The organism is Variovorax sp. P1_G12 (genome assembly GCF_056405555.1).
Genome location: NZ_JBFUBW010000001.1, coordinates 53,825 through 109,904 on the forward strand (window position 1 = coordinate 53,825; position 56,080 = coordinate 109,904).

Consider the following 56,080-nt stretch of genomic DNA (forward strand, 5'->3'; position numbering starts at 1 on the left):
AACGCGCGGTGCTGCTGCTGGTGGCGCTCGAGGATCTTACGTACGCCCAGGTCGCGAAGGTGCTCGGCATTCCCGCCGGCACCGTCATGTCGCGGCTGTCGCGGGCACGCGCGCGCCTGCAAGCGCTGATGGACGAGGTGCCGACGGTGTCGAACCGCACCGCCTTGCACCGGATCAAGTAACCGGCTTTCTGACATGCACGTCCCCCCTCCGCCCACCGACGCAGACCTGCACGCCTGGCAGGCCCAGCGCGACGCGTTGCGCCGGCTGCATCGCGAGGTGCTCGACGAGCCCGTCCCCGCCGCGCTGCTGCAAGCCGCGGGACAGGCCCCCGGGCGGCGTCCGGCTGAGAGGCGCTGGCTGCGCTGGGGCGGCATGGCGGCCGCCGTGGCAATCGCCTTCGGTGCCGGCTGGATGGGCAATTCCCACTGGCTGCGAGCGACCGGCGACCCGGCTCGCCTGGCCGGCTCCGCACCCGGCACCTTCGAGTTCGTGCATGCGGCGGCCGTCGCGCACGCGGTCTACTCGCCGGAAAAAAGACATCCGGTCGAGGTGGCGGCCGCCGAGCAGCAACACCTGATCCAGTGGCTCTCCAGGCGCCTCGACCGCCCATTGAAGCTGCCCGATCTGTCGGCCCAGGGCTACACGCTGGTCGGCGGCCGTCTGCTGCCGGGCAGCCAGGGCCCCAGGGCACAGTTCATGTTCGAACACGCCGGCGGCGAACGGGTCACGCTCTATGTCGGGAGCCTGGCCGAGGCGACAGCGTCCGGGTCGGGCGAGACCGCCTTCCGATTCGCGACCGAGGGGCCGGTGGCCAGCTTCTACTGGGTCGATCGCGGCTTCGGCTACGCTCTGGCCGGCGCGCTGCCGCGCGACGCATTGCTGGGCCTCGCCACCGTGGTGTACCGGCAGCTCGACAGCGGCGGCGGATAGACTGCCCGGGCTGCATTCCGAATTTTTTTAACCGAAGGAGAAATCTTCATGAAACTGCTCAGCGCCTCGATTCTTGCCGTCGCCCTGCTCGCCGGCTGCGGCAGCATGTCCAGCAAGGCGCCGGACACTCCGACCCGCACCGCCGACGGCGTGCTGATCGGCCCGACCGGCATGACGCTCTACACCTTCGACCGCGACGTCGTCGGCAGCGGCAAGTCGGTCTGCAACGGTCCCTGCACCACCGCCTGGCCGGCACTGAAGGTGGCCGACGCCGCCAAGCCGATGGGCGCCTACACGATCATCGTGCGCGACGACGGTAGTAAGCAGTGGGCCTACAAGGGCGCACCGCTCTACTACTGGTCGAAGGACACCAAGGCCGGCGACAAGACCGGTGACGGCTTCAACGGCGTCTGGAAGGTGGCTCGCCCCTGAGTCAGACGGCGCGCCTGATCGGCGCGTCCATGCGAAAGGCCGGCCATGCGCCGGCTTTTTTTCATGGGAGGCTCAGTGCGCCGTGGGCAGGGCCCGCCTGGAGGCTTCGCGCCGGTCGCGAAGGCCCAGCAGCTCGTTGAAGACCAGCGCGCCGATCACCAGTGCGCCGCCGGTCAACACGCTGGGCTCGGGCTTCTCGCCCGCTCCGATCCAGGCCAGCGCGATGCCGAAGATCACTTCCAGCAAGGCCAGCAGTGCGACCTCGGGGGCCTTGAGCACCCGCGCGCACAGCACCGAGAGCACACAGGGAATCGCGAGCTGGAACAGCCCGAGAAAGGCCAGCAGGCCGAGGTCGCGTGCATTGGCCTGGAACGGCCAGGCCAGCGGCAGCGTGACGAGCGTGGAGATCACCGCACCGATCAGCACCGCCGGCACCAGGTCGATGTCGTGGCCCTTGGCATGGGCATGCTGCACCACGGTCCAGTTGCAGGCGCCGGCCAGCGGCACGCACAGCGCCACCAGGGTGCCGAGCAGTTGCCCCTCGCCGAGCTGGGTGCCGTACATCCAGCCGATGCCGAGGCCGGCCACGACGATGGCCGCCCAGGTCCGCGCCGGCAGCTTGTGGCCGATGAAGATCCTGGCGCCGAGCGCCGTCAGCAATGGGCCCAGTGCCATCGTCACCAGCACGTTGGCGACGCTGGTGAGCGTGAGCGCGACCATGAAGGCCGTGAACATCACGCTCCAGCAGACGCCGGAGATCCACAGCTCGCGCCCGCCCTGGCGAATCTTCGAGAACACCGCGCGGCCCTGCCAGAGCGGCAGGATCACGGCCAGCGACAGCAAGGTGAAGAAGCTGCGCCAGAAGGTGACCTCGAAGCTGCGCGCATGCTCGAGGTGCCGCGTGACGACGCCGGCCGTGGCCCACATCAGGGTCACGACGACCATCAGCCAAACGGCCCGTCCATGAGTCAGCCTGGCCCCCACGCTCCCCACTTCGTGTGGTCGCTGCCCCCCGAGGGGGCCGCAGGCCGCCTTGGGGCGGCCCGGCGCCGGCCTGGACCCAGGTTTGCCCATGGCCTTCGAACTCAGTCGCGCGAAGCGCGCTTGCGCTCGTGTTCCTTCAGGTAGCGCTTGCGCAGGCGCACGCTCTTGGGCGTGATCTCGACCAGTTCGTCGTCCTCGATGAACTCGACGCCGTATTCAAGCGTGAGTTCGATCGGTGGCGTGATCTTGATCGCATCTTCCTTGCCCGAGACCCGGAAGTTGGTCAGCTGCTTCGTGCGCGTGGCATTGACCACCAGGTCGTTGTCGCGGCTGTGGATGCCGACGATCATGCCTTCGTACACCGGATCGTTGGCGCGCACGAACATGCGGCCGCGATCGTCCAGCTTGCCCAGCGCGTAGGTGAAGATCTCGCCGTCGTCCATCGAGATCAGCACGCCGTTCTTGCGGCTGCCGATCTCGCCCTTGAACGGTTCGTACTTGTCGAAGATGTTCGAGATCAGGCCCGAGCCGCGCGTCAGGTTCAGGAATTCGTTGGTGAAGCCGATCAGGCCCCGAGCCGGAATGCGGTACTCGAGGCGCACGCGGCCGCGGCCGTCCGGTTCCATGTTGACCAGTTCGCCCTTGCGTTCGCCCAGCGCCTGCATCACGCCGCCCTGGTGCTGATCCTCGATGTCGGCCGTGACCAGTTCGATCGGCTCGTGCTTCTCGCCGTTGATCTCGCGGAACACCACGCGCGGCTTGGACACGGCCATCTCGAAGCCTTCGCGGCGCATGTTCTCCAGCAGGATGGTCAGGTGCAGTTCACCTCGGCCCATGACCTCGAAGATGCCTTCCTCGTCGGTCTCGCTCACGCGCAACGCCACGTTGTGCTGCAGTTCCTTTTGCAGGCGGTCCCAGATCTGGCGGCTGGTGACGTACTTGCCTTCGCGGCCGGCCAGCGGGCTGGTGTTGACGCAGAAGTTCATGGTCAGGGTCGGCTCGTCGACCTTGAGCATCGGCAGCGGTGCCGGGTTCGACGGGTCGGTCACGGTGACGCCGATGCCGATGTCGGAGATGCCGTTGATCAGCACGATCTCGCCCGGGCCGGCCTCGGTGGCCTGCACACGCTCCAGGCCCTGGAAGGTCAGCACCTGGTTGACGCGGCCCTTGACGGTCTTGCCGTCCGGGCCTTCCATCACCACCACGTCCATCATGGGCTTGATGGTGCCCTGGCTGATGCGGCCGACGCCGATGCGGCCGACGAAGGTCGAGAAGTCGAGCGCGGAGATCTGCAGCTGCAGCGGCGCCTTCGGGTCGCCCTTCTGCGCCGGCACGTGCTTCAGGATGGTGTTGAACAGGGCCGACATGTCGGGACCCCACTGCTCACCCTGGGCACCCTCTTCCATCGACGACCAGCCATTGATGCCCGAAGCGTAGACCACGGGGAAATCCAGCTGTTCATCCGTGGCGCCGAGCTTGTCGAACAGGTCGAAGGCCGCGTTGACCACATGGTCGGGGCGCGCGCCGGGCTTGTCGACCTTGTTCACCACCAGGATCGGCTTCAGACCGAGGGCCAGGGCCTTCTTGGTCACGAAGCGGGTCTGGGGCATCGGGCCTTCTTGCGCGTCGATCAGCAGCACCACGCCGTCCACCATGCTGAGCGCACGCTCCACTTCGCCGCCGAAGTCGGCGTGGCCGGGGGTGTCGACGATGTTGATGTGCGTGCCTTCCCAGGTCACGGCGCAGTTCTTGGCCAGGATCGTGATGCCGCGCTCTTTTTCGATCGCGTTGTTGTCCATCACGGTGTCGACCACTTTCTCGTGTTCGGCGAAGGTGCCGGACTGGCGCAGCAGTTGGTCGACCATGGTGGTCTTGCCATGGTCCACGTGGGCGATGATGGCGATATTGCGAATCTGTTGGGTCATGGTGTCGCTTCGGTCAAAAGTAATGTCTGCTGGATTTCGATGGGGCTCAGCAGCCGCCCCGGGATCAGTTCGCCGGCCTTCACGTGGGCCGTGCCCAGGAAAGCCTCGGGCTGGTTGCCGAACACGGCCACGGCCTGCGCATCGGCCCAGTTGCCGCGCCGGCGCAGGCCGGACAGGAAGCGCCCGGCATCTTCGGCGCCGAGCGTGACGCGCGTGTGATCGGCCACCAGGGCTTCGGTCGGCAGCAGGCAGGCCAGCCGCTCGTCCTCGTCCATGGCTTCGAGCGCTTCGAGCGTCACGCATTGCGAGGCGTCGAAGCCGCCGGTGGCGGTGCGGCGCAGCGCGGTCAGGTGGGCGCCGCAGCCCAGCGCCTCGCCGATGTCCTCGCCGAGGGTGCGGATGTAGGTGCCCTTGCTGACGGTCGCCTGGATGCGGATGTCGATGTCGGAGGTCGATGCGAGCGCGAGCTGGTAGACCACGAGGTCGCGCGGTGCCCGCTCGACCTCGATGCCTTCGCGCGCGTATTCGTACAGCGCGCGGCCGTCCTTCTTGAGCGCGCTGTGCATCGGCGGCACCTGGCGGATCGGGCCGGTGAACTGCGCCTGCACGCGCGCCAGGTCCTCCACGCCCACGGCGACCGGCCGCTCGGCAATGATGTCGCCCTCGGCATCGCCGGTGGCGGTCTTCACGCCCAGGCGGGCGCTGGCCTCATAGGTCTTGTCGGCGTCGAGATGCAGCTGGCTGAACTTGGTGGCGGCGCCGAAGCACAGCGGCAGCACGCCGGTGGCGAGCGGGTCGAGCGTGCCCGTATGACCCGCTTTTTCGGCGCGAAGCAACCACTTGGCCTTCTGCAAGGCCTGATTGCTGGAGAGACCCAGCGGTTTGTCGAGCAGCAACACCCCATGCACAGGGCGCCGCTGCACCCGTGTGCGTGGCGCGTTCATCTTCAGTCGTCTTTGGAACGTGAAGCGACGGCCTGCGCGATCAGCGCATTCATGTCGGCCGCACGTTCGGTCGTGCGGTCGAACTGGAAATGCAACGTCGGCACCGTATGGATGTGCAGGCGCTTGAACAGGCCGTTGCGCAGGAAGCCCGCGGCCTGGTTCAGGGCTTCGGTGGTCTCGACCGGATCGCCCACGAGCAGGCTGAAAAAGATCTTCGCGTGCGCATAGTCGGGCGTGACCTCGACCGCCTGGATCGTGACCATGCCCACCCGCGGGTCCTTGAGTTCGCGCGCGATCAGTTCCGTCAGATCGCGCTGGATCTGGTCGGCCACCTTGAAGGCGCGGTTCGGGGCTGCGGCTTTGCGTTTGGGCATGGTCAGCGTCGCTTCGTTCGCTTACAGCGTCCGGGCGATTTCCTTGATCTCGAAGAACTCCAGGTGATCACCTTCCTTGATGTCGTTGTAGTTCTTGAGCTTGATACCGCACTCGAAGCCTTCGCGCACTTCGCGCACGTCGTCCTTGAGCCGCTTGATCGAGTCGACTTCGCCGGTGTAGATCACCACGTTGTCGCGCAGCAGGCGGAAATGCGCGCTGCGGTTGACCAGGCCCGAAGTGACCATACAACCCGCGACCGTACCGATCTTGGAGGCCACGAACACGGTGCGGATCTCGGCCGAACCGATGATCTCTTCGCGCCGCTCGGGAGCCAGCATGCCGGACATCGCGACCTTGATGTCGTCCACAGCGTCGTAAATGATGCTGTAGTAGTGCAGTTGCACGCCGTTGCTTTCGGCCAGCTTGCGCGCACCGGAATCGGCGCGCACGTTGAAGCCGATCACGATGGCCTTCGATGCGATCGCGAGGTTGATGTCGCTCTCGCTGATGCCGCCGACGCCGGCGTACACCATCTGCACCTTGACCTCTTCGGTCGCCAGCTTGAGCAGCGACTGGGCCAGCGCTTCTTGCGAACCCTGGACGTCGGCCTTGATGATGATCCGCAGCGTCTGCACTTCGCCCGCCGACAGGTCGGTGAACATGTTCTGCAGGTTCGCGGCCTGGGCCTTCGCCAGCTTGGTGTTGCGGAACTTGCCGGCCCGGTAGGTGGCGATCTCGCGCGCACGGCGCTCGTCGGCCATCACCATGAACTCGTCGCCGGCTTGCGGCACTTCGGTCAGGCCCTGGATCTCGACCGGGATCGACGGACCCGCGGTCTTGATGGTCTTGCCGTCTTCGTCGAGCATGGCGCGCACGCGGCCATAGGTCGAGCCGGCCAGCACCACGTCGCCGGTCTTGAGCGTGCCGGACTGGACCAGCACGGTCGCGACCGGGCCGCGGCCCTTGTCGAGTTGGGCTTCGATCACCAGGCCCTTGGCGGCGGCATCCACCGGCGCCTTGAGTTCCAGCACTTCGGCCTGCAGCAGCACTTGTTCGAGCAGGTCGTCCACGCCCTGCCCCGTCTTCGCGGAGACCGGCACGAACGGCACGTCGCCGCCGTACTCTTCAGGCACGACTTCTTCGGCCACCAGCTCCTGCTTGACGCGGTCGAGGTTGGCATCGGGCTTGTCGACCTTGTTGATCGCGACCACGATCGGCACACCCGCCGCCTTCGCGTGCTTGATGGCTTCCTTGGTCTGCGGCATGACGCCGTCGTCGGCCGCCACCACCAGGATCACGATGTCGGTCGCCTGGGCACCGCGGGCACGCATGGCGGTGAACGCCTCGTGGCCCGGGGTGTCGAGGAAGGACACCATGCCGCGCTCGGTCTGGACGTGGTACGCCCCGATGTGCTGCGTGATGCCGCCCGCTTCGCCCGCGGCCACCTTGGCGCGGCGGATGTAGTCCAGCAGCGAGGTCTTGCCGTGGTCGACGTGACCCATGACGGTCACGACGGGTGCGCGCGGCAGGGCTTCTGCCTGCGTTGCCGAGACGTCCTCGTCGGTGAAGGCTTCCGGATCGTCCAGCGCGGCGACCACGGCCGTGTGGCCCATGTCTTCCACGATGATCATCGCGGTGTCCTGGTCCAGCGACTGGTTGATGGTCGCCATCTGGCCGAGCTTCATCAGTTGCTTGATGACTTCCGACGCCTTGACGGCCATCTTGTGCGCGAGTTCCGACACCGTGATGGTTTCGGGCACATGCACTTCGAGCACGCGCGCCTCGACCGGTGCGGCCGGCATGCGCTCTTCCTGGCCTCCGCGGTCGTTACCGCGGCGGCCGCGCGGGCCTCCGCGCCAATTGCCGCGACCGACGCCGCCGCTGGCATCGCCGCGGGTCTTGATTTCCTTCTTCTTGGCCGTGTCGCCAGCCCAGCTCGACGAGAGCTTGGCCGACTTGACTTCCTTGCCGGCGCCGGGCGCAGCGGCAGCGCCGGGCGCAGCGGGCGCACCGGGACGGGCCGGCGGCGCGGTCGGCTTGTGCAGCGTGCCCTTGACCGCGGCCTTTTCGGGCACGGGCTTCTCGGGCGCCTTGTGCGGCACCAGCACGCGCGCCGGTGCATTCATCATGGCGCGGATGGCTTCGGCTTCGGCCAGCGCCTTGCGGCGGCGTTCGTCGAGGTCCTTGGCGCGGGCGGCTTCCTCGTCGGCGCGGGCCTTCGATTCGGCGGCGGCCTTGGCCTTGGCGTCGTCCTTGGCTTGCGTCGCGGCGGCTTCGGCGGCGGCCTTGCGGTCGGTCACGGCCGGCGCTTCCTCGGGTGCTTCGGGCGCACCTTCGGTCACCGTGGCGGCGGCAGCGGCCTCGGCGGCCTTCTTGCTGGCGGCCTTGGCCTCCTGCTCGGCCTGCTCGGCGCGCTCGACCTTCTCGCGTTCGCGGGCTTCGGTTTCTTCGCGCAGGCGACGCTTCTCGGCCAGTTCTTCTTCCTGGCGACGGATCAGTTCGGCCTGGCGGCGAGCGTCTTCCTCGCGACGGGCGAGTTCGGCTTCGTCGATCTGGGGCGCTGCGGGCGCGGCGGCGGGCGCTTCGGCTTCAGCGGCCGCAGTCGCCTCGGACACCGCCGGGTGGCCTTCGTCGCGCTGGATGAAGGTGCGCTTCTTGCGCACTTCGACCTGAATCGTGCGGGCGCGGCCGGTGGCGTCGGCCTGCTTGATCTCGCTGGTCGATTTCTTGGTCAGCGTGATCTTCTTGCGCTCCGGCTCGACGGTGCCGTGGCTGGCCTTCAGGAAGCCGAGCAAGCGCTGCTTGTCGGCCTCGCTGAGCGCATCGGTGGCGGCCTGCTTGGGCACGCCTGCGCTCTTGAGCTGGTCAAGCAGGGTTTCGGGAGTCTTCTTGAGTTCGTTCGCGAACTCGGCGACAGTGGTACTGGACATATTGGTTTCGTGCCTCCATGACCGTCACTCTTGGCCAGCGAACCAGTGTTCGCGGGCTTTCAAGATCAGGTTCTTGGCCTCATCGGCGGTTTGGCCGGTGATTTCGGTGAGTTCATCGACCGCAAGGTCGGCCAGGTCGTCACGGGTGTGGACACCCGCCTCGGCCAATTTGGGAATGAGGGCCGGATCGAGTCCGGCGAGGTCGCGCAGATCCTGCGAGACGCTCTCGACGTTTTCTTCCCGGGCGATTTCCATGGTCAGCAGCGCATCCTTGGCGCGCGACCGCAGTTCGTTGATCGTGTCTTCGTCGAAGCTCTCGATCTCGAGCAGCTCGGAGATCGGCACGTAGGCCACTTCCTCGAGGCTGGTGAAACCTTCGGAGATCAGGATGTCGGCGATTTCCTCGTCGACGTCGAGCTTCTCCATGAACAGCTTGCGGCTGGCATCGGTCTCGGTCGCCTGCTTCTGGGCCGACTCGTTGGCGTCCATGATGTTGATCTTCCAGCCGGTCAGGTCGGAGGCGAGCCTCACGTTCTGACCGCCACGGCCGATCGCGATCGCGAGGTTTTCCTCGTCGACCACCACGTCCATCGCATGCTTTTCCTCGTCGACCACGATCGACGAGACATTGGCCGGCGCCAGGGCGCCGATCACGAACTGGGCCGGATCCTCGCTCCACAGCACGATGTCCACGCGCTCGCCGGCGAGCTCGTTGGTGACCGCGTTGACCCGGGTGCCGCGCACGCCGACGCAGGTGCCGATCGGATCGACCCGCTTGTCGTGCGAGAGCACGGCGATCTTGGCGCGCGAACCGGGGTCGCGGGCGCAGCTCTTGATCTCGAGCAGGCCCTGCTCGATCTCGGGCACTTCCTGGCGGAACAGCTCGATCATGAACTCGGGGGCCGAGCGCGACAGGATGATCGGCGCGCCGCGCAGCGTCAGGTCGACCTCCATGATCATGGCCCGCACGCGGTCGCCGTTGCGCAGGTTTTCCTTGGCGATCATCTCGCTGCGGCGCAGGCGCCCTTCGACCCGGCCCGCTTCAACGATGATGTCGCCCTTGTCCAGGCGCTTGACGGTGCCGGTGAAGATCTTCTCGCCGCGCGACATGAAGTCGTTGAGCAGCATCTCGCGCTCGGCGTCGCGGATCTTCTGCAGGATCACCTGCTTGGCGGCCATCGCGCCGATGCGGCCGATCGGCACCGAGTCCACCGATTCCTCGATGTACTCGTCGACCTCGATGTCGGGCATCTCTTCCTTGGCTTCGAACAGCAGGATTTCCTGGTCGGGCAGCTGCAGGCCGGCCTCGTCGGGAACCACGTGCCAGCGACGGAAGGTCTCGTAGTCGCCGCTGTCGCGGTCGACGGCGACGCGAATGTCCACGTCGCCCTGATAGAGCTTCTTGGTGGCTTGCGCCAGGGCGGATTCGACCGCGCCGAAGACAACGTCACGTTCGACGTTCTTCTCGCGCGAGATCGCATCCACCAACATCAACATTTCGCGATTCATGCCACCACTCTCCTCGTTCAGTCCGACACCACGGTGCCGGGTTTTGGCCTGCGCCCATTGAAATCCACTATCGGGGCGAGCCGCGCTTCGCGCAGCTCGTCCAACGCAAAACCCAGTGCCTGCAGGGGGGCAGGCACGCGCTTCTTGCTGATCTTCTGACCGGGCTTCGCCGCGGGCTCGTCGCTCCAGACGATCTGCCAGCCCTGCGAGCCGTCGGCTGCGACAACGCGCTCCAGCGTGCCGCGAAATTTCTTGCGGTTGGCCGCCACCTGGCCATTCGCCGCCGCGCCCATCGGCGCCTTCAGCGTGATGTCGATCACCTCGCCGGCAAAACGCTCGAAATCCTTCTCGTGACGCAACGGGCGGTCGATGCCCGGCGATGACACCTCGAGCCGCTTGTAGTCGGCGCCGTCGACCTCGAGCGCGAACTGCAGCTGACGCGTGACCTTCTCGCAATCCTCGACAGTGACGAAAGGCTCCGGCGCACCCGCTGCATCCAAGTTGGGGCCTTGCCAGGGCAAATCAATCGTGACGCGCAGCAATCCCCCGGCCGAGCGCTCGATCTCGACCAGGTCGTAGCCGAGTCCGGCCACGGTTTGTTCCACTGTCTGCTGCAATGCCACGTGTTTGTATATGCCTTTGAAATGCCTGTTTGCCGTGCCCGATGCCGCCGCCGATCTCGGCATCGAAAATGCGTCGACCCATAAAAAAACGGGCGGTTGGTACTCGCCCGTTTGGTCGTGAGCCTCGAATTATATGCCAAATGCGTTACGAATCAGGGGTTTTTACGCACCTGGAAGCACTTCGGCAGGCCTGGAACGCCACCAGACATGGCTGAAAAGCAGCGCGCCGAGCGCCAGCGCCGCCGCCGCGACCAGCAACGGCACCGCGAACGAGCCGGTGCGCTGCGCCAGGGGCGCCGCGAACAGCGGTCCGAGGATCTGGCCGACCCCATAGGATGCGGTGGCATAGCCGATCAGCCCGGCCGCGGCGTTGCCGCGCAGCCGCCGCGCATCCCGCATCGCGAACAGGGTGATGGCAGTGAAAGGCATGCCCAGCAACAGGCTCCCGAGCGCGAAGCCGACGATCGTCGGCCAGGCCACCGACAGCACCACGCCCAGCGCCTGCAAGCCGTAGGCGATGGCGAGCAGGAGCCGGTTGTCCCACTTCATCGGCGCCCGGGCGCCGATCAGCGCCCCCGGAACGACGGCCAGGCCGAGCAGCGGCCAGAACAGATCCGGCCAGGGCGAGCCCGGCAGGGCCTGCCGCGCGATCACCGGCAGGAAGGTGGCCGTGATGATGTAACCGAAGCCCGCCAGCCCGTAGAGCCCGACCAGCCAGCGGGCATCGCTGCGCGCCGCGGCGGATTCGGCCGCCGTCGGCGCGGCTGCCGGGCCGGGCTGGGCGCCCGCAAGGTCCGGGTGGCCGTCGCCGAAGATGTGCCAAATGAGCGCGATCAGGGCCAGCGACAGCAGGCCGAAGCCGATCCAGCCTGCGTCCGCCCCCCAGCGCCCGATGGCGCCGCCCAGCAGCCCGGTGACCGCGATGCCGATGCCGGGCCCGGAATAGATCACGCCGGCGAGCGCCGGCGCCCCGGTCTCCGCCAGCCGCCGCAGGCCCCAGCCGGAGGCGAAGACGAAGGTCCAGGCGCTCATCACGCCGGCGGCCGTGCGCAGCACGCCCCAGACGGTGAAACCGTGCAGCAGACCCATCCCGAGCAACAGGGCCGCGGTGGCGACCAGGCCGCCGCGCACCATCGCAGCCGGCTGGATCCGGATCGCCGCGCAACTCACGGCGCCGAGAAAATAGCCGAGGTAATTGAGCGAGGCCAGCACGCCGCCGCCCTGCAGGTCCAGCTTTCCCTCGTGCAGCATGATCGGCAGCATCGGCGTGAAGGCGAAGCGCCCCAGGCCCATGGCCACCGCCAGCGCCACCATGCAGGCCAGGGCCGCGCGCCAGGCACCGCGCCTGTCGTATCCGATCAGCGACATTCCATTCCTTTGAGTATTTCTAATCGGCCAGGGCTGCCGCGACCAGCTTTTGCGTGTAAGGGTGCTCGGGCGCGTCCAGCACCCGCAGGGCCGGCCCCGACTCGAGGATCGCGCCGTCCTTCATGACGATGACCTGGTGCGCCATCGCGCGGATCACCTCCACATCGTGGGTGATCAGCAGGTAGCTCAGGCCGCGCTCGCGCTGCAGGCGCTGCAGCAGGCCCAGCACCTGCTTCTGGATCGTGACGTCGAGCGCGCTGGTGGGTTCATCGAGCACCAGCAGCTTCGGGTCGACCACCAGCGCCCGGGCGATCGCCAGGCGCTGCCGCTGGCCGCCGGAGAACTCGTGCGGATAGCGATCGAGCAGGGCCGGGAACTGGGCTTCGGTCAGGCCGACGTCGGCCAGCGCGTCGAGGGCGCGGCTGCGGCGGGCGCCGGTGTCGAGTTCGGGCGCATGGACGGTCAGCCCCTCGCCGACGATCTGCTCGACCGTCATGCGCGGCGACAGCGACGAGAACGGGTCCTGGAACACCACCTGCATCAGCCGCCGGAGCGACCGGTCGCTGGCAGCGCCGCCGTCCCACTGCCGGCCCGCGACGTCGAGCTCGCCCTGGTGCTTCAGTAGGCCGAGCGCGGCCAGCGCCAGGGTCGACTTGCCCGAGCCGGACTCGCCGACCACGCCCAGGGTCTGGCCCGGCGCGATGCTGAAATCGGCGCCCTGCACCGCCACGAATTCGCCGTGGCGGAACCAGCCGCGGATGCCGGGCCGCGGCACCGGATAGATCACTCGCAGGGCCTTGGCCTCGAGCACCGCCGGAGCGTTCGGATCGACCGCGAAGGAGGCCACGTCACGGGTCGGCCGGCTGTCGATCAGCTTGCGCGTGTACGGATGCTGCGGCGCATCGAACACGGCCCCGACCGCGCCATGCTCGACGATGTGGCCGTTCTCCATCACGGCCACGCGGTCGGCGAAGCGGCGCACCAGGTTCAGGTCGTGCGTGATCAGCAGCACCGCCATGCCGTGCTTGCGCTGCAGCTCGGCGAGCAGTTCGAGGATCTGGGCCCGCACCGTGACGTCGAGCGCCGTGGTGGGCTCGTCGGCCAGCAGCAGCCGCGGCTTGCAGGCCAGCGCCATCGCGATCATCGCGCGCTGGCGCTGGCCGCCGGAGAGCTGGTGCGGAAAGGAGCGGGCCCGCCGTGCCGGCTCCGGGATGCCGGTGTCGGCCAGCAGCTGCACCGCGGCCTCCTGGGCCGCACGCGCCGGCAGCGCCTGGTGCAGCTGGAGCACCTCGGCGATCTGGTCGCCGACCGTGTAGAGCGCATTGAGCGCGGTCATCGGCTCCTGGAAGATCATCGCGATCTCCTTGCCGCGGATGCCCCTGAGCTGTCGCTCGGGCATCGCGAGCAGGTCCCGCGCGCCACCGCCCTCCCCGCCGGCGAAGGCCGCGCCGCCCGAGATGTCGGCGTTCTGCACCAGCCGCAGCAGGCTCAGCGCGGTCACGGTCTTGCCCGAGCCCGACTCGCCGACCAGCGCCAGCTTCTCGCCCTCGCGGATCGCGAAGTCGATGCCGTGCACCACCTCCTTGTCGCCGAAGGCCACGCGCAGGCTCTGGACGTTCAACAGTTCAGCGCTCATTGCTCTGCCTTCCGCGGATCGAGCGCATCGCGCAGCGCGTCGCCCATGAAGGTCAGCAGCATCAGGGTGACCACCAGCACCGCGAAGGTGGACAGCGAGATCCACCAGGCGTCGATGTTGGCCTTGCCCTGGCTCAGCAGCTCGCCCAGCGAAGGCGTCCCCGGCGGCACGCCGAGGCCCAGGAAGTCGAGCGAGGTCAGCGCCAGGATCGCCGCGCTCATGCGGAACGGCAGGAAGGTCACGACCGGCGTCATGCTGTTGGGCAGGATGTGGCGCCACATGATCTGCAGGTTGCCGACGCCGAGTGCGCGCGCTGCCCGCACGTAGTCCATCTGGCGGTTGCGCAGGAACTCGGCGCGCACGTAGTCCGACAGCCCCATCCAGCCGAACAGGCTCAGCAGGATCAGCAGCAGCGAAACGCTGGGCGCGAAGACCGCGCTGAAGATGATCAGCAGGTAGAGCTCGGGCATCGAGCTCCAGATCTCGATGAAGCGCTGGAACGCGAGGTCGGTCTTGCCGGCGAAGAAGCCCTGGACGGCGCCCGTCACGACCCCCAGCACCACGCCGATGAAGGTCAGCGCCAGCGCGAACAGGACGCTCACGCGGAAGCCGTAGATCAGCTGCGCCAGCAGGTCGCGGCCGCGATCGTCGCTGCCGAAGAAGTTCTCGGCGGAAGGCGCCGCGGGATTCGGGGACTTCGCGAAGTAGTTGAGGGTCTTCGGGCCGTAGGGGTTGGGCGCATACAGGGCCCAGTTGCCGCCCGAGGTGATGCGTTCGCGGATGAACGGATCCAGGTAGTCGGCCGGCGTCTCGAAGTCGCCGCCGAAGGTCTTCTCCGAGTAGTCGCGCGCCACCGGAAAGTAGGTCTGGCCCTCGTAGCGCACCACCAGCGGCTTGTCGGTGGAGAGCAGTTCGGCGAAGAGGCTCAGCACCACGAGCAGCGAGAAGAGGACCAGGCTCCAGTAGCCGAGCCGGTTGCGCTTGAAGCGCAGCCAGGCGCGGCGGCCGGGCGACACGGTGACGCCGCCGCTAGTCAAACTTCACCCTCGGGTCCACCAGTACGTAGCAAAGGTCGCTGATCAGCTTGGTCACCAGCCCGATCAGCGTGAACAGGTAGAGCGTGCCCAGCACCACCGGATAGTCGCGCCGGATCACGCTCTCGTAGCTCAGCAGGCCCAGGCCGTCGAGCGAGAACAGCGTCTCGATCAACAGGGAGCCGGTGAAGAAGGCGCCGATGAATGCCGCCGGAAAGCCGGTGACGATCGGGATCAGCGCGTTGCGGAACACATGCTTCCAAAGCACCTCGCGCTCGGTCAGCCCCTTGGCGCGGGCCGTCAGCACGTATTGCTTTCGGATCTCCTCGAGAAAGGAGTTCTTGGTCAGCATGGCCGTGACGGCGAAACTGCCGAGCACCATCGCCGTCACCGGCAGCGCGATATGCCACAGGTAGTCGACGATCCGCGCGCCCCACCCCATGGCCTGCCAGCCCGGGGAGGTCAATCCGCGCAGCGGAAACCACTGCAACTGGCCGCCGAAGACCACGAGCAGCGCGACGCCCAGCACGAAGCCCGGGATGGCATAGCCGACCAGCACCACCAGCGTGGTCAGGAAGTCGAAGCGCGTGCCCGCCCGTACCGCCTTCGCGACGCCCAGCGGCACGGCGATCAGGTAGCTGATGAAGAAGGTCCACAGCCCCAGGCTGATCGACACCGGCATCTTTTCCTTGACCAGTTCCCAGACGGCCTTGCGCTGGTAGAAGCTCGTTCCCAGGTCGAAGCGCGCGTAGGACTTCAGCATCTGCCAGAAACGTTCGAGCGGCGGCTTGTCGAAGCCGTAGAGCTGCTTGATCTCCTCGATGCGCTGCGGATCCAGCCCCTGGCGCCCGCGGTAGCCTGCGCCGCTCGTGGCCGCGCGCTCGCCGCCGGAATCGCGCCCCTGCAGCTGGGACACCATCTGCTCGACCGGCCCGCCCGGCACGAACTGGATCACGAGGAAGGTCAGCAGCAGCACACCGAACAGTGTCGGCACCATCAACAGCAGGCGTTTGAGGATGTAGCTGACCATGACGCTCCTACTTGTTGGCGGGCGATGCCCACCAGGTGCTCACGGCCCAGCTGTCGGCCTCGTAGTAAGGCGGGATCACCGGCGGCAGCACGAAGGGCCGCGGATGGTAGCCGATCAGGAATGCACCGCCGTAGTACTGCGGCACCGAGTAGTGGCCATGCGAGAGCACGCGGTCCAGCGCCCGCATCGCGGCGCTGAGTTCGGGGCGTGTCGTCGCCGTCACCACCTTCTGCAGCAGCGCATCGACGGCCGGGTCGGCGATGCCCCAGATGTTTCGCGAGCCGTCGGTGGCGGCCGCCTGCGAACCGAACAGCTCGAGCAGTTCGCCGCCCGGCGCCGTGCTGCCCGGCAGCCGCACCGACGTCATCTCGAAGTCGAAGTTGTCCATGCGTTGCTGGGCCAGCGAGAAGTCCACGGTGCGAAAGGTCATCTGGATCCCGAGCTTTCGCAGCGCCGTCTGGAAGGGCGTCGCGACGCGGATCAGCGAAGGCTGGTCGTTGAGGAACTCGATCGTGAAGACCTCGTCCTTGGCGTTGCGCAAGGCGCCATCCCGGTAGGTCCAGCCGGCCTCGGCCAGCAAGGCGCGCGCGCGGCGCAGGTTCTCGCGCAGGCTGCCGGGCGGCGCGGTGCTCGGCGAGATCGCGGCGGGCCCGAAGACCTCCGGCCGCAGCTTGTCGCGCAACGGTTCGAGCAGCGCCAGCTCCTCCGGCGTAGGCAGTCCTTCGGCGTGGAACTCGCTGTTCGGGAAATAGCCTTCCACGCGCTTGTAAAGCCCGTAGAACAGCTGCTTGTTGAGCCACTCGAAATCCATCGCCAGCCCGATCGCCTGGCGCACCCGGATGTCCTTGAACTTGGGATTGCGCGTATTGAAGACGTAGCCCTGGAAGTCGCCGGGATTCCTGTTCTCGAAGGCGCGTTTCACGAGCTCGCCGGAATCGAACTGCTTGCCCTTGTACTGGCGCGCCCAGTTGCGCGACGTGAACTCGCGCATGAAGTCGAATTCGTCCGCCTTGAGGCCTTCGAAGCGGGCGGTCTCGTCCAGGTAGATCCTGTAGGTGACACGGTCGAAGTTGAAGAACCCCTTGCGCACGGGCAGATCCGCGCCCCAGTAGTCGGGGTCGCGCGTGTAGGTGATGTCCCGGCCCATGCGCGGGTTGATGAGCTTGTACGGGCCCGAGCCGATCGGCACGTCGGTGGTGATCTGGTCGAAGGGCTTGCCGCCGCCCCAGGCCCGGCTGAACACCGGCATGCCGCCGACCATCAGCGGAAGCTCGGGGTTGGGGTTCTTGAAGTCGAAGCGCACGGTTCTTTCGCCGATGGCCTTGGCGCCTTTCACTTCGGCGTAGATGGTCCGGAACTGGGGGGCCGCCAACGGGCCGGTGAGCGTGTTGAACGAATGCACCACGTCCGCCGCGAGCACCTGGCTGCCGTCGTGGAAACGGGCCTTCGGATGGATCCTGAAGGTGGCGGATTTCTTGTCCGCCGCGACTTCGACGTCCTCGGCGAGAAGGCCGTAGGCCGTGGTCGGCTCCTCCGAATTGCCCGTCAGCAGGCTTTCGAACATCAGGTTGCCGATGCCGTACGGCGTCGTGCCCTTGAGCGTGAAGGGATTGAACTTGTCGAAGTTCGTCGGCCGCGTCGGCGGCACCATGCGGATTTCTCCGCCCTTGGGCGCCTGCGGATTGACATAGTCGAAGTGGGTGAACCCCGGCGGGTACTTGATGTCGCCGAACTGCGCGTAGGCATGCGCCGCCCAGGAAGGGGCGGCCCAGAGCATCCACACGAAAAGAAGCCAAACGCGCATGCGAGAATTCTGCCCAAGATTTACACGAGGTCGTCCCATGGGCTTTCTTTCCGGCAAAAAACTTCTGATCACGGGCGTTCTGAGCAACCGCTCCATTGCTTACGGCGTCGCCAAGGCCTGCCATGCGCAAGGCGCCGAGCTGGCGTTCAGCTACGTGGGCGAGCGCTTCAAGGACCGCATCACCGAGTTCGCGGCCGACTTCGACTCCACGCTCGTGTTCGACTGCGACGTCGGCGACGACGCCCAGATCGACAAGCTGTTCACCGACCTGGCCCAGGTCTGGCCGAAGTTCGACGGCTTCGTCCACAGCATCGGTTTCGCACCGCGCGAGGCGATCGCGGGCGATTTCCTCGAGGGGCTGTCGCGCGAAGGCTTCAAGATCGCGCACGACATCAGCGCGTACAGCTTCCCGGCGATGGCCAAGGCGGCCCTGCCCTACCTCAACGACAAGTCGGCCCTGTTGACGCTGACCTACCTGGGCGCGATCCGCGCCCTGCCCAACTACAACACCATGGGCCTGGCCAAGGCCTCGCTCGAAGCCTCGGTGCGCTACCTGGCCGAGTCGCTGGGCCCCAAGGGCATGCGCGTCAACGGCATCAGCGCCGGCCCGATCAAGACGCTGGCGGCCAGCGGCATCAAGGATTTCGGCAAGCTGCTGTCGGCGATCTCGAAGATCGCGCCGATGCGGCGCAACGTGACGATCGAAGAAGTCGGCAATGTGGCCGCCTTCCTGCTGAGCGACCTCGCAAGCGGCGTGACCGCCGAGATCACTTACGTGGACGGCGGCTTCAGCCAGGTGGTGGGCGGCGTTTCGGAAGGCTAGACGCGCTTCGGATGGACGGGCGCGACGTCGCCCTGGTTGGGGGTTGGGGAGGAAGGACTTGTCAATGAACAAGATCGATCGACGGGCTTTCGTCTTGGCGGGACTCGCCTTTCTGGCCCCGGCGGCGCTGGCGCGCAATGCCGCACCGCCGCTGATGCTGGCCGAGGTCTACCGCCGCGGCATGCCGCTGGCGGACTACTGGGTCAGCGAGAAGTACGACGGCGTGCGGGCCTACTGGGACGGCAAGCAGCTGTGGACACGCGGCGGCGAACGGATCGTGGCGCCGGCCTGGTTCACGGCCGCGCTGCCGGCGGTCCCGATGGATGGCGAGCTCTGGGCCGGCCGCGGCCGCTTCGCGCACGCCGTCTCGACCGTGCGCAGCCAGACGCCGGCGGACCCCGCCTGGCGCGAGATGCGCTTCATGGTGTTCGATCTGCCGGCCTCGCCGGGCGACTTCACGACCCGGCTCGCGGTCTTGCGCAAATTGCTGCCGATCACCGAGGCGCCCTGGATCGTGCCCGTGCCGCAGCTGCGCGCCAGCACCCACGAAGCGCTGCAGGCCCTGCTCGACAAGACGGTGCACATGGGCGGCGAAGGCCTGATGCTGCATCGCGGCGGATCGCTCTATCGGGCCGAACGCAACGCCGACCTTCTCAAGGTCAAGCCCTTCGACGATGCCGAGGCACGCGTGCTGTCCTACGTGCCGGGGCGCGGCAAGCATGCCGGCCGCATGGGCGCGATGTGGGTCGAGACCGCCGACGGCAAGCGCTTCAAGCTCGGCGGCGGCTTCAGCGACGCCGAGCGCGAGAAGCCGCCGGCCATCGGCAGCTGGGTGACCTACCGCTACAACGGCACCAGCCCGAGCGGCCTGCCGCGCTTCGCGCGCTTCCTGCGCGTGCGCGACGACACCTCCGGCTGACTGGCCCCCACGCTCCCTCACTTCGTGTGGTCGCTGCCCCCCGAGGGGGCCGCAGGCCGCCTTGGGGGCGGCCCGGCGCCGGCCTCTGTGGATCATGGACAATCCTCAAGGGCGGCCCACCACGGCCGCGCGCGCAGCTTGCGCAACAACGAGAAGACAACTTCCGCCTGAGGACTGCAATGGCACCGAGCAATTCCGATATCGAGACCCCGCCCGCGCACAGCGCTGCATGCTGACGTGACGCTCAGCGCATCGATCGTCGGCGCCGTCCTGTTCGGCGCGCTGCTGCATGCCGGCTGGAATGCACTGATCAAGTCGGGCGGCGACAAGGCGCTCGACACCGCACTGATCCACAGCCTGGGGTTCTTCATCGCGGTGCCGCTGCTGCTGTACACCGGGCTGCCCGCTCGCGCCGCCTGGCCCTACATGGCGGCCTCCCTCGCGATCCACCTGGGCTACTACATCGCGCTCGCAGGCGCCTACAAGCACGGCGACCTCGGCCTCACCTACCCCCTGATGCGCGGTTGCGCACCGCTGCTGGTCGCGATGGGCAGCCTGCCTTTCATCGGCGAAGGCATCTCGGCGGCGGCCTGGGCCGGTGTCGCGGTGATCTGCGTCGGCGTCGTCACGCTGGGCCTGTCGCGCTCGGCGCTGCGCGACGGCGACGAGGCGCGGCGGCGCAAGGCCATCGGCTTCGCGCTGGCCAACGCGGCCATCATCGCGATCTACACCGTGGTCGACGGCATCGGCGTGCGCGCCTCGGGCGACGCCCTGGCCTACGTGGCGGGCCTGTTCGTGTTCGACGGCCTGCCCTACCTGCTGCTGGTCCTGTGGCGCCGCCCCGGCCAGCGCCGGGCCGCCCTGGCGTACATGGCGCGGCGCTGGAAGATCGCGCTCGTCGGTACCGTGGCCTCGCTGGGCAGCTACGGCATCGCGCTGTGGGCGATGACGCAGGCGCCGGTGGCCGTGGTCGCGGCGCTGCGCGAAACCTCGGTGCTGTTCGCCGCTGTCATCGGCACGCTGTTCCTGCGCGAGCCTTTCGGCTGGCAGCGCGCGATCGGCACGGGGGTCATCCTCGCGGGCGTGATGACCTTGCGGCTGGCTTGACGGTCGCTGGCTTGACGGTCGCTGGCTTGACCATTGCTGGCTTGACGGCCGGCGCCGGCACGGCCTCGGCCCGCACGCAGTCGGCGTAGTAGCGCTTCTTGCCCGTCTCGTCGATGCGGCCCACCAAGCCGTGGATGTCGGTCTCGAAGCCCGGGCACTCGGTGTTGAACTCGCGCGCGAACTTGAGGTAGTCGACGATCTTCTTGTTGAAGACCTCGCCCGGGATCAAGAGCGGGATGCCCGGCGGGTACGGCGTGATCAGGCTGGTCGTGATGCGGCCCTCGAGGTGGTCGATCTCGACCCGCTCGGTCTTGCGGTGCGCGATGTGTGCGAAGGCGTCGCTCGGCTTCATGGCAGGCGTCAGGTCGCTCAGGTACATCTCGGTGGTCAGGCGCGCGACATCGAAGCGTGCGTAGAGCTCATGAATGTGATGGCACAGGTCGCGCAGCCCGAGGCGCTCGTACTTCGGATGCGCCTGGCAGAACTCCGGCATGATCCGCCACATCGGCTGGTTGCGGGCGTAGTCGTCCTTGAACTGCTGCAGCGCCGTCAGCAGCGTGTTCCAGCGGCCCTTGGTGATGCCGATCGTGAACATGATGAAGAAGCTGTAGAGCCCGGTCTTCTCGACGATCACGCCGTGCTCGGCCAGGAACTTGGTGACGATGCTGGCCGGGATCCCGGTCTCGGCGAACTTGCCGTTCAGGTCCAGGCCCGGCGTCACGATGGTCGACTTGATCGGATCGAGCATGTTGAAGCCGTCGGCCAGCTTGCCGAAGCCGTGCCACTTGGCGGTGCGCGACTCGCCCTTGATGATCCAGTCGTCGGCCCGGCCGATGCCTTCGTCGACCAGCTTCTCGGGGCCCCAGACCTTGAACCACCATTCGTTCTTGCCGAACTCGGCCTCGACCTTGCGCATCGCGCGGCGGAAGTCGAGCGCCTCCAGGATGCTCTCCTCGACCAGCGCGGTGCCGCCGGGCGGCTCCATCATCGCCGCGGCGACGTCGCAGCTGGCGATGATCGCGTACTGCGGGCTGGTCGACGAATGCATCAGGTAGGCCTCGTTGAACAGGTCGCGGTCGAGCGCCCGGTTCTGCGAGTCCTGCACCAGCACGTGGCTGGCCTGGCTGATGCCGGCCAGCAGCTTGTGGGTCGACTGGGTGGCGAACACCAGCGAGTCCTTCGGCCGCACCCGGCGCTTGCCCATCGCGTGGTAGGCGCCATAGAACGGGTGGAAGGCCGCATGCGGCAGCCAGGCCTCGTCGAAGTGCAGCGTGTCGACGTAGCCGTCGAGCATGTTCTTGATGGTCTCGGTGTTGTAGATCACGCCGTCGTAGGTGGACTGCGTCAGCGTCATCACGCGCGGCTTCACCTTGCTGGCGTCCACGTGCGAGAGCAGCGGGTTGGCCGCGATCTTGGCCTTGATCGCCGCCGGCTCGAACTCGCTCTTGGGGATCGGGCCGATGATGCCGAAGTGGTTGCGCGTGGGCTTCATGAAGACCGGAATCGCGCCGGTCATGATGATCGCGTGCAGGATCGACTTGTGGCAGTTGCGGTCCACCACCACCACGTCGTCCGGCGCCACCGTGTGGTGCCACACCATCTTGTTGCTGGTGCTGGTGCCGTTGGTGACGAAGAAGCAGTGGTCGGCGTTGAAGATGCGCGCCGCGTTGCGCTCGCTGGCCGCCACCGGGCCGGTATGGTCGAGCAGCTGGCCGAGTTCCTCGACCGCGTTGCAGACGTCGGCGCGCAGCATGTTTTCGCCGAAGAACTGGTGGAACATCTGGCCCACCGGGCTCTTGAGGAAGGCCACGCCGCCCGAGTGGCCCGGGCAGTGCCAGGAGTAGGAGCCGTCCTCCGCGTAGTCGATCAGCGCCTTGAAGAACGGCGGCTGCACGCCTTCGAGGTAGCTCTTCGCTTCGCGGATGATGTGGCGCGCCACGAATTCCGGCGTGTCCTCGAACATGTGGATGAAGCCGTGCAGCTCGCGCAGGATGTCGTTCGGGATGTGGCGCGAAGTCTTGGTCTCGCCGTAGATGTAGATCGGCACGTCGGCGTTCTTGCGCCGCACTTCGCCGATGAAGCTGCGCAGGCTCAGCACCGCCGGGTCGAGGTCCGGGCCGACCGTGAACTCCTCGTCGTCGATCGAAAGGATGAAGGCGCTGGCGCGGCTCTGCTGCTGCGCGAACTGGCTCAGGTCGCCGTAGCTGGTCACGCCCAGCACCTCGAAGCCCTCGCTCTCGAAGGCTTGCGCCAGGGCGCGGATACCGAGCCCCGAGGTGTTCTCGGAGCGGAAGTCCTCGTCGATGATGACGATGGGGAAGCGGAATTTCATGAGCGGGGCTCCGGACAGGCAAATAGGCGCGAAGTGTACGGAATTCAGATGAAGGATCGGGTCAGGTGGGCATCCGAAATCTGCTGCTGTTCCTGCAGGGGCTTTCTGCTCCCGCGCCGAGGCGGCCCGACGGGTCCGAAAAGGTGGCGCGGCGCTGCTACAATCGAAGGCTCGGAGCGGTGGATGAGCGGTTTAAGTCGCACGCCTGGAAAGCGTGTGAGGGTTAATAGCCCTCCGCGGGTTCGAATCCCGCCTGCTCCGCCAGAAAAAAACGTCTCCCGCAGCTTCCAACTGCAACCGGATCCGTCTTGAAAGCCCCGCCTGTCGGGGCTTTTTTGTGCGCGTCGCCTCGACGTCTTCGTTGACTTCTGCGTTTGCAGCCGCCCGGCGCCCCCATGAAAAAAGGGGCCCGAAGGCCCCTTTTCTTGTTCGAGCGCGAAGCGCTCAGCGCACCACGGCGATCTGCGTACGCGCACCGTTCTTGTAGGTGTACAGCGTCAGCGCACCGTTCTTGATGTCGCCCTTTTCGTCGAAGGCGATCGGGCCGGTCAGGCCGTTGTACTGCACCTTGCCGACTTCGGGCAGGTACTTCTCCGGATCGGACGAGCCCGCCTTTTCCATCGCGGCGGCGATCACCTGCACCGCGTCGTAGACGTACGGTGCGTAGATCTGGACTTCGACGCCGTTCTTTTCCTTGAACTTGGCCTTCCAGGCATCCAGCGGAGCCTTGAAGTCGCCGTCCACGCCACCGGCTTCGGCACAGACCACCATGTCTTCGCCGATCGCATCGCCGGCCAGCTTGGCCAGTTCGCCGGTGCACAGGCCGTCGCCGCCCATGAACTTGACGTTCATGCCGAGTTGCTTGACCTGCTTGAGCATCGGGCCGCCGACGGCGTCCATGCCGCCGAAGAACAGGATGTCGGGCTGCGCGCCCTTGAGCTTGGTCAGGATGGCGTTGAAATCGGTCGACTTGTCGGTCGTGAATTCGTGGCCGACGATCGTGCCGCCGGCAGCCTTGACGGCTTTCTCGAATTCCTCGGCAACGCCCTGGCCGTAAGCGGTCCGGTCGTCGATCACGGCGATGTTCTTGCCCTTCAGGGTTTCGACCGCGTACTTGCCGAGCGTGCCACCCAGTTGCGTGTCGTCAGCCACCACGCGGAACGTGGTCTTGTAGCCCTGGCGGGTGTACTTCGGGTTGGTCGCCGACGGCGAGATCTGGGGGATGCCGGCGTCGCTGTACAGCTTGGAGGCCGGGATCGTGGTGCCCGAGTTCAGGTGGCCCACCACGCCATTGACCTTGCTGTCCACCAGCTTCTGCGCCACCGCGGTGCCCTGCTTGGGATCGCCCGCATCGTCTTCGGCAAGCAGTTCGAACTTGGCGACCTTGCCGCCGATCTTCACGCCCTTGGCGTTGAGGTCCTCGACCGCCATGCGAGCACCCAGTTCGTTGTCCTTGCCGAGGTGGGCGATGGCGCCGCTGGTCGGGCCAACGTGGCCGATCTTGACCACCAGAGCTTCGCCCGGCGGGGCTGCGGGAGCGGGTGCAGCTGCAGTCGGCGCAGGAGCAGCGGGGGCGGCAGCTTCTTCCTTCTTGCCACAGGCCACGAGCGCGAGAGCGGCCAGGGCGACGGCTGTCCATTTCAATTGCATGAGAACCTCCAGAACATGGATAAGTAGAGTTGAAAACCGGTCTTTGGATCCGGGCACATGCATTGAGCAAATATCGCGCCGCGGATGCGCAGCGCCCTCGCGCTTTTCGACCCGCGCGCAGTTTAGCCCAAGGATTGCGGTCCGAATGCTGGCGTAGACCCGGGGTTTTCGGAAAGCTCTTCGGCCAGCGCTTCGCTCACCAGAGCTCGCAAAACGGCTTCGATTTCGCTGCGCAAAGCGGGGACCATGGTGTCGAGGTGCTGCTGAACGGCACCTGACACCGCGTCGCTCACGCGCTCTTCGAGCGAGAGGTCGACGCGCTGCAGCACGCGGTGCAGCAACTGCTCTTCGAGCCGGAAGGCATCGGCCTCGGACCGCGCGGCTTCGGGGCTGAGCGCGACCGCCTGCAAGGGCTCGATCGCGGCCGGCGCCGCGGGCGCCGTCGACACGGGCGCCGTCGAAACGGGCGCCGGCTCCGCGGCACCCTGCGGCGCGAGCTCGAGCACCGTCGTCAGGGTGGGCACGAAGCGCGGCGGCGTGCGAGGTGTTGTGGCCATCAGGTCGCGCTCCCGCCATAGGCGTGGGTGCGGATCGCGTAGCCGCGGTCCTTGTAGTGCCGCCAGCGGGCGCGGCCGGCCAGGCGGTCGGCGTCGTCGCTGCCGACCAGGTCGATCAACCGCTCGAAACGCTCGAACCTCGCCGGCAGCTCGACGCCGAGGTTGACCAGGATCGGGCGGTCGGGCAGCGAGGCCGAGGCACCATCCGCCAGCAGCACCGGCGAACGGGCGACGATGAACGGCGCGTCGTCGCTGCGGCAATGGGCGATGAATTCGGTCGGCGAGAGCGTCCACAGCGCCTGGTCGATCGCCTCCAGCAGCGCGGCATCGGCCACCACCACCAGCCGCGCGCCGTGGGCGCCCACTGCCTTGCGCAGCAGGCGGCAGGCGTAGCCCACCTTGTCGGGCATGTTGTAGTGGCCGTCGATCTCGGTCACTTGCGGGACCGGGCCTTGCCGGCCTTCTGCGCCTTGGCACCCGTGCCGCCCTTGCGGCTCTGCGCCAGGAGATAGTTCAGCAGCAAGCCCACGGGCCGCCCCGTGGAGCCCTTGGCCGCCCCGCTCTTCCAGGCAGTGCCCGCAATGTCGAGGTGCGCCCAGGGGTAATCGCTCGCGAAGCGCTGCAGGAACTTGGCTGCCGTGACGGCGCCGCCGGCGCGTCCCGCAACGTTGGCGACATCGGCGAAATTGCTCTTCAGCCCCTCGGCATAGTCCTCGTCGAGCGGCATCCGCCAGCAGCGATCCTGCGAAGCTTCGCCTGCGGCTTCGAGCGCGTCGGCCAGCGCATCGTCGCTCGAGAAGAGCCCGCTGCGTACGCCGCCCAGCGCCACCACGCAGGCCCCCGTGAGGGTGGCGATGTCGATCACCACCGACGGCGCGAAGCGCTTGGCATAGGTCAGCGCATCGCACAGGATCAGGCGCCCCTCGGCATCGGTGTTGAGCACCTCGATGGTTTGGCCGCTCATGCTGGTGATGACGTCACCCGGCTTGATCGCACGGCCGTCGTTCATGTTCTCGCAGGTCGGCACCAGGCCGACCACGTTGATCGGCGGCTGGATATCGCCGAGCGCTCGGAACACGCCGAGCACGCTCGCCGCGCCGCACATGTCGAACTTCATCTCGTCCATCTCGGCCGCCGGCTTGAGCGAGACGCCACCGGTGTCGAAGGTGATGCCCTTGCCGACCAGCACGACCGGCGCCTGGTCCTTCGGCGCGCCTTGGTAGCGCAGGACGATGAAGCGCAGCGGCTCGGCCGAGCCCTGCGCGACCGCGCCGAATGCGCCCATGCCGAGCTTGGCCACTTCCTTCGGGCCCAGCACCTCGCACTTCACGTTCGGCAGCTCGGCCAGCTCCCTGGCGGCCTCGGCCAGCATCGTGGGCGTGCAATGGTTGCCCGGCCGGTTGCCCCACTCCTTGGCCAGTTCGATGCCCGCGACCGTGGCGGTGGCCTGGTCGAAAGCCTCTCGCAGCGCAGCCGCGTCCGGCACGCCCAGGGTCAGCTGGCGCAGGGTCCGCGGCTCGGGCTTGGATTTGGTTTCGGTGTAGACATAGCTGGCATCGGCCGTGGCCAGCACCGCGCTGCCCAGGCACGCCGCGTCGACGGCCCCGGCAAAGACGATCGCCAGCCGCTTGGGATTGGAGCCCTTGGCCGCGTTGACGGCCGCGAGCACGGCCGTGCGGACGGCGGCCGGCCCGCCGTCGCCCAGCGGGGCCAGCAGCACGCGCGGCGCGGCCACGCCGGCCGCGCGGTACAGCGCGAGCAGCTTGCCGGCCTTGTCCGGCAGGTCGCCGGCGGTCCGGGCCTGCGCGACCAGGACGGAAAGCGCGTCCTTCGAGGTGGTGGTTCCGGCGGCCAGGAGCACGATGAGGACATCGGCTTTTTCGTTGGCGGCCTGGGCGATGGAGAGGGTCTTGAGTTGAAAGTCCATAATCCTTTTTTTCCCTCGACGATGTTATTCCATTCCTCTCTACGCAAGGAGCTGTCACGCAGCTTCGTGGCCACGCTGGTGGTGCTGGTCACCATCGTGATGACGATGATGCTGATCCGCACGCTCGGATTGGCCTCCAAGGGCAGCGTGAACCCCTCCGAGGTCTTCCTCGTGATGACCTACACCGTGCTCGGCTACATGCCGACCATCCTGAGCCTGTGCCTGTTCATCTCGATCGTCGGCACGCTGTCGCGCATGTACCGCGACAGCGAGATGGTGATCTGGTTCTCGAGCGGGCGCGGCCTGGCGGACTTCCTCCGGCCGCTGCTTCGCTTCGCCTGGCCGATCCTGCTGCTGATCACGCTGTTCGCGCTGGTCGGCTGGCCCTGGGCCAACTCCCAGACCCAGAACATGCGCGAACGCTACGAGCGCCGCAGCGACATCGAGCGTGTCGCGCCCGGCGAGTTCCGCGAGTCGGCCGGACGGCTGCGGGTGTTCTTCATCGACAAGGACGCGCCCGACAGCGCGACCGCCAGCAACGTGTTCATCTCGTCGGTGGAGCGCAACCTGCGCATCGTCACCTCGGCCCGCAGCGGCCGCATGGAAGACCTGAACGGCATCCGCTATCTGATGCTGAACAACGGGCAGCGCATCGAGGAGCCGCTGCAGCCGACCGGCATCAAGGTCAGCGAGTTCGAGACCTACGGCGCCAAGGTGGGCGGCCGCACGGCCGACTCRCTCGACGCGACGCCGGCGCGGGCGCGCACCACGCTGGCCTTGCTGCGCGATCCCAATGCCATCAATCTCGCCGAACTCGCCTGGCGCGTCGGGCTGCTGTTCGCGGGGGCCAATTTCGTGCTGCTGGCGCTGACGCTGTCGAGCGTCAATCCGCGTGCGAGCCGCAGCGGCAACCTGCTGCTCGCGCTGTTCGCCTTCGTCGTCTACTACAACCTGCTCAATCTCGGCCAGAGCTGGATCGGCTCGGGCAGCGTCAGCGCGAGCGGTTTCCTGCTCGCGCTGCATGGCGGCGTGATGGTCCTGGGTCTGCTCTGGCTCGCGAAGCGACATTTCAACTGGGGCCTCCCGGCACGGCGTGTCCGGGTCCGGCCTGAAACGACATCCAACGCGTGAAAACCTTCCGCCGCCTGATCTATGCGGAGGTGCTGAGGGCCGTGGCCTTCGTCGCCCTGGGCTTCCTGAGCCTGTTCTTCTTCTTCGACTTCGTCGACGAGCTGCAGTCGGTCGGCAAACCCGACTCGCTCGGCTATGGCGCCGCCCAGGCGCTGCTCTACGTCGCGCTGCTGATCCCCAGTCACCTCTACGAGCTGCTGCCGATCGCGGTGCTGATCGGCACCATCTTCGTCATGACGCGGCTGGCGCAGAGTTCCGAATTCACGATTCTTCGCACCAGCGGCCTGGACCCCTGGCGCGCCCTGCGCACGCTGCTGCTGCTGGGGCTCGGCTTCGTGGTGCTGACCTTCGCGATCGGCGACTACATCGCCCCGGCCTCCGACCGCACGGCCCAGTTGCTCAAGGCACGCTACCAGGGCTCCCTGTCCCTGATCGGCAACACCGGGGCCTGGCTCAAGGAGCGGCAGGGCGACTCGTCGTTCGCGGTCAACGTGGTTTCGATGGCGCGCAACGGCATCCTGAAGGATCCGCGAATCCTCGAATTCGACGGCGACGGCTTCCTGGTCTCGCAGACCTCCGCGCCCGCGGCACGGGTCGACCGCGGCCACTGGACCCTGGTGGGCGTCGAGCGGCAGCAATACGACACGCGCGGCCCCGCCGCCCCGCGCGTCGTCACCACCACGGTGCCGGTGCTCGAATGGCCGACCTCGCTGAGCAGCGAAATGGTGTCTGTCGCGCTGCTGCGTCCGGACCGCATGCGCACGCTCGACCTGTTCGACTACATCCGCCACCTGGACGCCAACGGCCAGACCGCGCAGCGCTACGAGATCGAGTTCTGGCGCAAGGTGTTCTATCCGCTGTCCTGCCTGGTGATGATCGTGCTCGCCCTGCCCTTCGCCTACCTGCACTTCCGCCAGTCGGGGATCACCACCTACGTGTTCGGCGGCGTGATGATCGGCCTCAGCTTCATCCTGCTGAACAACGTCTTCGGCTACCTGGGCAACCTGGGCAACTGGTCGCCGTGGATCACGGCGGCGGCGCCCGGGCTGATCTATTCCGTGATGTCGCTGGGCGCCTTCACCTGGCTCGTGCTAAGACGGTAGGCGCGATGCAAACAGCACCTCTGGGCATCGTGCTTTTTGCTCACGGATCGCGCGACGAACGCTGGCGTGCGCCGGTCGAGGCGGTGGCACGGCAGGTCGCGGCGCTCGATCCCACGGCCCGGGTCGCCTGCGCCTACCTCGAACTGCTCGCCCCCGACCTGCGCACCGCGGCGCTGGCCCTGATCGCCGCCGGCGCCCGGACCATCCGGGTGGTGCCCCTCTTCCTGGGCATGGGCCGGCATGTGCGCGAAGACCTGCCACGGCTGGTCGACGAACTCCGGGCCCTTCGGCCGGAGGTCGAGTTCTCGCTGCGCCCGGCCGTGGGCGAAGATCCCGACGTGATCGCCTTGCTGGCGCAAAAGGCACTCGAATTCTGAATTTGCAGCGATTTTCATAGACCGAGAAGGCATAATGAATCCGAAAATAATACGGAATCTGTTATGAATCTTCATCAGTTCAAGTTTGTCCAGGAAGCCGTGCGCCGCAACCTGAACCTGACCGAAGCTGCCAAGGCGCTTCACACCTCGCAGCCGGGCGTGTCGAAGGCGATCATCGAGCTCGAGGAAGAACTCGGCGTCGAGATCTTCGCCCGCCACGGCAAGCGCCTGAAGCGCGTCACCGAACCTGGCCAGCACGTGCTGGCGAGCATCGAACTCATCATGCGCGAAGTGGGCAACCTCAAGCGCATCGGCGAGCAGTTCAGCGCCCAGGACAGCGGCACCCTCTCGATCGCCACCACGCACACCCAGGCGCGCTATGTGCTGCCGGTGCCGGTGGCGAAGCTGCGCGAAGCCTATCCGAAGGTCAATGTGAGCCTGCACCAGGGCTCGCCCGACCAGGTGGCGCGGATGGTGATCGACGAGATCGCCGAGATCGGCATCGCCACCGAATCGCTGGCCGACTACGCCGAACTCGTGACCATGCCCTGCTACGAGTGGCAGCACGTGCTGGTGCTGCCGCAGGGCCATCCGCTGGCGGACAAGGAACGCATTTCGCTCGAGGACCTGGCTTCCGAGCCGATCATCACCTACCACCCGTCGTTCACGGGGCGCACGCGCATCGACCACGCCTTCGCGCAGAAGAAGCTGGCGCCGCGCATCGCGCTCGAGGCGATCGACTCGGACGTCATCAAGACCTACGTGCGGCTCGGCCTCGGCGTCGGCATCGTCGCCGAGATGGCGGTGCGCGACGACTCCAACGCCGACCTCGTGGTGCGCCCGATGGGCCACATCTTCGGCGTCAACATTGCGCGCGTGGCCTTCAAGCGCAGCGCCTACCTGCGCAACTTCGTCTTCAAATTCGCCGAGCTGCTCTCCGACCGGCTCGACCGCAACCTGATCGCCAAGGCCTTGAGCGGTCACCACCAGGACTACGAACTGTGAGCAGAGCGATCGCCCGCACCCCCGAGGTACTCACCAAGCTGCCTGCAGTGGGCACCACGATCTTCACCGTGATGTCGGCGCTGGCCGCCGAGAAGAACGCGGTGAATCTCGGTCAGGGCTTTCCGGATTTCAACTGCGACCCCAAGCTGCTGCAGGCCGTGACCGACGCCATGGCGGCGGGCCACAACCAGTATCCGCCGATGCCCGGCATCCCGCCGCTGCGCGAAGCGATCGCCGACAAGATCGAGACGCTGTACGGCCACCGCTACGACCCGCAGAGCGAGATCACGGTCACCGCCGGCGCCACCCAGGCCATCATCACGGCGATCCTCGCGGTGGTCCGCCCGGGCGACGAGGTGATCGTGCTGGAGCCCTGCTACGACAGCTACGTGCCGAACATCGACCTGGCCGGCGGCACCGTCGTTCGCGTGCCGCTCACGCCCGGCAGCTTCCGGCCCGACTTCGCGAAGATCGCCGCGGCGCTGTCGCCGCGCACGCGCGCGATCATCGTCAACACGCCGCACAACCCGAGCGCCACGGTCTGGACCGAGGCCGAGATGCGCCAGCTCGAAGACCTGCTGGCGCCCACCGACGTGCTGGTGATCAGCGACGAGGTCTACGAGCACATGGTCTACACCGGCGCGCGGCACGAGAGCGCGGCCCGTTTTCCCGGCCTGGCGGCGCGCAGCTTCATCGTCAGCAGCTTCGGCAAAACCTACCACGTGACCGGCTGGAAGGTCGGCTACGTGGCGGCGCCGGCCGCGCTGAGCGCCGAATTCCGCAAGGTGCACCAGTTCAACGTCTTCACGGTCAACACGCCGATGCAGCACGCGCTGGCCCGCTACATGGCCGATCCGGCGCCCTACCTGGAGCTGCCGGCCTTCTACCAGCGCAAGCGCGACCTGTTCGCCGAAGGGCTGGCGAAGACCCGGTTCAAGCTGCTGCCCAGCGGCGGCACCTACTTCCAGTGCGTCGACATCAGCGCGGTCAGCGACCTGGGCGAAGCGGACTTCTGCCAGTGGCTCACGAGCGAGATCGGCGTCGCCGCGATTCCGCTTGCGGCCTTCTACGGCGACGGCTTCGACCAGCGCGTGGTGCGCTTCTGCTTCGCCAAGAAGGACGAAACCCTGCGCACGGCGATCGAGCGACTGGCTCGGCTCTGACAGCAACGGTAGGAGAGTCCTGACCGCGGGAGGGGGCCCCTTCCCGCGGTCGACCCGAGACGGCAGGCAGAGCATGGGGGCTTCAGAACACATCGCCCAAGGAGAAATCCATGTCCTCTCGCTGATTCTGCTGATCGTCCTGATCCTGATGCTGGTGGGCGCGCTGCCGAGCTGGGGCTACAGCCGCGGCTGGGGCTACGGGCCCAGCGGCGGACTCGGCCTGATACTGCTGGTCGTGATCGTGCTGCTGCTGATGGGGCGGATATAGCCCGCCAGGCCGGACGGTCAAGGCCCGCTCCGGCGGGCTTTTTCCTGTCCGGCGCTCAGTGCCCCAGCTGCGCCCACAGCTTGTCCAGCCGCTTCACGCTGACCGGCTGGGGCGTGCGCAGCTCCTGGGCAAAGAAGCTCACGCGCAGTTCCTCCAGCAGCCAGCGGAACTCGCTCATGCGCTCGTCGGCCGCGCCCTTGCGCTCGGCCAGCAGGCGCCAGTAGCGCTGCTCCTGGGGCCGCAGTTCCGCCAGCCGCTGGGTGTCGCGCGCCGGGTCGGCGCGCAGCTTGTCCAGCCTGAGGGTGATGGCCTTCAGGTAGCGTGCGAAGTGCGCAAGCCGCGGCCAGGGCGTGTCGGCGACGAAGCGCTTGCCCATCAGGCGCTGCAACTGCTGGGCGGCATCGGCGGTGGCCTCGGGCTGCACCTTGGTGTCCTTGATCTTGCGCTGCGCCAGCCCGTATTCGACCAGGATCGCACCGGCCAGTCGCGCGATCTCGTTGGCGATCAGCGTGAGCCTGCCGCGGCCCTCCTCGAGCCGGCGCTTGAAGGCGAACTCGTCGGTCGGCAGCGGCTCCTGCAGGAAGGCCCGGTCGATCGCCACCTCGATGATCTGGGCCCGCAATTCCTCGGCGGTGCCCAGCGGCATGTAGGCGACGGCCATCTTCTGCAGATCGGGAATGTTCTTCTCCAGGTACTTCAGGGCGTCCTTGAGCTGCAGCGCGAAAAGCCGCCTGAGGCCCGCCCGGTGCTTCGCGGCGGCAACGGCAGGCTCGTCGAAGACTTCGATGCTCACCGCGTCGGCGCCGTCGACCAGCGCCGGGAATCCGATCAGCGACTGCGCGCCGCGCCGCACTTCCATCAGCTCCGGCAGCTCGCCGAACGTCCAGCCCGTGTAGCGCTGGCCCGCGGGCAGCGAAGGGGCTGCCGCCTCGGGCAAGGCCGGCTTGGCGGCGCCCGGCGGACGGCCATCCGTCGGTGCCGTGGCTGCGAGCCCGGCCGATGCCTTGACGTTGAGTCCCGCCAGCGCCTGGAATGCGCCTCGGGCCTGCGCGCCCAGTTCCGCCTTCAGCGCGCCCAGGTTGCGTCCCATGCCGAGTTGGCGGCCGTGCTCGTCGACCACGCGCAGGTTCATGAACAGATGCGGCGGCAGCATGTCGAGCTTGAAGTCGGCGCGCTTGACGTCGAGGCTGGTCTGGTCGCGCACCCGCTTGAGCAGCGCGTCGGTCAGCGAGCCATTGCCGAAAGCCTCGGGCGCCGACAGCATGTCGGCGAAACGGGCGGCCGATTCGGGCAGCGGCACCAGGCGGGCGCGCGGCTTCTGCGGCAGGCTCTTCAGCAGCGCCTGGATCTTGTCCTTCAGCATGCCCGTGACCAGCCACTCGCAGCGCTCCTCGCTCACCTGGTTCAGCACGAACAGCGGCACGCTGACCGTGAGCCCGTCCTTGGCGTCGCCCGGCTCGTGCAGGTAGGTCGCGGCGCAGTCGACGCCGCCCAGCCGGAGCGTGGGCGGAAACGACTGGGTCGTGATGCCGGCCGCCTGGTGCCGCATCAGCTCGTCGCGCGTCAGGTACAGGAGGCGCGGCTGCGCCTTCGACTGGCCGCGATACCAGTTCTCGAAGGTGATGCCGCTCGACACGTCGGGCGGCAGCTGGGCGTCGTAGAAGGCGTAGATCAGTTCATCGTCGACCAGCACGTCCTGCCGGCGCGACTTGTGCTCGAGGCCTTCGACCTCGCGCACCAGCTTGCGGTTGGCGGCAAGGAAATGCTGCTTGCTTTCCCACTGGCCGCCGACCAGCGCCTCGCGGATGAAGATCTCGCGCGCCGCGACCGGATCGACCTTGCTGAAATCGACCCGTCGCCCGCTGTAGACCACCAGCCCGTACAGCGTGGCACGCTCCAGCGCCGCGACCTGGGCGCCCTTCTTTTCCCAGTGCGGGTCGAGCAACTGCTTCTTGAGCAGATGGCCGGCCACCTGCTCGAGCCATTGCGGCTCGATGTTGGCGATGCCGCGGCCGAAGAGCCGGGTGGTCTCCACCAGCTCGGCAACGACGATCCAGCGGCCCGGCTTCTTCTTCAGGTGGGCGCCCGGATGACGGTAGAACTTGATGCCGCGGGCGCCGAGATAGGCCTCGTCGTCCTCCAGCTTCCAGCCGACGTTGCCGAGCAGGCCCGAGAGCATCGACAGGTGCAGCGGCTCGTAGCCGGCCGGCTGGGCGTTGATGCGCCACTTGTGCTCGGTGACCACCGTGAGCAGCTGGGAATGGATGTCGCGCCACTCGCGCACGCGGCGAATGTTGATGAAGTTCTGCCGCAGCAGCTGCTCGTACTGCCGGTTGCTGAGCTTGTGGGTGCGGCCTTCGGCCCCACCCACGGGTGGTTCATGGGGCACCCCCTCCCCCGCCCTCCCCCGCCAAGCGGTGGAGGGTGAATGGCCGCGCGCATCCTGGATCCACTTCCACAGCCGCAGGTAGCCGCTGAACTCGCTCTTCTCGTCGTCGAACTTCGAATGCGCCTGGTCGGCCTGCTGCTGCATCTCCATCGGCCGGTCGCGCACGTCCTGCACCGACAGCGCGCTGGCGATCACCAGCACTTCCTCGAGAGCGCCGCGGCCGCGGGCCTCGAGGATCATCCGGCCGACGCGCGGGTCGAGCGGCAGCCGGGCCAGCTCGGCGCCCATCGGCGTGAGTTCGTTGGCATCGTCGACCGCGCCGAGCTCGTTGAGCAACTGGTAGCCGTCGGCGATCGCGCGCCGCTGCGGCGCCTCGAGGAAGGGAAAGCGTTCGACATCGCCCAGGTGCAGCGACTTCATCCGCAGGATCACGCCCGCCAGCGAGGAACGCAGGATTTCCGGGTCGGTGAAGCGCGGCCGGCTCTCGAAATCCTTCTCGTCGTAGAGCCGGATGCAGATGCCGTTGGCGACCCGGCCGCAGCGGCCGGCGCGCTGGTTGGCCGCCGCCTGGCTGATCGGCTCGACCAGCAGCTGCTCGACCTTGCTGCGGAAGCTGTAGCGCTTGACCCGCGCGGTGCCGGCATCGATCACGTAGCGGATTCCGGGCACGGTGAGCGAGGTCTCGGCGACGTTGGTGGCCAGCACGATGCGCCGGCCGCTGTGGTTGTCGAAAATCCGCTCCTGCTCGGCCTGCGACAGCCGGGCGAACAGCGGCAGCACTTCGGCGCTGCGCATCAGCGGCTGGTGGCTCAGGTGTTTGCGCAGGTGATCGGCGGCTTCCCGGATCTCGCGCTCGCCGGGCAGGAAGATCAGGATGTCGCCGGCGTTGTGCGGGTCGCGCCAGAGCTCGTCCACGCCCTCGGCGATGGCGTCGTTGAGGTCGTGGTCGCGCGATTCCTCGAAGGGACGGTAGCGCTGTTCGACGGGGAAGGTCCGCCCCGACACCATGATCACTGGCGCCGGAATCATGGGCCCCCACGCTCCGCGCTGCGCGTCGTCGCTGTCCCCCGAGGGGGCCGGGCGGCCCGGCGCCGGGCGAGCGGAGGCGAAATGCTGCGCGAACCGGTCGGCATCGATGGTCGCCGAGGTCACGATCACCTTGAGGTCCGGCCGGCGCGGCAGGATCTCGCGCAGGTAGCCCAGCAGGAAGTCGATGTTCAGCGAGCGCTCGTGGGCCTCGTCGATGATGATCGTGTCGTAGGCCTTGAGCAGCGGATCGGTCTGCGTCTCCGCCAGCAGGATGCCGTCGGTCATCAGCTTGACCGAGGCGTCGCGCGACAGCCGGTCCTGGAAGCGCACCTTGTAGCCGACCACCTCGCCCAGCGGGGTCTTCAGTTCCTCCGCGATGCGCTTGGCGACCGAGGTCGCGGCGATGCGGCGCGGCTGCGTGTGGCCGATCAGCCGGCCTTTGCCTGGCGGCGCATTGAGCTTGCCGCGCCCGAGCTCCAGCACGATCTTGGGCAGCTGAGTGGTTTTACCCGAGCCGGTCTCGCCGCAGACGATGACGACCTGGTTCGCCTCGATGGCGGCCCTGATTTCGTCGCGCCGGGCCGACACTGGCAGGGATTCGGGGAACTCGATTCGAAGAGGGGACGAGGACAAGGCGGGCAGTTCGGGGAAAATCGCCGATTATCTTGCGCCCGGCGCTCCCGCCTCCCCACACCCCGCCAATGTCCACCGTCTTCAACTTCACTTTCGTCCCCTGGTTCCGCTCGGTCGCGCCCTACATCCACATGCACCGCGGCAAGACCTTCGTGGTCGCGATGGCCGGCGAGGCGATCGCCGCGGGCAAGCTCGCGAACATCGCGCAGGACCTGGCGCTGATCCAGAGCATGGGCGTCAAGGTGGTGCTGGTGCACGGCTTCAGGCCGCAGGTCAACGAGCAGCTGCGCGCCAAGGGCCACGAGGCCAGGTACTCGCACGGCATCCGCATCACCGACGGCGTCGCGCTCGATTGCGCGCAGGAAGCCGCCGGCCAGCTGCGCTACGAAATCGAGGCCGCTTTCAGCCAGGGCCTGCCCAACACGCCGATGGCGGGCTCCACGATCCGCGTGATTTCGGGCAACTTCATCACCGCCCGTCCGGTCGGCGTGGTCGACGGCGTCGATTTCCAGCATTCGGGGCTGGTGCGCAAGGTCGATGCGGCCGGCATCCGGCGGGCGCTGGATTTCGGCTCGATGGTGCTGATGTCGCCGTTCGGCTTCTCGCCCACCGGCGAGGCCTTCAACCTCACGATGGAAGAGGTCGCGACCAGCGTGGCGATCTCGATCCAGGCCGACAAGCTGATCTTCCTGACCGAGGTTCCCGGCATCGGTCAGGACCCGAGCCTGCCGATCAGCGAGGACAATCCCGTCGACACCGAGCTGCCGCTCGACACCGCGCGCAAGCTGCTGGCCGACCTGCCGCCGCCGCAGCGGCCGACCGACACCGCCTTCTACCTGCAGCACTGCGTGAAGGCCTGCGAGGCCGGCATCGAGCGCAACCACATCCTGCCCTTCTCGGTCGACGGCTCGCTCCTGCTCGAGGTCTATGTGCACGACGGCATCGGCACCATGGTGATCGACGAGAAGCTCGAGTCGCTGCGCGAGGCGACCGCCGACGACATCGGCGGCATCCTGCAGCTGATCGAACCCTTCGAGCGCGACGGCACGCTGGTCAAGCGCAGCCGCACCGAGATCGAGCGCGACATCGACCAGTACACCGTGATCGAGCACGACGGCGTGATCTTCGGCTGCGCGGCGCTGTATCCGTACCCCGAGGCGAAGACCGCCGAGATGGCCGCGCTGACCGTGTCGCCGCACTCGCAGGCCCAGGGCGACGGCGAGCGGATCCTCAAGCGCGTCGAGCAGCGTGCCAAGGCCTCGGGCCTGGAAAGCATCTTCGTGCTGACCACCCGCACCATGCACTGGTTCCTCAAGCGCGGTTTCCAGCAGGTCAACCCCGACTGGCTGCCCGAGGCCCGCAAGCGCAAGTACAACTGGGATCGCAAGAGCCAGGTCCTGGTCAAAAGGCTTTGAGCGCCCCCCTGCCGGGGGCGACACCAGCGGCCCGGCAAAGCCGGTTCCGCGGTATTTCCCCGAAAGGGTTGCGTCGGGTTTCATGCCGCATTGGCTGCGCTCCCTGATAATTCGGGCACATGAACCCCCTGCTCGCCAAACTGCAGCCCTATCCCTTCGAGCGGCTGCGACAACTGTTCGCCGGGATCACCCCGAACCCTGATTTCGCGCCGATCAGCCTCGGCATCGGCGAGCCCAAGCACCCGACGCCGGCCTTCATCAAGGACGCCCTCGCCGCCGGCATGGACGCACTCGCGGTCTATCCGGCCACCGCCGGCGATCTGACCCTGCGCCAGTCCTTCACGGGCTGGCTGCAGCGGCGCTACGGCCTGGCGCTCGACGCCGCCACCCAGGTGCTGCCGGTCAACGGCTCGCGCGAGGCCCTGTTCGCGCTGGCCCAGACCGTGATCGACGCCAGCCGGACGCCGGCCCCGGTGGTGCTGTCGCCGAATCCGTTCTATCAAATCTACGAAGGCGCGGCCTTGCTGGCGGGCGCCGAGCCGTACTACGTGCCCAGCGTGCCCGAGCGCAACTTCGCGGTCGCCTGGGACAGCGTGCCAGAGGACGTCTGGAAACGTACCCAGTTCGTGTTCGTCTGCTCGCCGGGCAATCCGACCGGCGCCGTGATGCCGATCGGCGAATGGGAAAAGCTCTTCGCGCTGTCGGACAAGCACGGCTTCGTGATCGCCGCCGACGAGTGCTACAGCGAAATCTACTTCCGCGACGAACCGCCGCTCGGCGGTCTGGAGGCTGCGGCCAAGCTCGGCCGCAGCGATTTTCGCAACCTGATCGCCCTGACCTCGCTGTCCAAGCGCAGCAACGTGCCGGGCCTGCGCAGCGGCTTCGTGGCCGGCGACGCCGCGATCATCAAGTCCTTCCTGCTCTACCGCACCTACCATGGCAGCGCGATGAGCGGCACGGTGGCCGCGGCCAGCATCGCGGCCTGGGACGACGAACTCCACGTGGTCGACAACCGGGCCCGGTACCGCACCAAGTTCGCCGCCGCGACGCCGCTGCTCGAGCCGGTGCTCGACGTCCGGCTGCCCGACGCCAGCTTTTACCTCTGGGCCGGCGTGCCGCCCTCGTGGCAGGGCGACGACCCCGGCTTCGCCCGGGCTCTCTACGCTCAATACAATGTGACGGTGCTGCCCGGCAGCTATCTCGCCCGCGACGTGGCCGGCGCCAATCCGGGCCGCGGGCGCATCCGCATGGCGCTGGTCGCCGACACCGCCGAATGCACCGAGGCCGCGCACCGCATCGTGAACTTCATCCAGAACTGAGCTTTTCCATGACCCAACAACTCCAGCAGACCATCGACGCCGCGTGGGAAGACCGCGCCAACATCTCGGCCACCAGCGCGTCCAAGGAAGTCCGCGACGCCGTCGATCACGTGATCGCCGAGCTCAACAACGGCAAGCTTCGCGTCGCCACCCGCGAGAGCGTGGGCCAATGGACCGTGCACCAGTGGATCAAGAAGGCCGTGCTGCTGTCGTTCCGCCTCAAGGACAACGAGCAGATCCAGGCCGGCGCGCTGGGCTTCTACGACAAGGTGCCGACCAAGTTCTCGCACCTGTCGGCCGCCGAACTCAAGGAAGCCGGCGTGCGCATCGTGCCGCCGGCCGTGGCCCGCCGCGGCAGCTACATCGCCAAGGGCGCGATCCTGATGCCGTCCTACGTCAACATCGGCGCCTATGTCGGCGAAGGCACCATGGTCGACACCTGGGCCACCGTCGGCTCCTGCGCCCAGATCGGTGCCAACGTGCACCTGTCGGGCGGCGTCGGCATCGGCGGCGTGCTCGAGCCGCTGCAGGCCGGCCCGACCATCATCGAGGACAACTGCTTCATCGGCGCCCGCTCGGAAGTCGTCGAGGGCGTGATCGTCGAAGAGAACTCGGTGCTGTCGATGGGGGTGTTCATCGGCCAGAGCACCCCGATCTACGACCGCGCCACCGACACCGTCAGCTTCGGCCGCGTGCCGGCCGGCTCGGTGGTCGTGGCGGGCACCTTGCCCAAGCCGGGCGGCAAGTACAACACCTACGCCGCGATCATCATGAAGAAGGTCGATGCCAAGACGCGCTCGACGACCTCCCTGAACGACCTGCTGCGCGATTGAGAGCCCCGGCCGCCTGAGGGGGCGGCTCTGGCAAGCCCGGAGTTCCAGAAACACAACGCTGAGGAGAAAGCCGAATGAACATGATGGAGCGAATTCTTCGTCTGATGGCCGAACGCAAGGCTTCGGACATCTATCTTTCGGCCAACTCCCCGGCGCTGATCCGGATCAACGGCAACTGCATGCCGATCAACGCCCAGGTGCTGCCGCCCGAGGCGCCGCTGAGCCTGCTCGGCGAAGTGGTGCACGAGAGCCGCATCGCCGAACTCGAACGCACCGGCGAACTCAACATGGCGATCGCGCTCGAGGGCTCGGGCAACTTCCGCATCAGCGCCATGCGCCAGCGCGGCAGCTATGCGGTGGTGGTGCGGCACATCGCATCCACCATCCCGTCCTTCGAGGAGCTCAACCTGCCCGAGATCCTCAAGACGCTGGTGATGGAGAAGCGCGGCCTGATCCTGATGGTCGGCTCCACCGGCGCCGGCAAGAGCACCACGCTGGCCTCGATGCTCGACTACCGCAACGAGAACGCCACCGGCCACATCCTCACGGTCGAGGAGCCGATCGAATTCACTTTCACCAACAAGAAGTCGATGGTGAACCAGCGCGACGTCGGCAGCGACACCCAGTCGCTGCAGGTCGCGCTCAAGAATGCCTTGCGCCAGGCGCCCGACGTGATCCAGATCGGCGAGATTCGCGACCGCGAGACCATGACCGCCGCGATCGCCTACGCGCAGTCCGGCCACCTCTGCGTCGCCACGCTGCACGCCAACAACAGCTACCGGGCGCTGAACCGCATCCTGAGCTTCTATCCGGTGGAAGTGCGCGCCACGCTGCTGGGCGACCTCAGCGGCGCCCTGCGCGCCATCGTGGCCCAGCGCCTGCTGCGCACGCCCGGCGGCGCCCGCGTGCCGGCGCTCGAAGTGCTGCTGAACACCGCCCTGGTGGCCGAGCTGATCGGCAAGGGCGACTTCTCGGCCGTCAAGGAAGCCATGGAACAATCGATGGCCGAAGGTTCCCAGACCTTCGAGGAAGACATCGCGCGCCTGATCACCGAAAATCTGGTCACCCGCGAGGAAGGCCTGTCCCAGGCCGATTCGCCGACCAACCTGATGTGGCGCCTGCAGAACCGCAAGGCGCCGCCCGCGCGCAGCGAAGAACGCTCCCTCCTCGACCAGCTCGAGGAACCCACCTTCACGGACATCACGCTCGACGTGCGTCCCTGATCCACCTGCCCTGTCGATGTCCCGAACGCTCCAGCTTGCCGAACAACTGATCTCCCGCCCCTCGGTCACCCCCGACGACGGAGGTTGCCAGCAGATCCTCGGCGAGCGCCTGGTGCGGCTCGGCTTCCGGCTCGAAACCATCGAAAGCGGCCCGGCCGACTTTCGCGTCACCAACCTGTGGGCGGTGCGCGCCGGCGCCGCGGGCGGCCCGACGAAGACCATGGCCTTCGCGGGCCACACCGACGTCGTGCCGACCGGACCGCTCGAACAGTGGGCGAGCCACCCGTTCGCGCCGACGCACCGCGAAGGCCGGTTGTACGGCCGCGGCGCCTGCGACATGAAAACCTCGCTGGCGGCCTTCGTGGTTGCGATCGAGGAGTTTCTCGCCTCGACGCCGGATCCGCGCCTCACGCTGGCCCTGCTGCTCACCAGCGACGAGGAAGGCCCCGGCGTCGACGGCACGGTGGTGGTCTGCAACACGCTGGCCGCGCGCGGCGAGGCGATCGACTACTGCATCGTCGGCGAGCCGACCTCGGTCGAACGCTGCGGCGACATGATCAAGAACGGCCGCCGCGGCACCATGAGCGGCAAGCTCACGGTCCGGGGCGTGCAGGGCCACATCGCCTACCCGCACCTGGCGAAGAACCCGGTGCACGCCTTCGCGCCGGCGCTGGCCGAACTGGTCGCGATCAACGCGGCGGGCGGCTGGGATGCCGGCAACGACCACTTCCAGCCGACCAGCTGGCAGATCAGCAACATCCACGCGGGCACCGGCGCCAGCAACGTGATCCCGGGCGCGGCGGTGATCGACTTCAATTTCCGCTTCTCGACCGAGTCCACGCCCGAGTCGCTGCAGCAGCGCGTGCAGGCGGTGCTCGACGCCCACGGCCTCGACCACACCCTCGCCTGGACCGTCGGCGGCCTGCCCTTCCTCACGGTGCCCGGCCAGCTGGTCGAGGCGGTACAGCTGGCGATCCGCGACGAGACCGGCATCGAGACCGAACTCTCGACCAGCGGCGGCACCAGCGACGCTCGCTTCATCGCCAAGATCTGCAAGCAGGTGGTCGAACTGGGCCCGGTCAACGCGAGCATCCACAAGATCGACGAACACATCGCGGTGGCCGACATCGAGCCGCTCAAGAACATCTATCGCCGCACGCTGGACAGGCTCGAAGCGCTGCTGTTGCCATGAGCACCGTGATGCAACTGATCGAGGCCGGCGCGAAGCAGTTGGCCGATGCCGGCGTGGGTTTCGGCCACGGCACCGACAACGCCTTCGACGAAGCGGTCTGGCTGGTGCTCTGGCGCCTGGGCCTGCCGCTCGACGAGCTCGATGGGGTGGCCGAGCGGCCGGTATCGCCCGCCGACGCGGCCCGCATCGCCGACCTGTTCGCGCAGCGGATCGAATCCCGCAAGCCGGCGGCCTACCTGACCAAGGAAGCCTGGCTGCAGGGCGTGCCCTTCTACGTCGACGAGCGCGCCATCGTGCCGCGCAGCTTCATCGCCGAGCTGCTGGCCGACGGCAGCATCGACCCCTGGCTCGGCGAGCACACGCGCCGGGTGCTCGACCTGTGCACCGGCAATGGCAGTCTCGCGGTGCTGGCGGCGCTGACCTACCCGGACATCTCGGTCGACGCGGCCGACCTGTCGACCACCGCGCTCGAAGTGGCCGCGATCAACGTCACCCGTCACCAGCTCGACGAGCGCATCACGCTGCTCGAATCCGACGGACTCGCCAGCGTGCGTGGTCCCTACGACCTGATCCTCTGCAACCCACCCTACGTCAATGCCCAAAGCATGGACGTCCTTCCCGCCGAGTACCGCGCCGAGCCCGAGCTTGCGCTGGCCGGCGGCGCCGACGGCATGGACTTCATCCGCCGGCTCTTGGCCGACGCACCGGCCCGCATGAGCGACGCCGCCGTGCTGGTACTCGAAATCGGCAACGAGCGCGCGCACTTCGAGGCTGCATTCCCGCAGCTCGAAGTGGTTTGGCTCGCCACCAGCGCGGGCGAGGACCAGGTCCTTCTGATCCCGCGCGAATCTCTCCTCTGAAATGCCCGCCACCGGCGGGCACCGAAATGATCAATCTCAAGAATGTCATCCTGCGCCGCAGCGCCAAAGTGCTGCTCGACGGCGCCAGCGTCACCATCAACCCCGGCGAAAAGGTCGGCCTGGTCGGGCGCAACGGCGCCGGCAAGTCCACCCTGTTCGCGCTTTTCAACGGGACCCTGCATGAAGACGGCGGCGACTTCTCCCTACCCAAGCAATGGCGCATGGCCCAGGTCGCGCAGAACATGCCCGAGACCGACGAGCCGGCGACCGACTTCGTGGTCGGCGGCGACACCCGGCTGGTCGAATTGCGCGCGGTGCTGGCCCAGACCGAGGCCGGCCACGAGGCCGACCCCGACGACCACGACATGGGCATGGCGCTGGCCCATGCCTACACCGACCTGGCCGATGCCGGCGAACACGACGCCGTGCCGCGCGCGCAGTCGCTGATCCTGGGCCTGGGCTTCAAGGCCCATGAGCTGGACCAGCCCGTCAACAGCTTCTCGGGCGGCTGGCGCATGCGGCTGCAGCTGGCCCGCGCACTGATGTGCCCGAGCGACCTGCTGCTGCTCGACGAACCCACCAATCACCTGGACCTCGATGCCCTGGTCTGGCTCGAAGCCTGGCTGCAGAAGTACGCCGGCACCATGATCGTGATCAGCCACGACCGGGAATTCCTGGACGCCGTGACCGACGTCACGCTGCACATCGAAAAGGCCAAGCTCACGCGTTATGGCGGCAACTACAGCGCCTTCGAGACCCTGCGTGCGCAGCAGATGGAACTGCAGCAGTCGGCCTTCGCCAAGCAGCAGGACAAGATCGCCCATCTGCAGAAGTTCATCGACCGCTTCAAGGCCAAGGCCAGCAAGGCCAAGCAGGCGCAAAGCCGGGTCAAGGCGCTCGAGCGCATGGAAAAGGTCGCGCCGCTGCTGGCCGAGGCCGACTTCACTTTCGAATTCAAGGAGCCGGGCAACATCCCCAATCCGATGCTGTCGATCAGCGACGCGAGCTTCGGCTACCAGGTCGAAGGCGAGGCGCCGAAGACCATCCTGCGCGGCGTCAACCGCTCGGTGCTGGCCGGCCAGCGCATCGGCATCCTTGGCGCCAACGGCCAGGGCAAGTCGACGCTGGTCAAGACCATCGCACGCGAGATGGGCGCGCTCGCGGGCACCGTGACCGAGGGCAAGGGGCTCAATATCGGCTACTTCGCGCAACAGGAACTCGACGTGCTGCGGCCGCAGGACAACCCGCTCGAGCACATGGTGCGGATGGCGCGCGAACTCGGCTCGAACGTCAAGGAGCGCACCGGCGAGCAGGACCTGCGCGGTTTCCTCGGCAGCTTCAACTTCAGCGGCGACATGGTCAAGCAGGCCGTCGGCACCATGAGCGGCGGCGAGAAGGCGCGACTGGTGCTGGCCATGATGGTCTGGCAGCGGCCCAACCTGCTGCTGCTCGACGAGCCCACCAACCACCTGGACCTCGCCACCCGCGAGGCGCTGGCCGTGGCGCTCAACGAGTTCGAAGGCACGCTGATGCTGGTGAGCCACGACCGTGCGCTGCTGCGCTCGGTCTGCGACGAATTCTGGCTGGTCGGCCGCGGCGTCATCACCGACTTCGATGGCGACCTCGACGACTACCAGCGCTACCTCCTCGACGAAGCCAAACGCCTGCGCGAGGAAGCCAAGGTGGCCAATCGCGACGCGGCGGCACCGGCGGCCCCCAAGGTCGAGGCGGTTGCGCCGGCGGCGAAGGTCGAGAAGGCCGCCACCGAGGTCGCCTCCGGCAAGAACCAGCGCAAGCAGGATGCGCAGGAGCGCCAGCAGCGCAGCGAGCAAGCCAAGCCGCTCAAGCGCGAACTGGCCCAGATCGACCAGCGCCTGGCCGCGGCGAGCAGCGAAAAGACGGCGCTGGAGCAGCGCCTCGCGCAACCCCTGCCGGCGCCGGAGATCGCCGAAGCCGGCAAGCGGCTGAAGACGCTCGGCGACGAGATCGCCCGGCTCGAAGAGCGCTGGCTGGCCCTGTCGGACCAGCTCGAGGCGCTCGCCGCCTGATAATGCAGGCGGCATGCCCTCCGCCATCGAACTCGCTCAAGGTGATCCACAGCTGATTGCGGCCATTCGGCGCAGTCGCCGCCTGCTCGGGCGCAAGGCCATGATGGCTGCCATGGTGGGCGTCGTGCCGCTGCCCGGCATCGACTGGGCCGCCGACGCGGCCCTGCTGGCGCGCGTGGTGCCGCAGATCAGCGCCGAGTTCGGCCTGTCGGTGACCCAGGTCGAGCGCATGGCGCCGAACGAGCGCGAAACCATCCGGAAAGCGGCCGCGACGGTCGGCGCGCTGCTGGTGGGACGCCTAGTCACGCGTGACTTGCTGGTCGCGCTGGCGCGCCATGCGGGGGTCAAGCTGACCGCCAGCCAGGCCGCCAAATTCGTGCCTATCGCAGGCCAGGTGGTTTCCGCCACGCTGAGCTACGCGGCGCTGCGCTCCCTGGGCGAACTGCACATCAAGGATTGCGTGCAGGTGGCGCACAGCCTGCGACACCAACTGCCGCCACCCGGAAGTGCGCAGGCCGTGGCGCCACCGCCCCCACCCTCCCGACTGGCCAGTACCTGGAATCGCTTTCGGCTGCGCTAGGAAACTAGCACTAAAGAATTCAATACCTGCCCAACGCGTCAGGTTGTTGGCCGAGCACGATAATCGGCGCAGAGGATTCCGCCGAGCTGGAGACATAATGACCAAACTCAGGCAGTTGACTTCTGCAGGAGTTGTTCCGGAGGCAAGTCGGGTTCGGAGGAGCGGAAGATGAACGAAACAGACCTCGCAGCTTCAGTCGAACGGCTCATGGCCCGGGTCGACTACTACCTGCACTGCGAGTTGGACGAAGAGTACGACCACGACCGGCCGGACACGGCGCGCGGTCTGCTGGAAGCGGCCTTGCGCCAGGAGTTGCTTCGGGCCAGCGCGGTGGGTGTCGTTTCAGCCATTGCCGGCGCCCGACTTCCAACGACGATGGGCGGCGACCCAGCCGGATAGTCAGCAGAGAAAAGGCCGTATCCAACGGCCTTTTCTCTGCTGGCAGCGCCCCGCATGGCGACGGACCCGCCTCCGAACGCCAGGACAGAGGTCTCTCGCGTACGGGACCCCAGCCACCACCGTGATATCGATATCAGTCCGGGCGCCCCTCAGTGAGTTGCCGGACGACCGCATCGCGACCGAAGCGCTCGGCCCCTGTCGCTGCGGGGTCGATCCAGTCCGGCACGTCCAGCAGCAGGTACGTGGCCAGACTTTCCAGTCGGGGCTCGTAGGTACGTCGCAACTGGCCGATGGCCCGCAGACTGGCCTCGTCGTCACGCCAGTTCGGCAGGATCCGACGGATCGTCGACGTGAGATGCCGCAGCGCCTCGGCGTCCATCCGGCGGACCGACACCTGCCGCGCCGGTGCCACGCGCAGCGACTCACTGGCTTCATCGAGGACGCGCCTCAAGGCCGAGAAGGTGGCGGTGGCCTGGTGACGCCGCGCGTCGTCAGCGCCCCCAATGAGCAACGTACAAACATCCAGCACCACCGCCAGCGAGCCCAGCCAGGAATGGCCCTCGTGTTGCGAGCGGTAGTACGCCAGCATCGGATACACGGCCTGGCTCTCGATCAGATCGCTCGCCCAGATCTCCCAGTCCCTCAGCCAGCGTTCGAGCGCCTCTGGGCTGTCATGCACATGCCAGCCCAGCAGGGCGGCAGCCGTCGGCGGCGAGCCGGCGCGCGCGGAGAATTCAATGAGTTGGAGATCGCGGCGAGTGAAGTGCTGATAGAGCACCGGCAAGTAGCCGATGGTCAGTGCGATGAAACCGAAGCCGATACCGGCTTCGAGGATCACCAGCAGCCGCGCCAGCCAATGGTGCGGCACATTGTCGCCATACCCGAGTGTGAAGAAGGCGTCGCCGCTGATGATGATCAGGTCGACCAGCGCGTCGGAGCCGGCGTTGGGTACCAGGCGCTGCAGCGCCCAATGCACCAGTCCGAATCCCACGATCAGGCTCCCGCCCCACAGGGCGAAGAGCATGACCATCGACAGCGGCCCGTAGACGCCGATAAAGTCCTCGCGCCGACTGCCGATGGGCCAAAGGCCCGCGCATCGAGCCCAGACATGCCAGGTGCATTTGAAGAAATAGCGGTTCAGCCGTACCTGCCGGCGCACCGGACGCGGCAGCAGCACCACTTCGAAGGCGTCGACCAGGGTCGCCAGAACCAGGATGGCGCCGAGCAGTAAGGCGATCAAAGGCATCGAGCTCTGTCCGTGGATGAAAAAGCCCAGTATGTCTCCCCCGGTCTCAAGTTACCCCGCGCCCTTGCGGCGGGTTCGTGTATGAAGCCCTTGGCCGTCGTCATCCAGTCCCGCCAGCGGCCACGACGACGACGAAGGCCCAGCATCGCGCATCGACCAGTCCCACACCTTGATGCAGCGCAATGACGGACGATGTCGGCAACCGCCGCAGACGGCCGATGCCTGGCTTGCGCGCGATCAACGCTCGGCCGCGCCGTTCGCTTTAGCGTTCGCTCCATGAAGCATTTCATATCTCTACCGATGCGCAGGTTGTTGCTCGTCGCACTGATATCGTTCGCGTTTCAGGGCGGTACTGTGCTCGCCCGTCCGGCGCCCCAGCCCACGCTGGCGCCGGGCTCGTACGCCACCGGCGGCATCGGCGAGCAAGGCCAGTCGGACATGCGGGTCGCGCGCGATCTCTACAACTTGCGCCTGACGTTCGCCGAGGTCGGCACCGGCGCCTATGTCGCGGGGGTCGGCGTGATGATCGAGCCTGTGGGCCGGGGCATGCCACACGGCCCCTTTGCGGACTGCGGCCCCCTGTTCCATGTGGTCCTGAGTCCCGGCGTCTATCGCGTATATGCCACCTATGCGGGCGTCTCCCAGGCCAAGACGTTTCGGGTCGGCAAGGGGGCAACGAACGGCACCTTCTACTGGCCCTTCCAACCCGACTGAGGCACAGATGAGAATCACCATTCATTCCGGCTCTGCTGCATCGGCCGAGCTTCAGGTGGGAACATCCCACCATCCTTACAACGGTCCGCTCCCCGAGATCGGCCAGACGATCTTGATCCCCGAGGACGCAAAGGTCGACGGTGCCGCCAAGGGAAAAGCCAAGGTGACGAACATCGTCTGGCACTACAACGCCGCAGCGAGCGCACTTTGGCCGGAGATCGTCTGCAGACGTTGATCGCTGCGCGGCAGCAGGCCTGGCGACCGTGGTCCGTGCCAGGACTCCGGCATGCCCGTTTTTTGATCGAGCGCAAGCTGCTGTGTCCTGCCTGAGCAGACACTGAAACTGAACACCAGCGCGGATTTCTGCTGCGCGAGCCATTGAAGACCATCCAGCAGGCGCTCGGCGAGGACGGCGAAGTATCGAAGAACTCGTCACGGCGGCCGGTGGCGAGCGCATCCGTGTCACGGCCGGCAAGGAAGAACCATGTATCAACACATCCTCGTTCCCATCGACGGCAGCGAGACTGCCGAGCAAGGCCTTCGCGAAGCGATTCGCCTGGCTGCGGACCAGAAAGCCCGGCTGCGCCTGTTGTATGTCATCGACGACTTTCCAATGCTCATGGAGATGTCCAGTGTCGCGAACTTCGACACATCTCTGCAGAGACTGCGTGACTATGGGCAGCAACTTCTCTCTCAATCCCAGAAGCTGGCGAACGACTCCGGTGTGCAGGCCGATCCAGTCCTGCGCGAGGTCACGGCAGGCCGAGTCTCCAATACGGTGGTGGACGAGGCCACGACTTCCGCGTGCGACCTGATCGTCATGGGTACGCACGGTCGGCGGGGCTTCAGCCGCATGGCCCTTGGCAGCGACGCAGACCTCGTCGTGCGAACCAGTCCGGTACCCGTCCTGCTGGTCCGGCAAAACTCGCATGGCAGAAGATCAGAGACCGCGGAGTAGATTTTGCGGCGTCCCATTGCGGGGCTTCAGCACTGAGATTCGTTCGGTTCGGAACGGACGATGCTGACGACAGGTCGGATGGGTCCGCTACGGACGGCTTGGCCCCGTCACTGCAAGGTACAGTGCAGCGCGCCAAGGCCTTGGCTGCCACGGAGCCGAGCAACAGATTCTTCAGCGCGGCTTCGAGCAGCTAGCCGTCCAACGGCACACCGCCACCAAAGCGGCACGCCCACTGGTCCCAGAGTTCCTGGTTGACAGCCACCAGCGCCTTCTCCCAGGCAGCGAGGACCTGGTACTGACTCCGCTGAGCCTGAACGCAGCCGTCGACGAGCGCCCTTTGCCAGTGCAGCGCCAAGGTCGCGTAGCCATCGCGAATCGGCGACGCCTCCGCGAGAGTAGAAGTCAGTGTCATATCGTTCATGGATGGCCTTTCATGGGACGATGGATGCAACGGTTCATGTTAGACGCGGCACTCTGTTCCAGCCTTTGCGCCACATCAAGATCTCCCGTATTGCCACTCCGATGTTGCGTGCCCTGTTCACCATTCGATCGCTGAGCGAACGCGCCCTGAACAACTACCTTTACGCCCGAGCGGTGATGGGGCTGGAAGTGTCATGGCCGGACGTGCGTCCGAGTGCAACGCACTGAACCCTACCACCGGCGAACGGCGAGTTCGGCGCAGAGTCGAACCCTCAAGATGTCCGCCTCTTTTCGCCGCATAGCCGCCTCGTTGATTGCGCTTGTGCTCGGTCTGGGCGGGGCCTGCGTCGGCCACGCCCGGCCGGGTCCCGCAGAACTGCGCACCGCCTACAGCGATCAAGTCGACCGCCAGCTGGACATCCCGGCCGACGAGAGCCAGCGATACGGCCTGCTTGCAGTCGCAGCGCTCGAACATGCCGGTGTCGATCCAGTGCCGGCGCAGTACGTGGCGTTGGTCGACCGCAGCCCGAACGTGCAGGCGATTTTCATCTATTGGCTGGTAGCCGGGACGTCTCTCGAATTGATCGGGGCTTCGCCCGTTTCGACCGGACGCGGCGGCGAATTCGATCACTTCCAGACCCCGTTGGGGGTCTATGAACACACGCCATCCAACCCGGATTTCCGCGCCGAAGGAACTCGCAACGAAAACGGCATCCGCGGCTACGGCCTCGCCGGCATGCGGGTGTTCGATTTCGGGTGGCAACAGGCCGAGCGGCTGTGGGGGCATGGCGGCATCAGCACGATGCGGCTGCAGATGCACGCCACCGATCCCGGCTATCTGGAGCCCCGCCTCGGCAGCGTGCAATCCAAGGGCTGCATCCGGATTCCGGCGAGCCTGAACCGCCTGCTCGACCACTTCGGTGTGCTGGACGCGGACTATCTCCGCGCCCGTGCCGAGGGTTCGCCGATCTGGGTGCTGCCGGCCACGCAAACGCCGGTCGACGACGGCGGCCGCTATCTGGTCATCGTCGACACGGAGCGAACGGAGCGTCCTGCCTGGGCGCCCGCGCCCGGAGCCCCCGACCGGCGGAAATCCGTCCCGCCTGCGCCTTGATCCAGCGCAAGGCTGCCCCGGCAGTGCCTTCCTAAAGTGATGCTCCTTCGCCTCCTCACTCCACGAAAGGAATCCCATGAGATCCGACGCACAACTCCGAAGCGACGTCCAGGCGGAACTGGACTGGGACCCGGCGGTCAAGTCCTCCAGCGTCGGGGTGATCGCCAATGACGGCGTGGTCACGCTGACCGGCCATGTCGGCAGCTACGCAATCAAGCACGCCGTCGAACGTGCGGCGCAGCGCGTCAAAGGCGTCAAGGCGCTCGCCATCGAGATCACGGTCAAGCTGCCCGCTTCCGATCAACGCACCGACGCCGACATCGCCGCGGCGGTCGAGCGCGGCCTCGAGTGGTCCGCGCTGGTGCCGGCGGGCAAGATCAAGCCCCTCGTCGAGGGCGGCTGGGTCACCCTCAACGGCGAGGTCGATTGGGAATACCAGCGAAAGGCCGCCGAAAAGGCAGTGCGCAATCTGATGGGCGTCACCGGCGTCTCCAACCTGCTCAATCTCACGCCAAAGGTCGTCCCGTCGGACGTCGAGAAGCGGCTGCACGATGCCCTGGCGCGGCAGGCCGATCGGGAAGCGGATCGGATCCAGATCACGGTGACCGGGTCGCAAGTCAACCTGCGGGGCCGGGTCCATTCGTGGGCCGAGTTCAATGCCGTGCAGGGCGCGGCCTGGTCCGCGCCGGGTGTCACCTCCGTCACGAACGACCTCGTCGTTCAAGACTGAGCCCGACCGCGATCCAGAGGCCACACAATCGACTGGAGTCGCCGCTGTCCGCCTGAAGCATTCATCCGGGAGCAAGCACCATGTATGGATTCACGGTCGCGCTGAGCCGATGCTCCTTTTTCATCGCTTGTCGCCGCCCGAAATGCCAGCGTGGTCGATATCAGCACCCTGCGGATCGGCCGCCACGAAACGGCGGAGGATCTCGAACTGGAGTTCGCGCCGACCGATTTCGCCGACAGGCTGGCATTGCCGTTTTCGGCGAGCACGCGGGTCGTCCGGCGATCCGAACCGCTTGACCTTCATCAAACCGGCGACGTCTCGCGGCCCGCAAGATGGGTCCCCACAGAAAGCGCTCTCATGACCATTCGCCACCTGGACCGCCTGCTCTCGCCGACTTCGGTCGCCGTCTTCGGCGCCTCCCACCGGGCCGGCAGCGTCGGCTCGACCGTCTGGCGCAACCTGCGCGAGGGCAGCTTTGCCGGTCCCGCCTACGCCGTGAATCCCAAACACACCTTCCTGGATGGTGTCCCGGTGTTCGCAAAGGCGGCGCACCTGCCGGCGGCGCCGGACCTCGCCCTTCTGTGTACGCCTGCGGACACGATCACGCAATTGGTGGCTGAACTCGGGGCGATCGGCACCCGCGCGGTCATCGTCATGACGGCGGGACTCAGCGCGGCGCAGAAGCAATCGGCCCTCGACGCAGGGCGCCCGTATCTGATGCGCATCCTGGGACCCAATTGCATCGGCCTGCTGAGCCCACACATCGGACTCAACGCCAGCTTTGCCCACACCGACGCGATACCCGGCGAAATCGCCTTCGTGTCGCAATCCGGCGCATTGGTCACTGCCATGCTCGACTGGGCCAAGAGCCGAAGGATCGGCCTCTCTCATCTCGTGTCGCTCGGCGACCATTGCGATGTCGACTTCGGCGACTTGCTCGACCACCTGGCCAACGATGCCCGCACCCGGTCGATCCTGCTCTACATCGAATCGGTGGAATCGCCGCGCAAATTCATGTCCGCCGCGCGCGCGGCGGCCCGCAACAAGCCAGTGATCGTGGTGAAGGCCGGGCGCGCGGGCCATGGCGTACGCGCCGCCGCCAGCCACACGGGCGCGCTGGCCGGCTCCGACGTCGTCTATGACGCCGCCATCCGGCGCGCGGGCATGTTGCGGGTCGACACGCTGCAGGATCTGTTCATCGCCGCCGAGACGCTGGCGCGCTTTCGCGGCAATCGCAGCGAAACGCTCACCATCATGACCAACGGCGGCGGTGCCGGCGTCATGGCCGCCGACGCAGCAGCGCGTGCCGGCGTGGCGCTCGCCGAACCCGGCGAGGCGCTGATGGAACGGCTGAACGCCATGCTGCCGGACCATTGGTCACACGCGAATCCGGTCGACATCATCGGCGACGCGCCCGTCGAGCGCTACACCGCCACGCTCTCCTCCCTGCTGGCCGACGAATCGACCGGCGCCGTGCTCTTCGTGCACGCACCGACCGCCATCGTGCGCAGCGACGACATCGCCCGCGCTTGCCTTCCATTGCTGCGACGGACCGTTCCGCGCGTCATGAGCACCTGGCTCGGGGACGCCGCGGTCGCGCAGGCGCGCCAGATCTTCGAAGAGGCCGGCGTACCCGACTATCCGACGCCGGAAGAAGCGGTCCGCGCGTTCGCGATGTTGCAAACCTACCGGCGCAACCAGGACACCCTGATGGAAGCGCCCAGCGCCAGCGAGAGGCCGACGCCCGATGTCGCGGGGGCGCAGCTGCAACTCGACACGGCGCTGGCGGAAAACCGCGAATGGCTGGGCGAGCAGGAAGCCAAGACCGTGCTCAAGGCCTACGGCATCCCTGTCGTTCCGACGCTGAAAGTCGCAGCCTCGGCCGAGGCCATTTTTTCCGGAGCGCGCGAGTTGGGCTATCCATTGGTGATCAAGATCGACTCGCGGGACATCACGCACAAGTCCGATGTCGGCGGCGTCATGCTCGGCATTCGCGATCAGGCATCGCTGGACCGCGCGGTCAGCGACATGCTGCGGACTGTGCATGCCGCCCGGCCCGAGGCGCGCATCGATGGCTTCACGCTGCAGCCCATGGTGCACCGCCAGCACGCGCAGGAGGTGATCGTCGGCGCCCGCATCGACAGTGTTTTCGGTCCCGTCATCCTGTGCGGCCAGGGCGGGACTGCGGTGGAAGTCACGGCCGACAGCGCCATTGGCCTGCCTCCGCTCAACCGGAGCCTGGCGCGCGAACTCGTATCGCGCACACGCGTGTCGCGACTGCTGGCCGGCTATCGCGACCACCCGCCCGCGCAGATGGATGCGCTGTACGACGTGCTGATCGCGGTGTCCCAGATGCTCGCTGACTTGCCGCAACTGGCTGAACTCGACATCAATCCGCTGTGGGTCGACGAAAACGGTGCGCTGGCGCTCGACGCCCGCATACGGATCGCGGCGGCGCCTGGCGCCGGCGCGGACCGCTTCGCGATCCTTCCCTACCCCACGCAGTGGATTCGCACCTGCGCCTGGAACGATCGCTCGATCACCGTGCGCCCCATCCGTCCGGAAGACGAGGCCCAGCACCGGCGCTTCCTGGAAAAACTCGACCCGGAGGATGTCCGCCTGCGTATTTTCCAGATGCGACGCGAGCTTCCGCGCAGCGAACTGGCGCGGCTGACCCAGATCGACTATGACCGGGAAATGGCTTTCATCGCCGAGGCCGCCGATGCGCAGGGCGTGCCCGAGACGCTGGGCGTGGCGCGCACGGTCAGCGATCCTGACCGCGTGGAGGCCGAGTTCGCCATCATCGTGCGCTCCGACCTCAAAGGAGGCGGGTTGGGAAAGCTGATGTTCGAACAACTGATCGACCATGCCAGGAGCCAAGGCATCGGCCGCCTCGTCGGCCTCGTGCTGCGCGAGAACACGCGCATGCTGAACCTGTCCCGAACGATGGGCTTCAAGGCGGATCCGATCGATGCGGACTCCTCCGGCCTGCGGCGGATGGTCAAGGTGCTGAACGACGGCAACGGACCTTGATCCACCGCAACATTCACGATGCGAGGTCGGCGCACGATGACGGCATTCGCACAGCCAAGGAGTCGGCGCCATGATTCGCAACGTTGGAACCCTCGATCGCCTGCTGCGCGTTGGCGCGGGTGTGGTGCTGCTCGCACTGTCGATCGTGGGAATGATCGGGCCATGGGGGTTTGTCGGCGTCGTTCCCTTGGTCACGGGCCTGGTGGGCAATTGTCCTGCCTATGCATTGTTCGGTCTCAGAACCTGCGCAAACACCGATTCGCCGGCCCCGAAGGGTTCGCCATGAAAGTCATCATCCCGCGCCAAGGCCGGGCCGCAGGCATCGCGTGGAAGACGGTCGTTGCCTTGGCACTTCTGGGGGCAGGCGTGCTCTGGCTTGCCTCGGCCCTGGTGGTGGCCTGGGTGACGCAGGACTGATCACCGCCCTGGTTCAACGTCCGCTGTCGCAAGCGATTCAAGCGCCCAGTGGCTGCACGCGCGGTTTACGCCTCAATGTGTCCAGCGCCGGTCGAGTGCGGCTCGTAGCGCCCGCGTCACGGTTCGCCCTTGCGTGGCGTCAAACCGCGTTGCGACGATCGTGCCTCGTCTGGCGCACCATGATCGCCTCGCCTCCCGCACCCTGATGGCTCGATGCCGCGCCCTGGCGTAGAACCTTGTGGCGTTGTGTGCATCATCCGGATACGCCAGCGTTGCAAGCAGATGTCCATCCGAATTGATTTGGATCAAGGCCGGACGCTGTGACGTCGCCAGACTCCAGTGCGCGTCGGCATCGCATGGTTGCCGGCATGGCCCGATCAAGGACAACAATATGGACGACCCGAAGGATTCGCTGGACCGCACCCTGCATGCGGGCATGGCCCAGCTGACCCGGGGCTTGTCGCCCGCCTCCCTGATGTTGGCGTGGTCGGACTGGGCGATTCACTTTGCGGCGCAGCCAGCGCGCAGCTCGCAGGTGCTGCTGGTCCGTCCGTGGATGCAGGCGATGGAGACGGCCATTGCAGACTCCCGGTCCTTGCCGGACGTCGGAACGCCGACACCCTCCGCCAGCAAAAGCGATCGCCGTCTCGCGGATCCGTCGTGGGGCGCTTGGCCGTTCAATCTGCTGAGGCAGGCCTATGGCGCGCAAGAAAAATGGCTTCATGAGTTGACCGAAGGTGTGCCCGGCGTCGACCACCATCACGAACAGATCGTCGCCTTCGCAGCGCGGCAACTGCACGCCATGTTCTCGCCGGCGAACTGCCTCACGAGCAATCCAGAGGCCCTGCGGCAGACCGCGGCGACGGGCGGCATGAACCTGCTCCATGGTGCCCAGCACTGGGCGGAGGACTTTCAGCGCACCCTCCGGCACCTGCCGCCAAAAGACGCCGAGGTTTTCGAGCCGGGGCGCCACGTGGCGGTGACACCGGGCAAGGTCGTCCTGCGCAACCACCTGATGGAACTCATCCAGTACGCGCCCAGCACACCCACGGTCCATCCCGAGCCGGTGCTGATCATGAGCGCCTGGATCATGAAGTACTACATCCTGGACCTGTCCCCGCACAACTCCCTGATCCGCTATCTGGTCGGCAAGGGCCACACGGTGTTCGCGATCTCGTGGCGGAATCCGGACGCCGACGATCGCGACCTCGGAATCGAAGACTACCTGTCGCAGGGCCTGATGGCGAGCGTCGACGCCATCCGGGCGATCGTGCCCGATACGCGCATCCACGCCCTGGGCTACTGCCTCGGCGGCACGCTGCTCGCGATCGGGGCGGCCGCCATGGCGCGCGACGGCGACGACCGGCTGGCCACGATGACCTTGCTGGCCGCGCAGACCGACTTCACCGAGCCCGGAGAGCTCAGCCTCTTCATTGACGAGAGCCAGCTCACCTTCCTGGAGGACCTCATGGCGCGCCAGGGCTACCTCGACGGCAAGCAGATGGCCGGTGCCTTTGCGCTGCTGCGTTCGATCGACCTCATCTGGTCGCCGATGGTGCAGACCTACCTCCTCGGCAAGCGCGCACCGATGACCGACTTGCTTGCCTGGAACGCCGATGCGACACGCATGCCGTACCGG

The 56,080-nt window shown here is 67.1% G+C and carries 51 protein-coding genes and 1 tRNA gene (2 of these 52 cut by a window edge); 31 read left to right on the forward strand and 21 right to left on the reverse strand.

The annotated features are described in order from the left end of the window. The 3 genes in view from AC1D2O_RS00285 to AC1D2O_RS00295 are tightly spaced (at most 48 nt apart) and all read left to right on the forward strand, a layout consistent with a single transcriptional unit that may run on beyond the window. Positions 1-182 carry the end of an RNA polymerase sigma factor gene (locus AC1D2O_RS00285; protein WP_478155900.1) on the forward strand. Its footprint begins 325 nt before the window's first position, so 182 of the gene's 507 nt are visible here — the last part of the coding sequence; its start codon lies off the left edge, out of view; it ends in the stop codon at positions 180-182. A gap of 13 nt (positions 183-195) precedes the next feature. Further along, the gene (locus tag AC1D2O_RS00290) at positions 196-933 is read left to right on the forward strand and encodes an anti-sigma factor family protein (RefSeq protein WP_478094004.1); all 738 of its coding nucleotides are present in this window, start codon (positions 196-198) and stop codon (positions 931-933) included. Between the two features lie 48 nt (positions 934-981). Beyond that, positions 982-1,365, forward strand: a complete 384-nt coding sequence (locus AC1D2O_RS00295) for a COG4315 family predicted lipoprotein (protein WP_478094002.1) — start codon at positions 982-984, stop codon at positions 1,363-1,365. Positions 1,366-1,437: 72 nt separating this feature from the next. Here the strand turns inward: AC1D2O_RS00295 and AC1D2O_RS00300 are convergent, their stop codons facing one another. The 12 genes from AC1D2O_RS00300 to AC1D2O_RS00355 form a co-directional block, all read right to left on the reverse strand. Further along, on the reverse strand, positions 1,438-2,310 hold the full coding sequence (locus tag AC1D2O_RS00300) for a DMT family transporter (protein WP_478094001.1): 873 nt from the start codon (positions 2,308-2,310) through the stop codon (positions 1,438-1,440). 140 nt (positions 2,311-2,450) lie between these two features. Continuing rightward, complete coding sequence (gene typA, locus AC1D2O_RS00305) at positions 2,451-4,274, reverse strand: translational GTPase TypA (RefSeq protein ID WP_478155902.1); 1,824 nt, start codon at positions 4,272-4,274, stop codon at positions 2,451-2,453. After that, a complete protein-coding gene (gene truB, locus AC1D2O_RS00310; protein WP_478155904.1) occupies positions 4,271-5,218 on the reverse strand; it encodes a tRNA pseudouridine(55) synthase TruB in 948 nt (315 codons plus the stop codon). Before truB ends, typA begins: the two co-directional genes overlap by 4 nt. A gap of 2 nt (positions 5,219-5,220) precedes the next feature. After that, positions 5,221-5,592 (reverse strand): 30S ribosome-binding factor RbfA, encoded by a 372-nt coding sequence (rbfA, locus tag AC1D2O_RS00315; protein WP_478094026.1) that lies wholly within the window; start codon positions 5,590-5,592, stop codon positions 5,221-5,223. 21 nt (positions 5,593-5,613) lie between these two features. After that, positions 5,614-8,523 (reverse strand): translation initiation factor IF-2, encoded by a 2,910-nt coding sequence (gene infB, locus AC1D2O_RS00320; RefSeq protein ID WP_478155906.1) that lies wholly within the window; start codon positions 8,521-8,523, stop codon positions 5,614-5,616. A gap of 24 nt (positions 8,524-8,547) precedes the next feature. Continuing rightward, on the reverse strand, positions 8,548-10,032 hold the full coding sequence (gene nusA, locus AC1D2O_RS00325) for a transcription termination factor NusA (protein ID WP_478088682.1): 1,485 nt from the start codon (positions 10,030-10,032) through the stop codon (positions 8,548-8,550). A gap of 17 nt (positions 10,033-10,049) precedes the next feature. After that, positions 10,050-10,655: a ribosome maturation factor RimP gene (gene rimP / locus AC1D2O_RS00330; protein WP_478088684.1), complete on the reverse strand. Its 606-nt coding sequence runs from the start codon at positions 10,653-10,655 to the stop codon at positions 10,050-10,052. 162 nt (positions 10,656-10,817) lie between these two features. Then, positions 10,818-12,023, reverse strand: coding sequence for a YbfB/YjiJ family MFS transporter (locus tag AC1D2O_RS00335; protein ID WP_478088686.1), 1,206 nt, complete (start codon positions 12,021-12,023; stop codon positions 10,818-10,820). A 19-nt stretch (positions 12,024-12,042) separates the two neighbouring features. Beyond that, on the reverse strand, positions 12,043-13,659 hold the full coding sequence (locus AC1D2O_RS00340) for an ABC transporter ATP-binding protein (protein ID WP_478155908.1): 1,617 nt from the start codon (positions 13,657-13,659) through the stop codon (positions 12,043-12,045). After that, positions 13,656-14,696 carry an ABC transporter permease gene (locus AC1D2O_RS00345; protein ID WP_478155910.1) on the reverse strand — a complete coding sequence of 347 codons (1,041 nt, stop codon included), beginning with the start codon at positions 14,694-14,696 and terminating at the stop codon, positions 13,656-13,658. Before AC1D2O_RS00345 ends, AC1D2O_RS00340 begins: the two co-directional genes overlap by 4 nt. Further along, positions 14,689-15,723 (reverse strand): microcin C ABC transporter permease YejB, encoded by a 1,035-nt coding sequence (locus tag AC1D2O_RS00350; protein ID WP_478155912.1) that lies wholly within the window; start codon positions 15,721-15,723, stop codon positions 14,689-14,691. Before AC1D2O_RS00350 ends, AC1D2O_RS00345 begins: the two co-directional genes overlap by 8 nt. A gap of 7 nt (positions 15,724-15,730) precedes the next feature. Continuing rightward, on the reverse strand, positions 15,731-17,527 hold the full coding sequence (locus AC1D2O_RS00355) for an extracellular solute-binding protein (protein ID WP_478088695.1): 1,797 nt from the start codon (positions 17,525-17,527) through the stop codon (positions 15,731-15,733). Positions 17,528-17,564: 37 nt separating this feature from the next. On the opposite strand from AC1D2O_RS00355, the gene fabI reads away from it, so the two are divergent. The 3 genes from fabI (at position 17,565) to AC1D2O_RS00370 (ending at position 20,376) form a co-directional block, all read left to right on the forward strand. Continuing rightward, on the forward strand, positions 17,565-18,350 hold the full coding sequence (fabI, locus tag AC1D2O_RS00360; protein ID WP_478088697.1) for an enoyl-ACP reductase FabI: 786 nt from the start codon (positions 17,565-17,567) through the stop codon (positions 18,348-18,350). A 64-nt stretch (positions 18,351-18,414) separates the two neighbouring features. Beyond that, positions 18,415-19,269: a DNA ligase gene (locus AC1D2O_RS00365; protein WP_478088698.1), complete on the forward strand. Its 855-nt coding sequence runs from the start codon at positions 18,415-18,417 to the stop codon at positions 19,267-19,269. Positions 19,270-19,506: 237 nt separating this feature from the next. Then, entirely contained in the window at positions 19,507-20,376 is an 870-nt protein-coding gene (locus tag AC1D2O_RS00370; protein WP_478088699.1) for an EamA family transporter, read from the forward strand. On the opposite strand, the gene AC1D2O_RS00375 is transcribed toward AC1D2O_RS00370, so the two are convergent. After that, positions 20,339-22,708, reverse strand: a complete 2,370-nt coding sequence (locus AC1D2O_RS00375) for an Orn/Lys/Arg family decarboxylase (protein WP_478088701.1) — start codon at positions 22,706-22,708, stop codon at positions 20,339-20,341. The two genes, AC1D2O_RS00370 and AC1D2O_RS00375, sit on opposite strands and share 38 nt — an antisense overlap. 173 nt (positions 22,709-22,881) lie before the next feature. Between AC1D2O_RS00375 and AC1D2O_RS00380 the strand changes: the two genes are divergently transcribed. Next, a tRNA-Ser gene (locus AC1D2O_RS00380) sits at positions 22,882-22,972 on the forward strand. Positions 22,973-23,152: 180 nt separating this feature from the next. Here the strand turns inward: AC1D2O_RS00380 and AC1D2O_RS00385 are convergent. From AC1D2O_RS00385 to AC1D2O_RS00400, 4 genes are all read right to left on the reverse strand, one after another. After that, the gene (locus AC1D2O_RS00385; protein WP_478088703.1) at positions 23,153-24,358 is read right to left on the reverse strand and encodes a branched-chain amino acid ABC transporter substrate-binding protein; all 1,206 of its coding nucleotides are present in this window, start codon (positions 24,356-24,358) and stop codon (positions 23,153-23,155) included. A 122-nt stretch (positions 24,359-24,480) separates the two neighbouring features. Further along, on the reverse strand, positions 24,481-24,882 hold the full coding sequence (locus tag AC1D2O_RS00390; RefSeq protein WP_478088705.1) for a hypothetical protein: 402 nt from the start codon (positions 24,880-24,882) through the stop codon (positions 24,481-24,483). Positions 24,883-24,914: 32 nt separating this feature from the next. Continuing rightward, a complete protein-coding gene (locus AC1D2O_RS00395) occupies positions 24,915-25,352 on the reverse strand; it encodes a DNA polymerase III subunit chi (RefSeq protein ID WP_478088706.1) in 438 nt (145 codons plus the stop codon). Continuing rightward, a complete protein-coding gene (locus AC1D2O_RS00400) occupies positions 25,349-26,842 on the reverse strand; it encodes a leucyl aminopeptidase (protein ID WP_478155914.1) in 1,494 nt (497 codons plus the stop codon). The genes AC1D2O_RS00395 and AC1D2O_RS00400 overlap by 4 nt, the downstream gene beginning before the upstream one ends. Positions 26,843-26,863: 21 nt before the next feature. Between AC1D2O_RS00400 and lptF the strand changes: the two genes are divergently transcribed. From lptF to AC1D2O_RS00430, 6 genes are all read left to right on the forward strand, one after another. Then, positions 26,864-27,973, forward strand: a complete 1,110-nt coding sequence (gene lptF / locus AC1D2O_RS00405) for an LPS export ABC transporter permease LptF (RefSeq protein ID WP_478094476.1) — start codon at positions 26,864-26,866, stop codon at positions 27,971-27,973. Further along, a complete protein-coding gene (lptG, locus tag AC1D2O_RS00410) occupies positions 27,970-29,076 on the forward strand; it encodes an LPS export ABC transporter permease LptG (RefSeq protein ID WP_478155915.1) in 1,107 nt (368 codons plus the stop codon). The genes lptF and lptG overlap by 4 nt, the downstream gene beginning before the upstream one ends. Before the next feature lie 5 nt (positions 29,077-29,081). Further along, complete coding sequence (locus AC1D2O_RS00415) at positions 29,082-29,453, forward strand: sirohydrochlorin chelatase (protein ID WP_478155917.1); 372 nt, start codon at positions 29,082-29,084, stop codon at positions 29,451-29,453. A gap of 63 nt (positions 29,454-29,516) precedes the next feature. Next, complete coding sequence (locus tag AC1D2O_RS00420; protein WP_478155919.1) at positions 29,517-30,458, forward strand: CysB family HTH-type transcriptional regulator; 942 nt, start codon at positions 29,517-29,519, stop codon at positions 30,456-30,458. Beyond that, complete coding sequence (locus AC1D2O_RS00425; RefSeq protein ID WP_478155921.1) at positions 30,455-31,621, forward strand: pyridoxal phosphate-dependent aminotransferase; 1,167 nt, start codon at positions 30,455-30,457, stop codon at positions 31,619-31,621. The genes AC1D2O_RS00420 and AC1D2O_RS00425 overlap by 4 nt, the downstream gene beginning before the upstream one ends. A gap of 73 nt (positions 31,622-31,694) precedes the next feature. Continuing rightward, complete coding sequence (locus AC1D2O_RS00430) at positions 31,695-31,889, forward strand: DUF3309 family protein (protein WP_478093755.1); 195 nt, start codon at positions 31,695-31,697, stop codon at positions 31,887-31,889. A 55-nt stretch (positions 31,890-31,944) separates the two neighbouring features. Here the strand turns inward: AC1D2O_RS00430 and hrpA are convergent, their stop codons facing one another. After that, entirely contained in the window at positions 31,945-35,940 is a 3,996-nt protein-coding gene (hrpA, locus tag AC1D2O_RS00435; RefSeq protein ID WP_478155923.1) for an ATP-dependent RNA helicase HrpA, read from the reverse strand. Positions 35,941-36,008: 68 nt separating this feature from the next. Between hrpA and argA the strand changes: the two genes are divergently transcribed. The 9 genes from argA (at position 36,009) to AC1D2O_RS00480 (ending at position 45,809) form a co-directional block, all read left to right on the forward strand. Then, complete coding sequence (gene argA / locus AC1D2O_RS00440) at positions 36,009-37,355, forward strand: amino-acid N-acetyltransferase (protein ID WP_478155924.1); 1,347 nt, start codon at positions 36,009-36,011, stop codon at positions 37,353-37,355. A 119-nt stretch (positions 37,356-37,474) separates the two neighbouring features. Next, positions 37,475-38,674, forward strand: a complete 1,200-nt coding sequence (gene dapC, locus AC1D2O_RS00445; RefSeq protein ID WP_478155926.1) for a succinyldiaminopimelate transaminase — start codon at positions 37,475-37,477, stop codon at positions 38,672-38,674. An 8-nt stretch (positions 38,675-38,682) separates the two neighbouring features. Then, positions 38,683-39,507, forward strand: a complete 825-nt coding sequence (gene dapD, locus AC1D2O_RS00450) for a 2,3,4,5-tetrahydropyridine-2,6-dicarboxylate N-succinyltransferase (RefSeq protein WP_478155928.1) — start codon at positions 38,683-38,685, stop codon at positions 39,505-39,507. Between the two features lie 74 nt (positions 39,508-39,581). Beyond that, the gene (locus AC1D2O_RS00455) at positions 39,582-40,730 is read left to right on the forward strand and encodes a PilT/PilU family type 4a pilus ATPase (RefSeq protein WP_478092517.1); all 1,149 of its coding nucleotides are present in this window, start codon (positions 39,582-39,584) and stop codon (positions 40,728-40,730) included. Between the two features lie 16 nt (positions 40,731-40,746). Beyond that, positions 40,747-41,922, forward strand: coding sequence for a succinyl-diaminopimelate desuccinylase (dapE, locus tag AC1D2O_RS00460; RefSeq protein ID WP_478092519.1), 1,176 nt, complete (start codon positions 40,747-40,749; stop codon positions 41,920-41,922). Continuing rightward, a complete protein-coding gene (prmB, locus tag AC1D2O_RS00465) occupies positions 41,919-42,782 on the forward strand; it encodes a 50S ribosomal protein L3 N(5)-glutamine methyltransferase (protein ID WP_478092522.1) in 864 nt (287 codons plus the stop codon). The genes dapE and prmB overlap by 4 nt, the downstream gene beginning before the upstream one ends. A gap of 26 nt (positions 42,783-42,808) precedes the next feature. Next, complete coding sequence (locus tag AC1D2O_RS00470; RefSeq protein ID WP_478092524.1) at positions 42,809-44,830, forward strand: ABC-F family ATP-binding cassette domain-containing protein; 2,022 nt, start codon at positions 42,809-42,811, stop codon at positions 44,828-44,830. A 13-nt stretch (positions 44,831-44,843) separates the two neighbouring features. Then, positions 44,844-45,410, forward strand: a complete 567-nt coding sequence (locus AC1D2O_RS00475) for a hypothetical protein (protein ID WP_478092526.1) — start codon at positions 44,844-44,846, stop codon at positions 45,408-45,410. A 168-nt stretch (positions 45,411-45,578) separates the two neighbouring features. Further along, the gene (locus AC1D2O_RS00480) at positions 45,579-45,809 is read left to right on the forward strand and encodes a hypothetical protein (protein WP_478155930.1); all 231 of its coding nucleotides are present in this window, start codon (positions 45,579-45,581) and stop codon (positions 45,807-45,809) included. A 133-nt stretch (positions 45,810-45,942) separates the two neighbouring features. Here AC1D2O_RS00480 and AC1D2O_RS00485 read toward each other — a convergent pair whose 3' ends face one another. Then, entirely contained in the window at positions 45,943-47,055 is a 1,113-nt protein-coding gene (locus tag AC1D2O_RS00485; RefSeq protein WP_478155931.1) for a potassium channel family protein, read from the reverse strand. Between the two features lie 300 nt (positions 47,056-47,355). Between AC1D2O_RS00485 and AC1D2O_RS00490 the strand changes: the two genes are divergently transcribed. The 3 genes from AC1D2O_RS00490 (at position 47,356) to AC1D2O_RS00500 (ending at position 48,727) form a co-directional block, all read left to right on the forward strand. Further along, the gene (locus AC1D2O_RS00490) at positions 47,356-47,769 is read left to right on the forward strand and encodes a hypothetical protein (protein ID WP_478155933.1); all 414 of its coding nucleotides are present in this window, start codon (positions 47,356-47,358) and stop codon (positions 47,767-47,769) included. A 7-nt stretch (positions 47,770-47,776) separates the two neighbouring features. Next, on the forward strand, positions 47,777-48,004 hold the full coding sequence (locus AC1D2O_RS00495) for a hypothetical protein (protein ID WP_478155935.1): 228 nt from the start codon (positions 47,777-47,779) through the stop codon (positions 48,002-48,004). Between the two features lie 249 nt (positions 48,005-48,253). Next, complete coding sequence (locus AC1D2O_RS00500) at positions 48,254-48,727, forward strand: universal stress protein (protein ID WP_477650844.1); 474 nt, start codon at positions 48,254-48,256, stop codon at positions 48,725-48,727. Between the two features lie 190 nt (positions 48,728-48,917). Here the strand turns inward: AC1D2O_RS00500 and AC1D2O_RS00505 are convergent, their stop codons facing one another. Beyond that, the gene (locus AC1D2O_RS00505; RefSeq protein WP_478155937.1) at positions 48,918-49,148 is read right to left on the reverse strand and encodes a hypothetical protein; all 231 of its coding nucleotides are present in this window, start codon (positions 49,146-49,148) and stop codon (positions 48,918-48,920) included. Between the two features lie 276 nt (positions 49,149-49,424). Between AC1D2O_RS00505 and AC1D2O_RS00510 the strand changes: the two genes are divergently transcribed. After that, positions 49,425-50,261, forward strand: a complete 837-nt coding sequence (locus AC1D2O_RS00510; RefSeq protein WP_478155939.1) for a L,D-transpeptidase — start codon at positions 49,425-49,427, stop codon at positions 50,259-50,261. 76 nt (positions 50,262-50,337) lie between these two features. Further along, positions 50,338-50,991 carry a BON domain-containing protein gene (locus AC1D2O_RS00515; RefSeq protein WP_478089571.1) on the forward strand — a complete coding sequence of 218 codons (654 nt, stop codon included), beginning with the start codon at positions 50,338-50,340 and terminating at the stop codon, positions 50,989-50,991. Positions 50,992-51,111: 120 nt separating this feature from the next. Here AC1D2O_RS00515 and AC1D2O_RS00520 read toward each other — a convergent pair whose 3' ends face one another. Then, the gene (locus tag AC1D2O_RS00520; protein WP_478089570.1) at positions 51,112-51,297 is read right to left on the reverse strand and encodes a hypothetical protein; all 186 of its coding nucleotides are present in this window, start codon (positions 51,295-51,297) and stop codon (positions 51,112-51,114) included. A gap of 51 nt (positions 51,298-51,348) precedes the next feature. Here AC1D2O_RS00520 and AC1D2O_RS00525 point away from each other — a divergent pair, with 51 nt between their 5' ends. The 4 genes from AC1D2O_RS00525 to AC1D2O_RS00540 all read left to right on the forward strand — a co-directional run. Next, complete coding sequence (locus tag AC1D2O_RS00525; protein ID WP_478155941.1) at positions 51,349-54,024, forward strand: bifunctional acetate--CoA ligase family protein/GNAT family N-acetyltransferase; 2,676 nt, start codon at positions 51,349-51,351, stop codon at positions 54,022-54,024. A 70-nt stretch (positions 54,025-54,094) separates the two neighbouring features. Beyond that, the gene (locus AC1D2O_RS00530) at positions 54,095-54,310 is read left to right on the forward strand and encodes a YgaP family membrane protein (protein ID WP_478089568.1); all 216 of its coding nucleotides are present in this window, start codon (positions 54,095-54,097) and stop codon (positions 54,308-54,310) included. Further along, complete coding sequence (locus AC1D2O_RS00535; RefSeq protein WP_478089567.1) at positions 54,307-54,441, forward strand: hypothetical protein; 135 nt, start codon at positions 54,307-54,309, stop codon at positions 54,439-54,441. Before AC1D2O_RS00530 ends, AC1D2O_RS00535 begins: the two co-directional genes overlap by 4 nt. Positions 54,442-54,832: 391 nt before the next feature. Continuing rightward, on the forward strand, positions 54,833-56,080 hold the 5' portion of the coding sequence (locus AC1D2O_RS00540; protein WP_478156076.1) for a PHA/PHB synthase family protein. The gene runs 474 nt beyond the window's last position; 1,248 of the gene's 1,722 nt are visible here — the first part of the coding sequence; the start codon lies at positions 54,833-54,835; its stop codon lies off the right edge, out of view.

What these genes read in the sequence shown, in the direction of transcription:
- AC1D2O_RS00290 (WP_478094004.1), top strand. Translation starts at nt 196, where the DNA reads ATGCACGTCCCCCCTCCGCCCACCGACGCAGACCTGCACGCCTGGCAG.
- AC1D2O_RS00295 (WP_478094002.1), top strand. Translation starts at nt 982, where the DNA reads ATGAAACTGCTCAGCGCCTCGATTCTTGCCGTCGCCCTGCTCGCCGGC.
- AC1D2O_RS00300 (WP_478094001.1), bottom strand. Translation starts at nt 2,310, where the DNA reads ATGGTCGTCGTGACCCTGATGTGGGCCACGGCCGGCGTCGTCACGCGG.
- typA (WP_478155902.1), bottom strand. Translation starts at nt 4,274, where the DNA reads ATGACCCAACAGATTCGCAATATCGCCATCATCGCCCACGTGGACCAT.
- truB (WP_478155904.1), bottom strand. Translation starts at nt 5,218, where the DNA reads ATGAACGCGCCACGCACACGGGTGCAGCGGCGCCCTGTGCATGGGGTG.
- rbfA (WP_478094026.1), bottom strand. Translation starts at nt 5,592, where the DNA reads ATGCCCAAACGCAAAGCCGCAGCCCCGAACCGCGCCTTCAAGGTGGCC.
- infB (WP_478155906.1), bottom strand. Translation starts at nt 8,523, where the DNA reads ATGTCCAGTACCACTGTCGCCGAGTTCGCGAACGAACTCAAGAAGACT.
- nusA (WP_478088682.1), bottom strand. Translation starts at nt 10,032, where the DNA reads ATGAATCGCGAAATGTTGATGTTGGTGGATGCGATCTCGCGCGAGAAG.
- AC1D2O_RS00335 (WP_478088686.1), bottom strand. Translation starts at nt 12,023, where the DNA reads ATGTCGCTGATCGGATACGACAGGCGCGGTGCCTGGCGCGCGGCCCTG.
- AC1D2O_RS00340 (WP_478155908.1), bottom strand. Translation starts at nt 13,659, where the DNA reads ATGAGCGCTGAACTGTTGAACGTCCAGAGCCTGCGCGTGGCCTTCGGC.
- AC1D2O_RS00350 (WP_478155912.1), bottom strand. Translation starts at nt 15,723, where the DNA reads ATGGTCAGCTACATCCTCAAACGCCTGCTGTTGATGGTGCCGACACTG.
- AC1D2O_RS00355 (WP_478088695.1), bottom strand. Translation starts at nt 17,527, where the DNA reads ATGCGCGTTTGGCTTCTTTTCGTGTGGATGCTCTGGGCCGCCCCTTCC.
- fabI (WP_478088697.1), top strand. Translation starts at nt 17,565, where the DNA reads ATGGGCTTTCTTTCCGGCAAAAAACTTCTGATCACGGGCGTTCTGAGC.
- AC1D2O_RS00365 (WP_478088698.1), top strand. Translation starts at nt 18,415, where the DNA reads ATGAACAAGATCGATCGACGGGCTTTCGTCTTGGCGGGACTCGCCTTT.
- AC1D2O_RS00375 (WP_478088701.1), bottom strand. Translation starts at nt 22,708, where the DNA reads ATGAAATTCCGCTTCCCCATCGTCATCATCGACGAGGACTTCCGCTCC.
- AC1D2O_RS00385 (WP_478088703.1), bottom strand. Translation starts at nt 24,358, where the DNA reads ATGCAATTGAAATGGACAGCCGTCGCCCTGGCCGCTCTCGCGCTCGTG.
- AC1D2O_RS00400 (WP_478155914.1), bottom strand. Translation starts at nt 26,842, where the DNA reads ATGGACTTTCAACTCAAGACCCTCTCCATCGCCCAGGCCGCCAACGAA.
- AC1D2O_RS00415 (WP_478155917.1), top strand. Translation starts at nt 29,082, where the DNA reads ATGCAAACAGCACCTCTGGGCATCGTGCTTTTTGCTCACGGATCGCGC.
- AC1D2O_RS00420 (WP_478155919.1), top strand. Translation starts at nt 29,517, where the DNA reads ATGAATCTTCATCAGTTCAAGTTTGTCCAGGAAGCCGTGCGCCGCAAC.
- AC1D2O_RS00430 (WP_478093755.1), top strand. Translation starts at nt 31,695, where the DNA reads ATGGGGGCTTCAGAACACATCGCCCAAGGAGAAATCCATGTCCTCTCG.
- argA (WP_478155924.1), top strand. Translation starts at nt 36,009, where the DNA reads ATGTCCACCGTCTTCAACTTCACTTTCGTCCCCTGGTTCCGCTCGGTC.
- dapC (WP_478155926.1), top strand. Translation starts at nt 37,475, where the DNA reads ATGAACCCCCTGCTCGCCAAACTGCAGCCCTATCCCTTCGAGCGGCTG.
- dapD (WP_478155928.1), top strand. Translation starts at nt 38,683, where the DNA reads ATGACCCAACAACTCCAGCAGACCATCGACGCCGCGTGGGAAGACCGC.
- AC1D2O_RS00455 (WP_478092517.1), top strand. Translation starts at nt 39,582, where the DNA reads ATGAACATGATGGAGCGAATTCTTCGTCTGATGGCCGAACGCAAGGCT.
- dapE (WP_478092519.1), top strand. Translation starts at nt 40,747, where the DNA reads ATGTCCCGAACGCTCCAGCTTGCCGAACAACTGATCTCCCGCCCCTCG.
- prmB (WP_478092522.1), top strand. Translation starts at nt 41,919, where the DNA reads ATGAGCACCGTGATGCAACTGATCGAGGCCGGCGCGAAGCAGTTGGCC.
- AC1D2O_RS00470 (WP_478092524.1), top strand. Translation starts at nt 42,809, where the DNA reads ATGATCAATCTCAAGAATGTCATCCTGCGCCGCAGCGCCAAAGTGCTG.
- AC1D2O_RS00475 (WP_478092526.1), top strand. Translation starts at nt 44,844, where the DNA reads ATGCCCTCCGCCATCGAACTCGCTCAAGGTGATCCACAGCTGATTGCG.
- AC1D2O_RS00480 (WP_478155930.1), top strand. Translation starts at nt 45,579, where the DNA reads ATGAACGAAACAGACCTCGCAGCTTCAGTCGAACGGCTCATGGCCCGG.
- AC1D2O_RS00485 (WP_478155931.1), bottom strand. Translation starts at nt 47,055, where the DNA reads ATGCCTTTGATCGCCTTACTGCTCGGCGCCATCCTGGTTCTGGCGACC.
- AC1D2O_RS00490 (WP_478155933.1), top strand. Translation starts at nt 47,356, where the DNA reads ATGCGCAGGTTGTTGCTCGTCGCACTGATATCGTTCGCGTTTCAGGGC.
- AC1D2O_RS00495 (WP_478155935.1), top strand. Translation starts at nt 47,777, where the DNA reads ATGAGAATCACCATTCATTCCGGCTCTGCTGCATCGGCCGAGCTTCAG.
- AC1D2O_RS00500 (WP_477650844.1), top strand. Translation starts at nt 48,254, where the DNA reads ATGTATCAACACATCCTCGTTCCCATCGACGGCAGCGAGACTGCCGAG.
- AC1D2O_RS00505 (WP_478155937.1), bottom strand. Translation starts at nt 49,148, where the DNA reads ATGAACGATATGACACTGACTTCTACTCTCGCGGAGGCGTCGCCGATT.
- AC1D2O_RS00510 (WP_478155939.1), top strand. Translation starts at nt 49,425, where the DNA reads ATGTCCGCCTCTTTTCGCCGCATAGCCGCCTCGTTGATTGCGCTTGTG.
- AC1D2O_RS00515 (WP_478089571.1), top strand. Translation starts at nt 50,338, where the DNA reads ATGAGATCCGACGCACAACTCCGAAGCGACGTCCAGGCGGAACTGGAC.
- AC1D2O_RS00525 (WP_478155941.1), top strand. Translation starts at nt 51,349, where the DNA reads ATGACCATTCGCCACCTGGACCGCCTGCTCTCGCCGACTTCGGTCGCC.
- AC1D2O_RS00530 (WP_478089568.1), top strand. Translation starts at nt 54,095, where the DNA reads ATGATTCGCAACGTTGGAACCCTCGATCGCCTGCTGCGCGTTGGCGCG.
- AC1D2O_RS00535 (WP_478089567.1), top strand. Translation starts at nt 54,307, where the DNA reads ATGAAAGTCATCATCCCGCGCCAAGGCCGGGCCGCAGGCATCGCGTGG.